52 protein-coding genes and 1 riboswitch (2 of these 53 running past the window's edge) are annotated in these 57,671 nt (G+C 54.2%); of the genes, 34 read left to right on the forward strand and 18 right to left on the reverse strand.

Annotated features, from left to right (window positions below; translation table 11 throughout):
• The 13 genes from EDM60_RS10655 to EDM60_RS10715 all read left to right on the forward strand — a co-directional run.
• Positions 1-597, forward strand: partial view of a sigma-54-dependent Fis family transcriptional regulator gene (locus tag EDM60_RS10655; RefSeq protein ID WP_122963966.1) — the 3' end only. It extends 1,179 nt beyond the left edge of the window; the window shows 597 of its 1,776 coding nt (coding positions 1,180-1,776); its start codon lies beyond the left edge, outside the window; it ends in the stop codon at positions 595-597.
• A 142-nt stretch (positions 598-739) separates the two neighbouring features.
• Positions 740-1,309, forward strand: coding sequence for a signal peptidase I (lepB, locus tag EDM60_RS10660; RefSeq protein WP_122963967.1), 570 nt, complete (start codon positions 740-742; stop codon positions 1,307-1,309).
• A gap of 93 nt (positions 1,310-1,402) precedes the next feature.
• Entirely contained in the window at positions 1,403-2,899 is a 1,497-nt protein-coding gene (locus EDM60_RS10665; RefSeq protein ID WP_122963968.1) for a helix-turn-helix domain-containing protein, read from the forward strand.
• Positions 2,900-3,064: 165 nt separating this feature from the next.
• Positions 3,065-4,735 (forward strand): urocanate hydratase, encoded by a 1,671-nt coding sequence (hutU, locus tag EDM60_RS10670; RefSeq protein WP_122963969.1) that lies wholly within the window; start codon positions 3,065-3,067, stop codon positions 4,733-4,735.
• A gap of 5 nt (positions 4,736-4,740) precedes the next feature.
• Complete coding sequence (hutI, locus tag EDM60_RS10675; RefSeq protein WP_122963970.1) at positions 4,741-6,015, forward strand: imidazolonepropionase; 1,275 nt, start codon at positions 4,741-4,743, stop codon at positions 6,013-6,015.
• Positions 6,012-7,007, forward strand: coding sequence for an agmatinase family protein (locus EDM60_RS10680; protein ID WP_122963971.1), 996 nt, complete (start codon positions 6,012-6,014; stop codon positions 7,005-7,007). Before hutI ends, EDM60_RS10680 begins: the two co-directional genes overlap by 4 nt.
• A gap of 246 nt (positions 7,008-7,253) precedes the next feature.
• Entirely contained in the window at positions 7,254-12,233 is a 4,980-nt protein-coding gene (locus tag EDM60_RS10685) for an Ig-like domain-containing protein (protein ID WP_122963972.1), read from the forward strand.
• Between the two features lie 107 nt (positions 12,234-12,340).
• Positions 12,341-12,853 carry a phage tail protein gene (locus EDM60_RS10690; protein WP_122963973.1) on the forward strand — a complete coding sequence of 171 codons (513 nt, stop codon included), beginning with the start codon at positions 12,341-12,343 and terminating at the stop codon, positions 12,851-12,853.
• A 31-nt stretch (positions 12,854-12,884) separates the two neighbouring features.
• Entirely contained in the window at positions 12,885-13,382 is a 498-nt protein-coding gene (locus EDM60_RS10695) for a phage tail protein (protein WP_122963974.1), read from the forward strand.
• Positions 13,383-13,398: 16 nt separating this feature from the next.
• Complete coding sequence (locus EDM60_RS10700) at positions 13,399-13,926, forward strand: phage tail protein (protein WP_122963975.1); 528 nt, start codon at positions 13,399-13,401, stop codon at positions 13,924-13,926.
• Positions 13,927-14,059: 133 nt separating this feature from the next.
• Positions 14,060-15,004: a GntR family transcriptional regulator gene (locus EDM60_RS10705; RefSeq protein ID WP_233454100.1), complete on the forward strand. Its 945-nt coding sequence runs from the start codon at positions 14,060-14,062 to the stop codon at positions 15,002-15,004.
• An 87-nt stretch (positions 15,005-15,091) separates the two neighbouring features.
• Positions 15,092-15,730, forward strand: coding sequence for a pyridoxamine 5'-phosphate oxidase family protein (locus EDM60_RS10710; protein ID WP_122963977.1), 639 nt, complete (start codon positions 15,092-15,094; stop codon positions 15,728-15,730).
• Between the two features lie 108 nt (positions 15,731-15,838).
• On the forward strand, positions 15,839-16,663 hold the full coding sequence (locus EDM60_RS10715) for an aldo/keto reductase (protein ID WP_122963978.1): 825 nt from the start codon (positions 15,839-15,841) through the stop codon (positions 16,661-16,663).
• 170 nt (positions 16,664-16,833) lie between these two features.
• Here EDM60_RS10715 and EDM60_RS10720 read toward each other — a convergent pair whose 3' ends face one another.
• Entirely contained in the window at positions 16,834-17,619 is a 786-nt protein-coding gene (locus tag EDM60_RS10720) for a YheC/YheD family protein (RefSeq protein WP_229049719.1), read from the reverse strand.
• A gap of 186 nt (positions 17,620-17,805) precedes the next feature.
• On the opposite strand from EDM60_RS10720, the gene EDM60_RS10725 reads away from it, so the two are divergent.
• Positions 17,806-18,549 carry an IclR family transcriptional regulator gene (locus EDM60_RS10725; RefSeq protein WP_122963980.1) on the forward strand — a complete coding sequence of 248 codons (744 nt, stop codon included), beginning with the start codon at positions 17,806-17,808 and terminating at the stop codon, positions 18,547-18,549.
• A 48-nt stretch (positions 18,550-18,597) separates the two neighbouring features.
• On the opposite strand, the gene EDM60_RS10730 is transcribed toward EDM60_RS10725, so the two are convergent.
• Positions 18,598-19,725: a glycosyltransferase family protein gene (locus EDM60_RS10730; protein ID WP_122963981.1), complete on the reverse strand. Its 1,128-nt coding sequence runs from the start codon at positions 19,723-19,725 to the stop codon at positions 18,598-18,600.
• Between the two features lie 179 nt (positions 19,726-19,904).
• Here EDM60_RS10730 and EDM60_RS10735 point away from each other — a divergent pair, with 179 nt between their 5' ends.
• Positions 19,905-20,543: a TetR/AcrR family transcriptional regulator gene (locus EDM60_RS10735; RefSeq protein WP_122963982.1), complete on the forward strand. Its 639-nt coding sequence runs from the start codon at positions 19,905-19,907 to the stop codon at positions 20,541-20,543.
• A 10-nt stretch (positions 20,544-20,553) separates the two neighbouring features.
• Positions 20,554-21,027, forward strand: coding sequence for a DUF4188 domain-containing protein (locus EDM60_RS10740; RefSeq protein ID WP_122963983.1), 474 nt, complete (start codon positions 20,554-20,556; stop codon positions 21,025-21,027).
• A 14-nt stretch (positions 21,028-21,041) separates the two neighbouring features.
• On the opposite strand, the gene EDM60_RS10745 is transcribed toward EDM60_RS10740, so the two are convergent.
• The 3 genes from EDM60_RS10745 to EDM60_RS10755 form a co-directional block, all read right to left on the reverse strand.
• A complete protein-coding gene (locus tag EDM60_RS10745; protein ID WP_122963984.1) occupies positions 21,042-22,643 on the reverse strand; it encodes an alkaline phosphatase family protein in 1,602 nt (533 codons plus the stop codon).
• A 122-nt stretch (positions 22,644-22,765) separates the two neighbouring features.
• Positions 22,766-23,947, reverse strand: a complete 1,182-nt coding sequence (gene alr / locus EDM60_RS10750; RefSeq protein ID WP_122964071.1) for an alanine racemase — start codon at positions 23,945-23,947, stop codon at positions 22,766-22,768.
• Positions 23,948-24,092: 145 nt separating this feature from the next.
• Entirely contained in the window at positions 24,093-24,416 is a 324-nt protein-coding gene (locus EDM60_RS10755; protein ID WP_122963985.1) for a DUF3892 domain-containing protein, read from the reverse strand.
• Positions 24,417-24,568: 152 nt separating this feature from the next.
• Between EDM60_RS10755 and EDM60_RS10760 the strand changes: the two genes are divergently transcribed.
• The 3 genes from EDM60_RS10760 to EDM60_RS10770 are packed head-to-tail and all read left to right on the forward strand — an operon-like array spanning position 24,569 to position 28,866.
• On the forward strand, positions 24,569-25,216 hold the full coding sequence (locus tag EDM60_RS10760) for a TetR/AcrR family transcriptional regulator (protein WP_122964072.1): 648 nt from the start codon (positions 24,569-24,571) through the stop codon (positions 25,214-25,216).
• Between the two features lie 36 nt (positions 25,217-25,252).
• Positions 25,253-26,983 carry an ABC transporter ATP-binding protein gene (locus EDM60_RS10765; RefSeq protein WP_122963986.1) on the forward strand — a complete coding sequence of 577 codons (1,731 nt, stop codon included), beginning with the start codon at positions 25,253-25,255 and terminating at the stop codon, positions 26,981-26,983.
• On the forward strand, positions 26,980-28,866 hold the full coding sequence (locus tag EDM60_RS10770; RefSeq protein ID WP_279635069.1) for an ABC transporter ATP-binding protein: 1,887 nt from the start codon (positions 26,980-26,982) through the stop codon (positions 28,864-28,866). The genes EDM60_RS10765 and EDM60_RS10770 overlap by 4 nt, the downstream gene beginning before the upstream one ends.
• 225 nt (positions 28,867-29,091) lie before the next feature.
• Here the strand turns inward: EDM60_RS10770 and acnA are convergent, their stop codons facing one another.
• Complete coding sequence (acnA, locus tag EDM60_RS10775; RefSeq protein ID WP_122963987.1) at positions 29,092-31,821, reverse strand: aconitate hydratase AcnA; 2,730 nt, start codon at positions 31,819-31,821, stop codon at positions 29,092-29,094.
• Between the two features lie 280 nt (positions 31,822-32,101).
• Between acnA and EDM60_RS10780 the strand changes: the two genes are divergently transcribed.
• Genes EDM60_RS10780 through EDM60_RS10790 form a run of 3 tightly spaced genes read left to right on the forward strand, consistent with a single transcriptional unit; the run spans position 32,102 to position 35,687 of the window.
• Positions 32,102-33,874 (forward strand): ABC transporter ATP-binding protein, encoded by a 1,773-nt coding sequence (locus tag EDM60_RS10780; RefSeq protein ID WP_122963988.1) that lies wholly within the window; start codon positions 32,102-32,104, stop codon positions 33,872-33,874.
• Positions 33,871-34,545: a response regulator transcription factor gene (locus tag EDM60_RS10785; protein WP_122963989.1), complete on the forward strand. Its 675-nt coding sequence runs from the start codon at positions 33,871-33,873 to the stop codon at positions 34,543-34,545. The genes EDM60_RS10780 and EDM60_RS10785 overlap by 4 nt, the downstream gene beginning before the upstream one ends.
• Entirely contained in the window at positions 34,542-35,687 is a 1,146-nt protein-coding gene (locus tag EDM60_RS10790) for a sensor histidine kinase (RefSeq protein ID WP_122963990.1), read from the forward strand. The genes EDM60_RS10785 and EDM60_RS10790 overlap by 4 nt, the downstream gene beginning before the upstream one ends.
• A 35-nt stretch (positions 35,688-35,722) precedes the next feature.
• Here EDM60_RS10790 and EDM60_RS10795 read toward each other — a convergent pair whose 3' ends face one another.
• The 5 genes from EDM60_RS10795 to EDM60_RS10815 form a co-directional block, all read right to left on the reverse strand.
• Positions 35,723-36,748, reverse strand: coding sequence for a ThiF family adenylyltransferase (locus EDM60_RS10795; RefSeq protein WP_122963991.1), 1,026 nt, complete (start codon positions 36,746-36,748; stop codon positions 35,723-35,725).
• Positions 36,749-36,753: 5 nt separating this feature from the next.
• Positions 36,754-37,461, reverse strand: a complete 708-nt coding sequence (locus EDM60_RS10800) for a molybdenum cofactor biosynthesis protein (RefSeq protein WP_122963992.1) — start codon at positions 37,459-37,461, stop codon at positions 36,754-36,756.
• A 109-nt stretch (positions 37,462-37,570) separates the two neighbouring features.
• A complete protein-coding gene (locus tag EDM60_RS10805) occupies positions 37,571-38,389 on the reverse strand; it encodes an SPL family radical SAM protein (RefSeq protein WP_122963993.1) in 819 nt (272 codons plus the stop codon).
• 14 nt (positions 38,390-38,403) lie between these two features.
• Positions 38,404-39,117 (reverse strand): 2OG-Fe(II) oxygenase, encoded by a 714-nt coding sequence (locus EDM60_RS10810; protein WP_122963994.1) that lies wholly within the window; start codon positions 39,115-39,117, stop codon positions 38,404-38,406.
• Positions 39,110-39,646, reverse strand: coding sequence for a methylated-DNA--[protein]-cysteine S-methyltransferase (locus EDM60_RS10815; protein ID WP_122963995.1), 537 nt, complete (start codon positions 39,644-39,646; stop codon positions 39,110-39,112). Before EDM60_RS10815 ends, EDM60_RS10810 begins: the two co-directional genes overlap by 8 nt.
• A gap of 232 nt (positions 39,647-39,878) precedes the next feature.
• Between EDM60_RS10815 and moaC the strand changes: the two genes are divergently transcribed.
• From moaC to EDM60_RS10835, 4 genes are all read left to right on the forward strand, one after another.
• Positions 39,879-40,361 (forward strand): cyclic pyranopterin monophosphate synthase MoaC, encoded by a 483-nt coding sequence (gene moaC, locus EDM60_RS10820; protein WP_063228098.1) that lies wholly within the window; start codon positions 39,879-39,881, stop codon positions 40,359-40,361.
• Positions 40,362-40,364: 3 nt separating this feature from the next.
• The gene (locus tag EDM60_RS10825; RefSeq protein WP_122963996.1) at positions 40,365-41,645 is read left to right on the forward strand and encodes an MDR family MFS transporter; all 1,281 of its coding nucleotides are present in this window, start codon (positions 40,365-40,367) and stop codon (positions 41,643-41,645) included.
• Positions 41,646-41,741: 96 nt separating this feature from the next.
• Positions 41,742-41,855, forward strand: a riboswitch (SAM riboswitch).
• Between the two features lie 84 nt (positions 41,856-41,939).
• The gene (locus EDM60_RS10830; RefSeq protein ID WP_122963997.1) at positions 41,940-43,121 is read left to right on the forward strand and encodes a pyridoxal phosphate-dependent aminotransferase; all 1,182 of its coding nucleotides are present in this window, start codon (positions 41,940-41,942) and stop codon (positions 43,119-43,121) included.
• A 216-nt stretch (positions 43,122-43,337) separates the two neighbouring features.
• Positions 43,338-43,808 (forward strand): hypothetical protein, encoded by a 471-nt coding sequence (locus tag EDM60_RS10835; protein ID WP_122963998.1) that lies wholly within the window; start codon positions 43,338-43,340, stop codon positions 43,806-43,808.
• A gap of 37 nt (positions 43,809-43,845) precedes the next feature.
• Here EDM60_RS10835 and EDM60_RS29095 read toward each other — a convergent pair whose 3' ends face one another.
• Positions 43,846-44,757 carry a LysR family transcriptional regulator gene (locus EDM60_RS29095; RefSeq protein ID WP_233454101.1) on the reverse strand — a complete coding sequence of 304 codons (912 nt, stop codon included), beginning with the start codon at positions 44,755-44,757 and terminating at the stop codon, positions 43,846-43,848.
• Between the two features lie 153 nt (positions 44,758-44,910).
• On the opposite strand from EDM60_RS29095, the gene EDM60_RS10850 reads away from it, so the two are divergent.
• The 5 genes from EDM60_RS10850 (at position 44,911) to EDM60_RS10870 (ending at position 50,923) form a co-directional block, all read left to right on the forward strand.
• Complete coding sequence (locus EDM60_RS10850) at positions 44,911-46,026, forward strand: extracellular solute-binding protein (protein ID WP_122964000.1); 1,116 nt, start codon at positions 44,911-44,913, stop codon at positions 46,024-46,026.
• Between the two features lie 4 nt (positions 46,027-46,030).
• Positions 46,031-47,734: an ABC transporter permease gene (locus EDM60_RS10855; protein ID WP_122964001.1), complete on the forward strand. Its 1,704-nt coding sequence runs from the start codon at positions 46,031-46,033 to the stop codon at positions 47,732-47,734.
• Positions 47,731-48,840 carry an ABC transporter ATP-binding protein gene (locus EDM60_RS10860; protein ID WP_122964002.1) on the forward strand — a complete coding sequence of 370 codons (1,110 nt, stop codon included), beginning with the start codon at positions 47,731-47,733 and terminating at the stop codon, positions 48,838-48,840. The genes EDM60_RS10855 and EDM60_RS10860 overlap by 4 nt, the downstream gene beginning before the upstream one ends.
• Positions 48,841-48,848: 8 nt before the next feature.
• Entirely contained in the window at positions 48,849-49,487 is a 639-nt protein-coding gene (locus tag EDM60_RS10865) for a metallophosphoesterase (protein WP_122964003.1), read from the forward strand.
• A 230-nt stretch (positions 49,488-49,717) separates the two neighbouring features.
• Positions 49,718-50,923 carry an aminotransferase-like domain-containing protein gene (locus EDM60_RS10870; protein ID WP_122964004.1) on the forward strand — a complete coding sequence of 402 codons (1,206 nt, stop codon included), beginning with the start codon at positions 49,718-49,720 and terminating at the stop codon, positions 50,921-50,923.
• A gap of 80 nt (positions 50,924-51,003) precedes the next feature.
• Here EDM60_RS10870 and EDM60_RS10875 read toward each other — a convergent pair whose 3' ends face one another.
• From EDM60_RS10875 to EDM60_RS10885, 3 genes are all read right to left on the reverse strand, one after another.
• Positions 51,004-51,825, reverse strand: coding sequence for an alpha/beta fold hydrolase (locus EDM60_RS10875; RefSeq protein ID WP_122964005.1), 822 nt, complete (start codon positions 51,823-51,825; stop codon positions 51,004-51,006).
• 207 nt (positions 51,826-52,032) lie between these two features.
• On the reverse strand, positions 52,033-52,881 hold the full coding sequence (locus tag EDM60_RS10880; protein WP_063228109.1) for a family 1 encapsulin nanocompartment shell protein: 849 nt from the start codon (positions 52,879-52,881) through the stop codon (positions 52,033-52,035).
• A gap of 36 nt (positions 52,882-52,917) precedes the next feature.
• Positions 52,918-53,526 (reverse strand): IMEF encapsulin system ferritin-like cargo protein, encoded by a 609-nt coding sequence (locus tag EDM60_RS10885; protein ID WP_122964006.1) that lies wholly within the window; start codon positions 53,524-53,526, stop codon positions 52,918-52,920.
• Between the two features lie 318 nt (positions 53,527-53,844).
• Between EDM60_RS10885 and EDM60_RS10890 the strand changes: the two genes are divergently transcribed.
• Both EDM60_RS10890 and EDM60_RS28540 read left to right on the forward strand, forming a co-directional pair.
• Positions 53,845-54,126: a DUF2325 domain-containing protein gene (locus EDM60_RS10890; RefSeq protein ID WP_005828113.1), complete on the forward strand. Its 282-nt coding sequence runs from the start codon at positions 53,845-53,847 to the stop codon at positions 54,124-54,126.
• A 32-nt stretch (positions 54,127-54,158) separates the two neighbouring features.
• Positions 54,159-54,335: a hypothetical protein gene (locus tag EDM60_RS28540; RefSeq protein WP_157128119.1), complete on the forward strand. Its 177-nt coding sequence runs from the start codon at positions 54,159-54,161 to the stop codon at positions 54,333-54,335.
• A gap of 38 nt (positions 54,336-54,373) precedes the next feature.
• On the opposite strand, the gene EDM60_RS10895 is transcribed toward EDM60_RS28540, so the two are convergent.
• The 3 genes from EDM60_RS10895 to EDM60_RS10905 all read right to left on the reverse strand — a co-directional run bounded on the left by EDM60_RS10895 (position 54,374) and on the right by EDM60_RS10905 (position 56,569).
• On the reverse strand, positions 54,374-54,652 hold the full coding sequence (locus tag EDM60_RS10895; RefSeq protein WP_122964007.1) for a S1C family serine protease: 279 nt from the start codon (positions 54,650-54,652) through the stop codon (positions 54,374-54,376).
• Positions 54,653-54,663: 11 nt separating this feature from the next.
• A complete protein-coding gene (locus tag EDM60_RS10900; RefSeq protein ID WP_122964008.1) occupies positions 54,664-56,112 on the reverse strand; it encodes a recombinase family protein in 1,449 nt (482 codons plus the stop codon).
• Positions 56,113-56,248: 136 nt separating this feature from the next.
• Positions 56,249-56,569, reverse strand: a complete 321-nt coding sequence (locus EDM60_RS10905) for a winged helix-turn-helix transcriptional regulator (RefSeq protein WP_005828119.1) — start codon at positions 56,567-56,569, stop codon at positions 56,249-56,251.
• Between the two features lie 239 nt (positions 56,570-56,808).
• Between EDM60_RS10905 and EDM60_RS10910 the strand changes: the two genes are divergently transcribed.
• On the forward strand, positions 56,809-57,671 hold the 5' portion of the coding sequence (locus EDM60_RS10910) for a YheC/YheD family endospore coat-associated protein (RefSeq protein ID WP_122964009.1). It continues 256 nt past the right edge of the window; the window shows 863 of its 1,119 coding nt (coding positions 1-863); the start codon lies at positions 56,809-56,811; its stop codon lies beyond the right edge, outside the window.

Genomic DNA, 57,671 nt, shown 5'->3' on the forward strand with positions numbered 1-57,671 from the left:
GAGTTCCAGCGGCTGGGCAGCAGCGGAAAAACGCTTCCCGTCGAAGCGCGGATTATCGCCGCGACCCACCTCGATTTGCAGGAGCGGGTTGCGCAAGGCCAGTTTCGCCTCGATTTGTATTACCGCCTGCACGTCATTCCGATTCAACTGCCTGCTTTGCGGGAGCGCAGGGAAGACATTCTTTTGCTCGCCCATGAATTTCTGGCTGCGTATACAAAAACGCTGGGGAAAACGATTCGCGGCTTTTCCCAGGAGGCGCAGTCCGTGCTGTTTTGCCATGACTGGCCTGGCAACGTCCGCGAGCTGGCGAATACGGTTGAATACGCGGCCAATCTGGAAAACTCCGACTGGATACAAGTGGCAAGCCTGCCTGGACACACATTCCGGCTGCAAAAGCCTGCGGAAAGAACGGGACGCACAGACAGCAGCGAAGCGCCAAAGCCGATCGCGACGCTCAAAGAGCTGGAAAAGTCTGCTGTGGCGCAAGCTTTGAATGAAGTGCGGATGCGCAAGGGCAAAAAGGAAGAAGCAGCCGCGCTGCTCGGGATCAGCCGGGCGACGCTGTTTCGGAAAATGCGCGAGTACGGACTGTTGTGACTCTCGCGTGCTGACGTGGATGAAGAGCGAAAAGAGCCGGGGAGCTTATGGGACCGGCTTTTTGGGTTTGCGTCATTTTTGTGATATGATAGAGGGTAGAGGATAGGGGAACGAAGTTGTATGAGAGGAGTGGCATAGCATAATGAAAGAGCTGATGGGATGGGTCCGTTCGATTGCCTTTGCAATCGTCTTCGCTCTGGTTCTCGGAATCTTCGTGTTCCAGCCGTACAAGGTTGATGGTCATTCGATGGACCCTACCTTGCAAGACCAGCAACGCATTTACGTGTCCAAGCTATCGCATACGTTTTCGTATTTGCCGGACTATGGCGATATCGTCGTCATCGACAGTCGCGTGGAACGCAAAAGGTCCCTTGTGGACGATGTCGTCAGTCACCCATTGGTGGCGCTGGTGACAGGGAAAGCGGACGACGACCACTCGATGTACGTCAAGCGAGTGATTGGCAAGCCTGGCGATGTGCTGGAGTTCAAAGACAATCAGGTGTATCGCAACGGCACGGTGCTCAACGAACCGTACATCAAGGAAACGATGGAGTACGTATCCGATGGAAAAGTGACAGTGCCAGCCAACCATATTTTCGTCATGGGGGATAACCGCAACCATAGCACGGATTCCCGTGAGATCGGCTTTATTCCACTTGATCACATCATGGGCACGATGATCCAAAATCCGTTTACAAACGAAGAGAAATAGCAGGAGCAAAGGTTGTCCATTCACGGGCAACCTTTGTTTGCAACAAGAGAAGTTCTCGCATTTTTCTGGCAAGCCGCAAAAGGAGGGCTGACGATGCCCGGCATACTGATTGCAGACAGGGACGCGACAGAGCGGGCCGGGATCAGCTGGCTCGTCGCAAGCTGCGCCATCCCGTATGACCAAGTACATACGGCCGGGACGATGGCGGAAGTGTTTCAGGTGATGGAAGCACACCTGCCGCAAGTCGTCTGCATGGAACTGGATATGATTGACAAGGCGCACTGGGAGCGCTTCAAACTTTTGGTCGCCCAATATCGGCCGATCGTGCTGGTCACGACTTCGGAAGCGACCTTTGAGCGGGCGATGCAAGGAATCGAGCTTTCCGCGCGGGACTTGTGGCTGAAGCCGCAAACACCTGAATACATCCGCCGCGTTTTGACGCGCTGCTGTCAGGAACGCTCAGGAGACGAACGGCTGGAGCCAGGAGCGGGGAGCGTCCAGGGGCTGCGCAAGGAAATCTCGTATCTCGACTTGTTTTTGCCCGGATCGTCGCCAGTTGGTCAGCAAAAAGTCATGCTCGCCCAATTGGAGGATGCCCGCAGACATTCGGAGCTGCTCGACTTTTTTTCCGGCTACCCGTTTCGCGACAAGCCCGTGCTGTTGCCGACCAAAGACGCGATTGCCGCTGTTTTTCCGGCAGACGCTTCCTTGTCCTGGTCCCAGTGGCACCAATTCGGCAAGCGTTTGCTGATGGACTGGGAGGCGTCGAGCGATGCTCCGCTTTTTCTCGTCATCCACGATGCCGAAGATTCCGAGCAGAGCTTGCAGCAAAAATACGAGCAGGCGAGCCAGGCGCTGCACTTGCGTTTTTTCAAGGGCTATCGGCAAGTGAGCATGGTGGAAGGCAGCGTAAACTGGCTGATGATCGACCCGTTCCTGACGCCAGGCGAGCAGCGAACGTGGATCGACATGCTGCACAGCGGCAATCGCGAGCAACTGAAGCAGTGGCTGTATGCGCATTTTTTTTACAAGGACGAGCCGTACCCCGAGCCGGGGCTGTTGCGCATTCGTCTGACCAGCATTCTCGCGCAGGTCAGGCGCTACATGAAGTCGCATGGGCTGGACAGCGCTTTACTCGAAGAAGCGTACCATCGTGTGTTTGAGACGATTTTGTACGCCCCGATCTTGTACCGGATCGTGACGGAGCTGCTGCTTTTTATCAACGAACTGCTCGATACTTTCAACAACAGGGGCGACGAGATCAAAGCGGATGTGATCGAGCAAGCGCTGCGCTACATGGAGGGGCGTTACACCGATCCGGCTTTGCGCCTGGAAGATGTGGCCCGGCATGTCGACCGCAGCCCGGCTTATTTCAGCACGTTGTTTGCGCAGAAGCAAGGCAGCTCCTTCCGGCAAATTCTCACGGCGATGCGGGTGAAGGAAGCGCAGCGCCTGCTGCTGGAAACGGCGTTGTCCGTCCAGGAGGTGGCCGAGCGCAGCGGGTTCGTCAATGCCAATTACTTTAGTAAAATTTTTAAGGAAAAGACGGGTACAACCCCACGTTTGTTACGGAATCAAAAGAAAAGATAGAAATCGAAAGAAAAGAGAGTTTTTTAGAAAATTCAATCTGCTTCCCTTGATTCAATCGAAAGAAGAGGCACCAAATCGAAAGCATGGTGCCTTTTTTGTCTGTTTTCCGGCTTTTACAATATAGCTAAGAGATACACACTCTAAGGAAAAGCAGGTGGAAGCAGGATGACAACGACACAATCCATTGAGCAATTGATTCAGGCTTACTCGGGCACTGAACTGCATACAAAAGGGTGGATTCAGGAAGCGGCGTTGCGGATGCTTTTGAACAATTTGAATCCCGACGTGGCGGAGCGTACGGAAGATTTGGTCGTGTATGGCGGGATCGGGAAAGCGGCGCGCAACTGGGAATGTTTCGATGCCATTGTCAAAACATTGCAAACGTTGGAGAGTGACGAGACACTGCTGATCCAGTCCGGGAAGCCAGTGGCGGTGTTCAAGTCCCACGCGGACGCGCCGCGCGTGCTTTTGGCAAACTCCAACCTCGTTCCGGCCTGGGCCAACTGGGAGCACTTCCACGAGCTGGACAAAAAGGGCTTGATGATGTACGGACAGATGACGGCGGGCAGCTGGATTTACATCGGCAGCCAGGGGATCGTCCAGGGAACGTACGAGACGTTTGCGGAGCTGGCTCGCCAGCATTTTGCAGGTACACTCGCTGGCACGATCACGGTTACCGCTGGTCTCGGCGGCATGGGCGGCGCACAACCTCTGGCCGTATCGCTCAATGGCGGCGTGAGCATCAACATCGAGGTCGACCCGACACGCATCCAGCGCAGACTGGATACACGCTACCTGGATGTAATGACAGACAACCTCGATGAAGCGATCAAAATGGCGGAGGAAGCCAAGCGGGAGAAAAAAGGCATTTCGATCGGACTTTTGGGCAATGCGCCGGAAGTGCTGAATGCGATGCTTGACCGCAACTTTATACCGGACGTTTTGACGGACCAGACTTCTTCGCATGACCCGCTCAACGGCTACATTCCGGAGGGCATGAGCCTGGAAGCGGCAGCAGAGCTGCGCACGCGCGATCCGAAAGAATACGAGCGACGTTCCAAAGCGAGCATCGCCAACCACGTCCGCGCCATGCTGGCTTTGCAGGAGAAGGGGGCCGTTACGTTTGACTACGGCAACAACATCAGACAAGTAGCGAAAAACGAGGGTGTCGAGGACGCATTCCGCTTCCCTGGCTTTGTGCCGGCTTACATCCGCCCGCAATTTTGCGAGGGCAAAGGCCCGTTCCGCTGGGTAGCGCTGTCCGGCGATCCTGAAGATATTTACAAGACGGACGAAGTCATTCTGCGCGAGTTTTCCTATAATACGCATCTGTGCAACTGGATTCGCATGGCGCAGGAGCGGATTCAGTTCCAGGGACTTCCCTCCCGCATTTGCTGGCTGGGGTATGGCGAGCGGGCGCGTTTTGGCCAAATCATTAACGAGATGGTGGCGCGCGGCGAGCTGAAAGCGCCGATCGTCATTGGCCGCGATCACCTCGACTCTGGCTCTGTCGCTTCGCCAAACCGCGAGACGGAAGCGATGAAAGACGGCAGTGACGCTGTTTCCGACTGGCCGATCCTGAACGCGATGATCAATGCGGTAGGCGGCGCAAGCTGGGTGTCGGTGCATCACGGCGGCGGCGTCGGGATGGGGTACTCCTTGCACGCAGGTATGGTCATCGTGGCAGACGGCACGCCGGAAGCGGCGCGTCGCCTGGAGCGCGTCCTGACCAGCGACCCGGGAATGGGCATCGTCCGCCATGCGGATGCAGGCTACGAGCTGGCGATTCAGACCGCCAAGGAAAAAGGCGTCCACATCCCGATGTTGAAGGAGTAAAAGCGATGAACAAACCAGTATGGATTCGCCATGCCAGCCAGCTTGCCACGCTGGCTGGCGGCTCTCACTCTCCGGTGACAGGTGCCAGAATGAACGAGCTGTCCATCATCGAAAATGGCAGCGTCTGGCTGGAAAACGGTGTAATCGAACGCGTCGGCACGGATGAAGAACTGGCTGAGTGGTTCCGCGAACGCGCCCACGAAGCGGATGTCATTGACGCCACAGGCAAGCTGGTTACGCCTGGCCTGATTGACCCACACACACATCTGGTGCACGCAGGCACGCGACAAAACGAGTTCAACATGCGGCTCTCTGGCGCTACTTATATGGAAATCATGAACAACGGCGGCGGAATCCACGCCACGACGGCTGCGACGCGACAGGCGACGCACGACGAGCTGTATGAGCAGAGCAAGCGGCGGCTCGACCAGTTTTTGCTGCACGGAGTGACGACGGTCGAAGCGAAAAGCGGCTACGGCCTTACTTTGGAAGACGAGATCAAGCAGTTGGAAGTAGCGCAAAAGCTGCATGAAACCCACCCGGTCGACCTCGTGAGCACCTTCATGGGCGCACATGCGGTACCGCGCGAGTACAAGGAAACGCCGGATGCGTTTGTCGATCTCGTCATCGAGCAGATGATTCCCGAAGTAGCGCGCCGCAAGCTGGCCGTCTTCAACGATGTGTTTTGCGAGCGCGGCGTATTCACTCCCGAGCAGTCGCGGCGCATTCTCGAAGCGGGCCGGGAGCACGGCCTTTTGCCGAAAATTCACGCCGATGAGATCGAGCCGTACGAGGGAGCCGAATTGGCGGCGTCTCTGGGAGCGGTGTCCGCCGATCATTTGCTGCGGGCGTCAGATGCGGGCATCGAGCGAATGGCGGAAGCAGGCGTCATCGCGGTACTGCTGCCGGGAACGGCCTTTTTCCTCATGGCGGAGTCCGCAAACGGCCGCAAAATGATTGACCGTGGCGTGGCAGTCGCGATCTCGACCGACTGCAATCCCGGCTCCTCGCCTACTGTCTCGATGCCGCTCATCATGAACCTCGGCTGCCTGAAAATGGGCATGACCCCGGCAGAAGTGCTGACGGCGGCGACGATCAACGCGGCGCACGCGATCCGTTGCGCCCACGAGGTCGGCAGCATCGAGGCCGGAAAAAAAGCCGATGTTACCATTTTTGCTGTGCCTGACTTCATGACGCTGCAATACCGTTACGGTGTCAACCATGTGGATACGGTAATCAAAAACGGAGCAGTAGTCGTGGCGGGAGGGCGGCTCGTATGACGGCATACCCGTACCCGCTGCTTAAACCGCCCAGCTTTGCCTGGGACAGGAGTGCCGCGCCAGCCGAGCCAAAAGTGAGCGAATGGATCAAGACGCTAGAGGTGGCAACGGCGGGCAGCACTGATTGGAGCGACTACGACGTAGCGCTGCTCGGAGTGCCGCTTTCCCGTTCGTCCATCTCGGCCTCGGCCGCCAGCGAAAATCCAGATGCGATGCGGCGGGCGTGGAAATATTTTACGACGTACAATCTCGATTACGATGTCGACCTGCAATCGCTTCGCGTGGTCGATCTGGGCGACGTCAGGCAGCATGTTACCGACATCGCCCAGTGCCACCGCAACATTCGCGAAGCCATGGCGCACATGCGCACGAACCATCCTCAGCTTTTGCCCGTGATGATGGGCGGCGATCACTCGATTACGGCCATGCTGATCAAAGGCTACAAGGACGTTCACACGGACGAGCGGGTAGGCATTTTGCAGCTGGACACCCATTTTGACTTGCGCGACCTGACGGATAACGGACCTTCGAACGGCACGCCGATTCGCAATTTGATCGAAAGCAAGACGATCCAGGCCGAGGACGTTCACAACATCGGTTTGCACGGCTTTTTCAATGCCCGGTCGCTCAAGGCTTACGCGGATGAGGCAGGCGTGCGCTATGCGACGCTGCGCCAGGCGCGGCAAAAAGGCGTTGCCCAAACGGTGCAGGAAGCACTCGAACGGCTGGCCTCGCAAGTCGATACGATTTATTTGACCGTCGATATGGATGTGCTCGACATCGGCTACGGGCCGGGCGTCCCTGCTTCTACTCCCGGGGGTATGCGGAGCGACGAGCTGTTTGACGCCGTCTATGAGGCAGGCTTGCACCCGAAGGTCAAAGCCATGGACATCGTATGTCTCGACCCGTACAAAGACCGGACGGAGGCGACAGTCAAAACAGCCGTTCATGTGATGCTGTCCTTTTTGACGGGATATCGGCAGCGAAAGTAATTTTTGGCGTCAAATCTGCTCCTGCAAAAGTTTTTTTGCTTGGCGAACCGTTGTTTCTCTGCTGCTGACAGAGGGACAGCGGTTTTTTGTCGAAAAAAAGCTAACTTTAGTAAGGTTCTTTTTCAAGCAAATTTTGGTAGAATTTACTTGCCATTTCTTGGGTTATCCATGACGGAAGAAAGTCAGCAGAAGACGAGGGAATGAGCCATTTTTACTATTTGCGAAAGGAGGAATGGAGAGGCCGATATGAAAAAGATGCTTTCAAGGCTGTTGTCTATGCTGTTAGTTTTTTCACTGGTGCAGCCGATGGTGTTGCCTGAGCGTGTTGCCGTAGCCAAGGTAGAAGATCCGTTTCAAATCGTTGTCGATGAAGATTTTTTTGTAGATCCTATGGGTGCGTATCCGTACGGGGAAGCAGATGGCCTAGGAGGAAACAATCGTGTATTTGTCGGGTATGACGCTGCTTTTGGACCTGCGAATGCTGCAATGAAGTTTCATTTGGGGCCAGACAAGGTGGACTTTGGCCGAAAGATCGAATCTGCCCAATTGAAGCTTTACCTGACCAAAGTGGACAGGACAGGGGGCGAGCCTTTTCTCGACCTGTATGGAGTGGACAATGACTCCTGGTCGCAGTTGGACATGACCTTGCCTGCTACCGGCACTGCCCTTGGAAAAGCTCCCGCGTCCGGCTCGAGTTTGCAAAAGGACAGCTGGGTGTCTTTTGATGTGACTGATTACATCAAGCTCCAATCGAACGACAAAGTGGCGAGCTTTGTGCTAAAGGGTGCTCAAACCGCTCCGCCTATCCCAAATGCGCAAGTACAAGTCCTTTTTTACGACAAAGCTTCCAACAACTCACCTTTGCTTCCCAGACTCGAAATCAAGTATGTCGATAACTCCCCACCGACAGACATTTCACTCAGCAAACAATCCGTAAAAGAAAATCTGCCACCGAACACGCTGGTCGGAACATTGAGCGCGACAGACCCTGACAGCGAAGACCAAGGGAATTTGACCTTCGAGCTCGCAGGGGGCGATCAAAGCGCCTTCAAGCTGGTTGACAACAATTTGTACACAACGCAATCGTTTGACTACGAAGCGAAAAGCAGCTATTCCGTCTCGATCAAGGTAAGCGATCCGTCGGGAGGCTCATTCACCAAAGCTTTTACCATTCAAATCGAGGATGTGCAGGAGCCGCCTACCTCTGCCGAGCTGAAAATCAATGGCGGAATGCTGGTCACCGGTTCCAGTCAGGTTAATCTGCAGGCAACCGTTGTCGACCCCGATACGGGCAAGCCGTTAGAGGTGCGTTTTTCCAATGCGTCCGATCAGTGGACGGAGGACTGGAAGCCTTACAGTGCGGCTACCTCCTATAACTGGGCGCTGACTGCGGGCGACGGAGCGAAGACCGTCTATATGCAGGCGCGCGACGAGGCTCACAACCAAATTTCCGCGAGCGCCAATATCACGCTGGATACGACACCTCCTGTGGTATCTGGAGTGAGCAATAACGGCTCTTACTCGCAAGCAGTGACAATCACGTTCAACGAAGGAACGGCGACATTGGACGGCGCTGTATTTGTCGGCGGCGGAACGGTAACGGCAGATGGCGACCATACATTGGTCGTGACAGATATGGCCGGCAATACGACAACCATTCGCTTTTTTCTGGACACAACTCCTCCGACGGGAACGCTTGTGATCGAAAACGGCAAGACGTTCACGACGACACGGGACGTTGCACTGACGATCACGGGTACAGACGGCGCGGGAAGTGGACAAATCCAGATGAGCTTTTCCAATGACGGAACGACTTGGTCTACTTGGGAGCAGCTTGCCGCCACCAAAGCATGGCAACTGGCTGCTGGAGACGGAAACAAGACCGTGTACATGAAGCTCAAGGATGGCGAAGGGCATGAGCAGCAATATTCTGACAGCATCATGCTGGATACGGTTCCTCCGGTAGCCACCATGTCCATTAAAGGCACGAATGCGGGCAATACGGCGACTTCCACGGCAGCAGTGAAGCTGTTGTTCGAAGCGACAGACGCTAACGGGCCGGTAGAGGTGAGCCTGTCCAACACTGACGGCGTGTTCGCGGACGGCTGGCAGCCGGTGCAACCGGAAATGTCCTGGACGCTCACGAATGGCGACGGCACCAAAACCGTCTACGCCAAATTCCGCGATCAGGCCGGGCATGAAACGAGCAAATCAGCGAGCATTTTGCTGGACACGGTTCCGCCAGTCGTGACAGGAGTTGCGGCGAACCAGATTTCCAAGCAGGCTGTTACGGTTCAGTTTTCGGAAGGAACAGCTTTGCTGAACGGCCAGCCTTTCAGCGGCGGGGATACGATCTCCCAAGACGGGGCTTACACGCTTGTCGTCACAGACGAGGCGGGCAATGTCACAACGCTGTCTTTTACCGTGGATCAGACGAAGCCACAAGGAACGATGACGATCGGCAATGGCGACACTCACACGAATCAATCGCAAGTCAGCTTGCAGTTGAACGTGACGGATTTGACTTCCATGACCACTGTCTACTCCAATGACGGGGCCAACTGGAGTTTGCCAGAGCCGTACGCAAGCACGAAGACATGGACGCTTGCTCCCGGAGACGGAGAGAAGCGAGTCACGGCAAACATAACGGATGCAGCAGGGAATACCGCTACATTGGAAGCGACCGTCATCGTCGACCAGACGGCTCCGACCGGAAGCTTCACGATCAATGACGGCGCGAGTGCGACAAACGCGAAGCAGGTGGCACTGAAGCTGCAATACGCCGATGCCGACGATCAGTTGCAAATGCGCTTTTCTCCGACAGGCAGCGGCGATTGGTCTGGATGGGAAGCGGTACAGGAGACAAAATCGTGGACTTTGTCAGACGGGGATGGCATGAAGACGGTATTTTTGCAAATACGCGATCGTGCTGGCAACGTGCTTGACCTGCAAAAGTCAATTACTCTCGATGCGACTGCTCCTGTCGTAACAGGCGTTGACGATGAGGGCGTGTACAACTCAGACAGGCTGATTACTTTCTCGGAAGGAACAGCTACGCTGAACGGCGCGCCATTCGCGAGCGGCGCGACTGTCACGGAGCAAGGAAACTACACGCTTGTCGTGACAGACGAAGCCGGAAACAAGACGACCGTCGTCTTCTCCATCGACAAGACGCCGCTGTTTGGCGCTTTCTCGATCAATGAAGATGCGCCGTTCACCACCTCGCGAGACGTGACCTTGCACGTGACAACAAGCAAAAGTGCGGCTGACACAAGCATGTCTTTCTCGATGGACGGTACTACCTGGAGCGTGCCAGAACCTTTTGCACTAACAAAAGCGTGGCAATTGCCAGTCGGTGACGGTGTCAAAACCGTCTATGTGAAATTGCTGCACAAATCGGGTTACATCGCGAACATGCAAGATGAAATTACGTTGGACACAACCTTGCCGTCAGGGTCGCTCAGCATTAATGGAGGGGCCAGCGTGACGCAGGATCAAACGGTCAATCTGACTGTCACCGCTACTGATGCCAATGGACCTGTCCAGGTTCGCTTCGCCAACGAAAGTAATGCATGGAGCGCCTGGAACGATGCGGTTCCGACACAGACGTGGATGCTTTCTGCTAACGACGGGCAAAAAACCGTCCACATGCAGATGCGTGACAAGGCGGGCAATGTAGCCGACGTCTCCGCCAACATCGAGCTTGATATGGAAGCGCCTGTCGTTTCGGGCGTGGAGAACGGCAAAAGCTACAAAGACGATGTGCAGATTACGTTCAACGAAGGGACGGCAACCCTCGACGGTCAGCCGTTTACCAGCGGAACGACCGTAAGCAGTGAAGGCGAGCATGAGCTTGTCGTCACGGATGCCGCGAGCCATGTCACACGCATTGCCTTTACGATTGACAAGACTGCTCCGCAAGGCACGTTTGCCATCAACAGCGGCGCGCAAACATCCAGCTCCGTCTACGTGACGCTGAATGTAACCGCCACGGACTCGCTAGGAACGGTAGAAATGCGTTTTGCCAATGAAAACGAGGGCTGGAGCGATTGGCAACAGGTCGCTGCAAGCACGTCTTGGCGGCTCGCGTATGGCAATGGCATGAAAAAGGTGCTGCTGCAACTGCGCGACGAAGCACATAACACGACCGAGCTGGAAGCGCAGATCAGGCTGTCTGTCTATCAGCCGCCAAGCGCGGTCAAGGTAACGGGTGTAGAGCTGGACGTTCGCCAGTTGGTGCTAAAAGCTGGCGAGACGCACGAACTGAAGGCCGTGATTCAGCCGGAAAATGCGACTGACAAGCGGGTCAAGTGGGAGAGCAGCGATCGTGCCGTAGCGGAAGTGAATGAGCAAGGCAAGGTCGTGGCCGTAGCACCTGGTACCGCGCGCATCACCGTCACAACGGCAGACGGCGGCTATACCGCAACGGCGGACGTAACCGTCAAGGCAACTGTTTCTGACGTTTTGCAGGCATCACAAAAAGCATTTCGCCTGAAGCCCAAAGAGCGGCAAAGCTTCCAAATCTTCAAGGTGGATGGCGCTAAAAAGGTCGACATCACCACGGATGAAGCGGTAGAGTATTCCACCGAAAACGATCTTGTCACGGTGACAGCGGGCGAGATTCAGGCAGGCAGCAAAACGGGCAAAGACATAATCACGGTTTCGTATGAAGGGCAAGAGCTGCACATCCCCGTTACGATTACAAGCGGTACAGACGCCAGAATCAAGCTGCTGACTCGCAGCGAAGGCGTGCTGGAAGTAGACGAGGAGCGGCAGCTGGAGCTTGTCGTGCTGGACGGTGACGAGACCGAAGATATTACCGAGCAGGCAAACTGGATATCCTCCGATCCTGAAGTTGTGGAGGTAACAGAAGAAGGCAAGCTGATCGCCAAAGCGACTGGTACCGCGGTAATTTCCGGAAAAGTGGACAAGAGCAAATTCCGGGTTCGCCTCATGGTTGTAGACGAGAAAATCCCGGTTCGCTTGGAGGCTGCTCCTTCGTATGTACGTCTGAAAGAAGGTCAGGAAAAGCCGATTACCTTGATCGGAACATACAGCAAAAGCTATACAGATCTCATTGCAGAAGAAGTGGAATGGGCGGTCGAGGACCCCGAGATTGCGGAAGTAGTCGACGGAAATGTGGTCGCCAAACAAGCCGGAAAAACTGCGATTACGGTCACCTACAAAGGCAAGACAGCCAAAATCACAGTAGAGGTCAGGCAGTAGCAAGCAACAGGAGAGAGGTGCCAGCTGGACGATTCAGCTGGCCCTTTCGCAATAGGATGTGCGCTTTTTCTGATCCGCCACAAGCAATCAAGGAGGCAGCGACAAAGATGGAATCAATTTTGGGAGAAATCAGAATGTTTGCCGGAGAATTTGCGCCAGTAGGCTGGGCCTTTTGCAACGGTCAATTGCTCAGCATCGCGGAAAATGATGCATTGTTCAACCTGATTGGGACGACCTATGGCGGCGATGGCATGACTACGTTTGGCCTTCCTGATTTGCGTGGGCGGGTTCCCGTCCATCAGGGAAAAAATCCGCGTACGCAAACAACCTTTTCCATCGGGGCAAAAGGGGGAACAGAGACGGTACACCTGCAGACAAACCAATTGCCGATCCACACCCACACGGTCAACGTGTCGTCAGCAGAAGGTACAGAAATCGAGCCGGGCCAGCACGTATGGGCAAAACGAATCGTGCAATTCTCGCAAAATCCCGCCGCAATTCAGATGAGCCCAGGCTCTGTAACATTTGAGGGCGGAAACCAGCCGCATTCCAACATGATGCCGTTTACCGTAATCAGCTTCATTATTGCCACGCAAGGCTATTATCCACCGCAATCATAAGGAAACTATTAACCACTGGAGGTTGACGATCATGTCAGAACCGTATGTCGGCGAAATTCGCGCCTTTGCTTTTCCTTTTCCGATGAGAGGATGGGCGCTGTGCGATGGGCAGATTTTGCCGATCAACCAAAATCAGGCGCTGTACTCCATTATCGGAACAACCTACGGAGGGGACGGAAAAACGACGTTTGCCTTGCCGGATTTGCGGGGCAGAGTGCCTGTGCATGTCGGAAATGGCGTGGGGTATGGACAAGCTGGCGGTGAGGAGGTCCATGCTCTGACGGTTCGCGAAATGCCGCAGCATCAGCACGTGGCCAAGCCTCTTGTGACAACGGGCGTAACGGAAAAAGCAGTTGCGAACGTATGGGCCAAGACGGATTATCAGGCATTTGCTGCCCAGCCTAATGCGACGATGCGCCAGGATGCTCTGCTCACAACGGGCGGGGGCCAGCCGCACTATAACATGCAGCCGTATCAGGTGTTCAATTACTGCATTGCCATCCAAGGAGTATATCCGAGCCGCGATTGATAGAGGAGGAAAACGAATGGAAGCCTATTACGGGGAAATTCGCATTTTTACAGGAAAGTTCGCTCCAAGAGGCTGGGCTTTTTGCGATGGAGCCTTAATGCAAATTCGGCAGAATACCGCTCTGTACGCCATCCTGGGCACCAGATTTGGCGGAGATGGCATAAACACCTTTGCTCTGCCCAATTTGCAAGGGGCGGCACCTATGCACCATGGAGCAGCGCCGGATTTGACGCCGCGAACGATTGGCGAGCAGGGCGGGAGCAGCGAGGTCGGACTGACGATTCAGGAGATGCCTGCGCATACGCACATTCCCAATGCAGCGGAAAAGCCGACGACGAACAATCCGGACGGGATGATCTGGGCGAACACGGAAGGCAGAGGACGTGTCTTTGCCTATGGAGCGCCGAACGCTTCGGAGCAGACTCCTTTCAGCCAAGCCGCGATTTCAGTTGCGGGTGAAGGAATGCCGCACAACAATCGACAGCCGTTTTTGGGTGTTCACTATATCATTTGTCTGGAAGGCGAATTTCCACAAAAGCCGTAACAAAAGCCTGATCTCAAAAAGAAGTGCCAGATGCGAAGCTGCCCTGCATCTGGCACTTGCTTTGTCCGATTGACCTATTGTAAGATGACAGAATATTACTGCGATACCGTTTCCTTGGGGTGATTTGATGCAGATGCCTGTCCATGATTCATCCTCGATCTCTGTCTCTGTTCAATTGAAAGAGCAACTAAAAAGTTTGATGGAACAACGAATTTATCAGCCACGCGAAACATTGCCAGCAGTCCGTGCGCTATCCGGCTTTTTGCGGCTGAATCAGGATACCGTGCAAAAGGCGTACGAGGCGCTGAAAGCAGAGGGCTACGTCACGATTGGAAACGATGGCGAAGCAGTGGTTGCGGACCCGCTCCCGAGAAAAAGCGGAATGCCCGCTGCGAGTGGCATTTCTTCGCGAGAGCAGCAGAAGGATGCCGCTGTTTCACCGCCCGTTTCAGGAAAGCCGGGACATCCGGCCAGCTTCAAGCGGGAGGAAAGGACGAAGCCAGCGATCCTGTTTGCCGAGTGCAATGTCGTGCAAGTGCAGGAGTACGCAGTCGAGCTGGAAAAAGCGACAGGCTACACGGTGAAGCCATGCCTGATCAAAGACTTGGACCAGTTTGCCACAAGCATCGTGAACGGCTACTACGATCTCGTCGTCACGACGTTTTTGCATATAGAAGAAGTGCAAAAATGGCTGGATCGTCTGGAAGGAGACAACGTGCCGATCGTCATCGGCTGCCTCCTGGATTCCAATCTCCAGTCGATCCGCGAGCTTCAGCAATTGCCGCCCGGAAGCCTGGTCGGAATCGGAGGCACGACCTGGGAGGGGGCGCACAATTTCCGCCAGTCGATTATGAATGCCGGGATGACTCATCTGGAGCTTTTGGTCGGCACGATGGAGTACCCCTCATCCCTGGATGAAGTGCTGGCGGCCAAGCCCGAGCTGATTGTCTGCACCAGCATCGTCGGTGCTTATTTGAAAAGGCAGGCGCGTTTTTTGCCGCTGCTGATTGAAGATCGCTTCTTGAATGTCCAGTCGGTGCAGTACATTCAGCAATTCGTCGAAGGCTTCCGGCAGTGAGCAAAGCAAATCCCCGGACTTGTCCGCCGATCGTTATGGTATGATGAAGGGGAGAGCTTTTCCACAAAAGGAAAAAGAGGTGCTATCATGTCAGGATTCGGAATATTTCGTGAAGTAATCACATCGGAAACCCAATTGCGGGAAATTTTCGGAGAGCCGAGCCGTCTGGTGCAAAACAAGGTGATTACCCAACTGGACGACCATTGCCGCAATTATATAGCCCAGTCGCCTTTTTTGATTATCTCGACTGCCGACGAAAAAGGAAACTGTGACGCATCCCCGCGCGGCGATGCTCCAGGCTTCGTGCACATCGTCGACGACCACCATCTGGTTATCCCGGAGCGCCCGGGCAACAAGCGGATGGATTCGATCACCAACATCCTCGTGAATCCGCACATCGGCCTGATTTTTTTGATTCCGACCTTGGAAGAAACGCTGCGGATCAACGGTCGGGCGTGCATCATCCAGGATCAGGATATTTTGGAGAAAATGGCGGTCAAAGGCAAGGTGCCGACGCATGGAATCGGCGTGCAAGTAGAAGAATGTTACGCCCATTGCGCCAAGGCGTTCATGCGCTCCGGGCTGTGGAAGCCGGACACGTGGCCTGAGGCTGGAACGACCCCGGATATCGCCAAAATGATCGCGGATCATGTGAAGATGCCCGGTTTAGGGGCGAAAGAAGTGGCTGAGGGATTGCAGGATAGCTATAAAAATCGGTTGTACTAAAAGGTGGGCTTTTTGCCAGCTTGTATGAGACAAGTTTTCCGATCGACCAACCTGTGATATACTTTCTTAATGTAAGTACATAAACAGCGTTAGTCGGGAGGAGATCGGATGGCAACAAAAATCACGGATCGTTCCGTTTTGAACAACGGAGTGGAAATGCCTTGGTTGGGCCTGGGTGTCTGGAAAGCAAAGGAAGGCAACGAAACAGTGGCAGTCCGCTCGGCTATTGAGGCGGGTTACCGCAGTGTGGACACGGCAGCTGTCTACGGCAACGAAGAAGGCGTAGCAGAAGGTATCCGTCAGGCGGGAATCGATCGCGATCAGCTGTTCATCACGACAAAGGTTTGGAATGCGGATCAAGGCTATGAGTCGACGCTCAAAGCTTTTGACGTGAGCATGAAAAAGCTGAAGCTCGACACGCTTGATTTGTACCTGGTCCACTGGCCGGTAAAAGACAAGTTCGTGGACACGTGGAAAGCCTTGGAAAAGCTGTATCGGGACGGCTACGTGCGCGCAATCGGCGTGAGCAATTTCCACATTCACCATCTGGAGGAGCTGCGCAAGCACAGCGAAATTACGCCGGTTGTCAACCAGGTCGAATACCATCCGCTGCTCACGCAAAAGGAGCTGCATGCGTACTGCAAGGATTGCGCTATCCAGCTGGAGGCGTGGAGTCCGCTGATGCAAGGAAACCTCGATCATCCGCTGCTGGTGGAACTGGGACAAAAATACGGCAAATCGCCTGCGCAAATCGTCATTCGTTGGGATTTGCAAAACGGGGTCGTCACAATCCCGAAATCGATCACGCCTGCTCGGATTGAGCAAAATGCCGACGTCTTTGATTTTGCGTTGAGCGCGGAAGACGTGGACAAAATCAGTGCGTTGAACGAGAACAAGCGCTTTGGGCCAGACCCGGACAACTTCGATTTCTAAAATCACGGTGATAATAGCAGGGGGCTGTCCCGAACGTCTCGCGCAGACGAAGGGGATGTGCCCCTTTTCTTTTGCCTTTTCCTGGTCGAACAAGATCAAGGCAAGGCGTGCTCAAAAAAGGCAAAGCCCCCGCCGGACGATTTCGTCCCGATCAGGAGCTTATGCCCGGTTTATCTGCGCCTGCGATAGGCAACGATCGTTCTGTACATGCTTTTGTCCGCGAGCTTCAAAAATAGAGAGATGTCAGGACGCAAGTTTGCTTCAATGATCCACACCCGTCCTTTTGCATCGACGCCCATGTCCAGGCCGAAAACGCGCTGACTTGTATAGTAGCGGGACAGACGCTGGGCAGCGAGCAGAGCAACCTGCCGCATGCGGGCGATGACGGCAGCAGGAGAAGCGCCGCGAATGTTCGAGCGGTGGAGGGCTGTGGAGAGCGGGAGCACTTTGCCGCCGCTGCGCTTGATGTTGGTAATGATATAGCCGCGTCCGGCCACTTTGGCAAGCATTCCGGTCACGACCCACGGCTGACCGCTTTTTCGCTGCACCATGACTCTGACGTCAAACAAAGATCCGCTGACGCGAGCCAAAGAGATGCCTCGCTGCACGAGATAGCGGCTGTTAATTTTTTTGCGCAAATACTTGTAGGTCGATTTTTTGCTGTGCTTGGTCTTGCGTTTGGCACCGCGCTGGATGCGGTATTTGCTGCGGCCCAGTCCGGTTACGAGAATGACTCCGGCTCCGCCGCTGCCTGCGGCTGGCTTGGCGATCACTTTGCTGTAGCGATCGAGGAAATCGTACAAGGCGCGTTTGGAAAAGGGACGCGTGCGCGGCAATGCGCCGGACAGGGTGGAGCTTGCGCGCAAGACGTAGTATTTGGTAAGCTTGGACTCGCTTTTTTTGCCCAAAGAGGTCATTCCCCCAATCGAAATATGAAACGTCTTTTGCTTCTTCATAATGTATGTGCAGCTTGTTTCAGCGCTTGTGGGAATGTCCTTGCTGTCAAAAAATAGGTAGGATATGGCGGGGAGGGCGAAGATTCGCTCTTTACTATGCCTTTAATTTTTGTATACTGAAAAGTAGCATATTTGTTTCATCAGATGAAACGAACGGAACCAAGTAGGAAGAAGGGGTAAGAAACAATGGATGAACAAAAAGCAAACGTTCGCTCTGTCGAACGTGCTTTGGATATCCTGCTCTGTTTTACGGACGCCACAGACCTTGGGCTTAGTGAGATATCGAGTCGCCTTTCCTTGCATAAAAGCACCGTGCATCGTCTGCTGGCGACGCTGGAGAACAAGGGCTTTCTCATCCGTGATGTTCAGACGGAGAAATACCGGCTGGGCTTTCGAATCTGGGAGCTTTCGGCCAATTTGACGCATAACGATGATCCGGCTACGCTTCTCTTGCCTGAGATGGAGAGATTGCGGGATTTGGTCGAAGAAACAATCAGCCTGTATGTGCGGGATGGAAACGAGCGGATACGTATTCAGGCTGTGCAGAGCAGACAACCGATTCGCCGGGTCGCTCCGATCGGGGCGCGCATGCCACTGGCTGTGGGAGCGTCCAGCAAGGTGTTGGTGGCTTATGCCGATCCGTATGTGCTGGAGCAAGTCTTGAACGATCCGAACTGGCCCGACTTCGTGAATCAGGAAGCGTACATCGAGCAGCTCGACCAGATCAGAAGACAAGGATTTGCCACCAGTGTGGAGGAACGGGAGCTTGGGACAGCGGCGGTCGCGGTTCCGATCTTCAACCGCAACGGGCAGCTTGTCGCATCGATTGCGGCTTCTGGCCCGTCCAATCGTCTGACACCGGAAAAAATGAGCCAGTACGCGCCGTACATTATGGAAGCAGCCTATCGCATGGGAAAAATGATGAAATAACGCCAAAAGCCAACACAGCTTCTGCTCAAGGAGCGTGTTGGCTTTTGGCTATTTGCGGTAGCTAAATTCCGTTTGCAGGACGCGCCAGAAAGACTGGACGGCGTTGTCGGCGAGAAAGCGCTCCCCGCGCGACCGCACGTACGCGCTCATGTCCGCGTAATAGGCCGGGTTGCGCAGCTTTTCGTAATGAAAAGCGATGTCGTGGGCATCTTGCACGAAAAGGGGATACGCTTCTCCGAGCAGAGCGAGATTGCCGATCGTCCGGGTCGTCAGCACGGGTACGCCGAGCGCCATGCATTCGATGATCCGCGACAAGTAGGAGTGGGACGGGTTTTGGTCCGGAGTGTTGTCGTAGAGCAGCGCAATGCCGATCCCGCTCTGGACGATCATTTTTTTCGTCGCCCACATCGATTTTTGCCCGTGGTCGGCTACTCCGGGCGTGCGCAGCAGAAGCCGCGCTTTCTTTTGATAGCTCCCGACGATGGACGGGTAAAGGACGCGCAGCTTCGCCTGCGGAACCGATTTGCGGATCAGGCGGATCGCTTTGGTGGCTACAGCAAGTCCATAGCGTGGTCGGATGACGCCTGCCCAGATCAGGTGCAGCGGATCTCCCGGCTGACGGATGAGCGCCCCGTCTTCCTGATGCTCGACAAACTGGGGCAGCACCTGGATTTTGCGGTTCAGTTCCTTTTCCGCGTATTTGGCTTTGCTTAACTGGTAGCGGCGATAGCGCTCGGCATTCGGCTCGGTCTGGAAAAAAACGACGCGGGAATGCTGAAAGATGTGATCCAGCCTGCCCATGATGTACGGATCGCGCAAGTTGTACTGGACGGCCAAATACAGCAGCTTTTTGCCGAGGGACGGCTTTTTTTCCACCAGATGAAACGCTTCGTTGCGGCCGCGGATAAACAAAAAGTCGTAGTTGTGCTTTTGGTCGCGGGCAATGAGGTCGTCGACGAGCTGGTCGGATTTGTAAAAGCGGACGTGTTCAAACGTAAAGCCGCCCATCCCGTTGCGAAACTGAAAGGGGAGGACGCAGTCGAGCACGTACCGCTTGCGTTCGTTTGCCCCAAGCTTCGCCACTTTGCGGTCGAGGGAGCGCAGCAAAATAAAAAATTGCAGGACGTTCCCCTTTGGCTTGAACTCGATGAGATTGCAGGAAAAACAAATTCTCACGGGGGATTCTCTCCTTCAACAAGGCTCTTTCCCTATCGTATGGGTTTTTGGGCCATTGGCTACTGGGGGAGGAGAAATCAGCAAGCGATTTTGAGTTTTGTTTACTCTAATATAAAACTTTACTAAAGTTAACTTAAGTGCTATCCTAGTCTTGGGTGTAACTGGAAGGGAAGGAAACAATGGCTGAAACGATTTCGTTGCGTGAGAAAAAGAAAGCGAAGACGAAGCTCGCCTTGCTGGAGGCAGCGCTTGCGCTGATCAACGAAGGCACATTCCGCAGCGTGCTTGTGGATGACATATGCGCGCAGGCAGAAGTCTCCAAGGTGACCTTTTTCAAATTTTTCCCGCAAAAAGAAGAGCTGCTGATTTATTTTATGAGCATTTGGCAGGTGCGGTGTTACAAAGAGCTGGCAGACAACGGGAAGCGAGGCTTTGCCGCCGTGCGCCACGCTTTTTCCATGGTAGCGGAATATGCGGAAAAGCAGCCTGGAATCATGCTCAGCCTGATCAGCTTTCTCGCCGAGCAAAAGATGCATCCGTGCGTTCCGGCACTGTCGGAGGCGGAACTGTCCTTGCTGTTCCCCGATGTCGAAGCGGCGCAGCGAGCTGAAATCGGCGGCAAGAACATGCACCAGATTTTTGAGCAGTGTGTGCAGGAAGCGCGCGAAGACGGACAGTTGGTTGCTCATGTCAGCAACGAAGAGGCAGTCGTTTTGTTATTCTCGATGTTTTACGGAGCGTATTTGTCGGCGCATTTGTTTCATTCTGATGATTTCATGGCTTACTATGAGCTTCATCTCAAAACGTTGACAAGGTAGGGGATTGCAGATGGCAAACGTAATGCCAGGGCGGTATACGGCAAAAGTGGATGGGTCTTATGTGGTGTTCATTATCGGTATGCGAATCAACCAGCTGCTGGCTGTGCACAAATGGGTTCCGGTGGCGAAGGCGATGGGCGGGATGATGCAGGAACTGTATCAAAATCCCGAACTCGGGTTTTTGGGCAGCCGCTCCAGCGTCAACATGCGGACGATTACGCAGATTCAATATTGGCGGTCGTTTGAGCATTTGGAAAAGTATGCGCGGCATGCGCCCCTTCACCTGACAGCGTGGCGAAAATTCAATCAGGCGGTAGGGACGGATGGCTCGGTAGGGATTTATCACGAGACGTATCTGGTGGAAGCAGGGAACTACGAGTGCGTGTACGTCAATATGCCTGCTTTTGGCCTGGGAGAAGTGGGAGAGCTGGTTCCCGCCACAGGCAAGCGGGAATCAGCCCGACAGCGAATCAACAAAGAATAAGCGCGTCGGCAAGCCTATTCGTTTACGAGACGAAGCAGCCATTCTTTGAGATCGACGATGCGGTTCGTTTTCGGTCGGCTATCCGTCCCGGTGACCAAGAGCGGGACGAGTGAATCGACTTCATGCAGCGAGCCGTGTGCAGCACCTCCCAGATGGGCAGGAGAGCTTTCTGTCGCCAGCTCGTAGCCAGGCTGGGCGGTGACAACCACGTAGCGCCCAGGATGGGAGTTCAGGGCACCGTTCAGCCTGGCAAGCACGTCGGGGTATTTTCCGTACGTGATGCGCTTTTTTGCCCGCTTGATATCGAGCACGCTCGCGTCACCCTGCAAGCTCCACGACTGCCCGTACTCATCTTGAAAAGGCCCGCCTGGCTTGTACGTCACCCGGCGTTTGCCATCGCTTCCGCCAGCGGAGACGACGATGGACGATCCTTCTTTGCGCGCGATGATATCGAGCCTCGGCTCGCGCTGAAGCTGAGTGACGAGCGCAGAGAGGGAGAGTTTTGGATCAAGGGCGTACACATACGCCATCCGTTCATTGGCGGCGATGACGACCTGGTCATTCGCTTGCGGAGGACGGCTGATCGGGGGGATGAGAAAAGGCGCGAGCAAGCTGCGCAGGTCGATAATAGCGGCTTGCCGATCCGCTTTTACCGCGCTTTGTGCGCTGTCTCCCATGACGATCCAACGCACTTCCTCGACCGCCTGGTCCCACGATCCAAAAGTATCAAGCAGACTTTGCAGCGCCTTGTCCGCATTTTCAATCCCGTCTATCGTCGCTGGCCCCTTTTTGTGGACCTCTGCGTCATTTTCCGGCAAGTAGGCAATGGTCAGCGGAGGCAGTCGGCTATGATCGATCAAAAAGGCGGTTTCCTGCGCAGAGAACTCATCGTTCATGCCGTATTTGCGCCAGATTCGCGTGTGCCGCTTTTGATTCGGATCGAGTTGGGCAAAGGCGGCGTAGGACATGAATGTCGGTCCCGTAACCGAAAGCTCGCCGGGAAGTTGAGCGGCCACCTCGATCAGATGGGGGATTTTCAAGGTATGGGCTGTTTTTCCGCGCCAGACAATCGCATTGATGGAAGCAGAGTCTTTGCCCAGGTCCGCGAGTTCTTCGTGGAGCGTTTTTGTGTCTTTGCTCAACTGGGTTTGGTTCAATTGCTGAATGGCATCGAGCAGCACTTGCGGCTGGTCGATTTTCAGCGCTTCTTTCGGGCCGTATCCGTAGTAAATCATCCGGTTTTCCGCTTCGCTGTACCAGGAAAGTCCGGGGATGTGGTGGCGATCGGCGTAGCTTCCTGTGAGCAGCGTGCTGTCGATGGTGACAGACATCGTGGGAAAAGAACTGACGATGCGCGGGAAATAGTGTCCTTTTGCCTGCAAAAAAGCCAGGGCAGGAGCGCGGCCTTGGCGGATGGCTTCTTGCAGGGGCTTGTCCATTAACGAATCGATCAGGATGACCACGACTGGCTTATGCGCCTGAACCGAGCCGTCGTCAGAAAGCGGGGCTGGCCCCTTTTTCTCCTGGAGCTGAAATGGTTCACCAGCCTTGCAGCCGAAAAGGGGCAGGCTGAGCAGCAAAAAGGCAAGAATGGCGCAGGTCCATCGTGACTTCATGGGTTCAATCCAATCCTTTCCATGGCAAGATTCTCTTATGTTTTGTTGCTGGCGGCTAATCTATGCGAAAAAACTCCCCTGCTGACAGCGGGTGCTGTTCGTACAGGGGAGTGGGCAAGCGGTTATCCTTTTGGCAGCAAATGCGTGATTTCCACGACTTCTCCTTTGACCAAAAACAAGCGCGGGATGCGGTTGCTTAAAGTAGCCACGACTTCGTAGTTGATCGTTCCGAGCATTTCCGCGATTTCATCCACGGTAATTTCTCCGCCTTCTTGCTTGCCGTACAGGACGATTTCCTCGCCTTGCTTCGCTTTTCGCTCACCGAGACTGACCATCAGCTGATCCATCGTCACGCGCCCGGCAATGGGCATGCGCTTGCCTTTGTACAACACAAACCCGCGGTTCGACAAAGCGCGCGAGTAGCCGTCGGCATAACCGATGGGAATCGTTCCGATGACTTCGCCTTTTTTCGCTATGTACGTCGCTCCATAGCTGATCGTGTACGGTTCCGACAGCATCGTTTTCACATACGAAAAACGCGACTTCAAACTGAGCGCGGGCACGAGCCTGATGCGATTCAGGCTGCGAATGTAAGCGGACGGATACAGTCCGTACATGCCGATGCCGAGGCGAATCATATCTGCGCTGTAATCCGGATAGGCGATGGCGGCGGCTGTGTTGCACATGTGTACGGTCGGGAGCTTGAACCCGTGTTGCTCCAAATAGCGCAGGCCATTGACGAATAGCTCGTGCTGTAGCTTGGTCAAGGTGTGGTCGGCTTCATCGGCGGTGGAAAAATGGGTGAAAATGCCATTCCAGTGCAAGTCCGGGCTGGCCTCCAATGCTTTTACGACGGAGAGCAGATTTTTCTTTGTCCGTACGCCAAGACGTCCCATCCCTGTGTCCATATTGACGTGAATGTTCAGGCGGCCGCTGAAATCGGATGCGCGGACGATTTTTTGCGCTTCTTTGATCCAGTCTACCTGGAAGGCGGATAGCTCGATATTCCAGGCGAGTGCTTCCTTGACGCGTGAGAGCGGGGTGAATCCAAGCACAAGGATCGGGGCGGTGATTCCCGCCTGGCGCAGGACAATGCCTTCCTCGATGATCGCGACAGCAAGAGAGGTTGCTCCGTACTGCAGAGCGTGGCGGGCAACGCCTACCGAACCATGTCCGTAAGCGTTCGCCTTGACCACCGCCATGATTTTCGTCTGCTTGGGAATATAGCGACGGAACGCCCGAATATTTTTCTTGATCGCATCGAGATTGACTTCGATCCACGTTTCTCGAAACAACTGTTTCACAGTATGTTCCTCCCCATTTGGTGAAATGAGAAATCCTGCTTTTTCCATAAATATTCGCTGCCCCTGCTGCTTAGGCGTGGCCTGCTTTTCGCGAAGCAAATAAAAGCAGGCCATCGGATCAATGGCCTGTACAGGGTGTGGCGACTTAAAAAGCTGGGAGGTTGTCCAGGTTGTTTTCCTTGATGCCGTCAGGCTCGCTGCGCAAAATATCCCGTCCGTACTTGTGAAACACGTCCACATGCGCCAGGTTCCCCGCCTTGGCCTCCTGCAAAGCGGTGAGGTAATCCAGCTCCCTTCCCGAGTTTGTTTTGAAGGCGATCAAATCGCCATCGTCATTTTTGCGCACGGCAACAATTTGCTCTTTGCCCGCAGCAGACGGGAGGTAGCCCTGGTCGCTTTCGCGCAAAGCCTGTTGCTCGCCTGCCGCTTTGTATTCCGCATAAATTTGTTCGAAGTTTTGCTCGCTCATGATCGTATCCCTCCTTCCCTATAAGGGTGGCTCAAGCGGGAAGAGAACATGCATTCGTTTTACAGCGACGATTTTCACCTATTGACAGTCGCTGCTAACAGGATTATATTTTGACTGACACGAAAGTCAATGAAAAAAGGGGGGAGCAGCTCGTGCCTCGCTCAAAGGAGCAGAACGAAGAAATTCGCGCCCAGCGAAAGGAAGCGATCATGCAGGGCGCTCTTGCTGTTTATGTGGAAAAGGGCTACGCAGCCGCAGATATCAAGGATGTGGCTGAGCATGCCGGAGTAGCCAGAGGATTGGTGTATTACTACTACAAAGACAAGCGCTCGTTGTTTCGCGATTTGTTTGCGCATATGTTTCAGCTCTCCAACAAGCATACCCGCTATCATTTTTCGCAGGAAGGGACAGCGGTAGAACTGTGCAAACAGTTTGCCCTCGTCATGTTCCACAATTTGTTTGAACGCTCTTTGCATGTCATGTTCTTTTTTCGCATGCGCCATGATTTGCGTGAGCTGTTTACGGGGGAAGAACTGCGTGGGCTGATGTGGCGCGACAACAATTTGCAAGTCATGGTAGATGCGCTCCGCCAAGGGATGGAGGCAGGCGATGTGCGTCAAATGTCGCCGGAGTTGCTCGCGGAGCAGTTTTGGGGAGCGATGATGCACGCGATGGGTTATTTGCACCGGAAAAAGAAGAACTTGCGCGCGGACGGACATGATATGGAACAAATCAAGGCGTTGCTCACGGATGAGATTGAAGCGGCAACTGAATCGTGCGTCTCCATGCTCCGGCCTTAACCGCGCATGTAGCTGAAGGACAAAAGGAGGATTTTTTTGCTGAAATTATTGCGTTATTTACGGCCATACCGTCAGATGGTCTTTCTGACGATGTTGTTTATGTTGCTTCAGTCGATTGCGAACTTGTATCTCCCGACGTTGATGTCACATATCGTCAACGAAGGGATCGTGAAGGAAAATACGGCTTATATATGGACAACGGGCGGCTTCATGCTGCTTGTCTCGGCAGGCGCTGCAGTTTTGTCTGTCGCGGCCAGCTACATGGCATCCCGTTCTGCTTCCGGTTTCGGGATGCGGATACGCAGCAGCGTGTTCAGTCATATTGAACGGTTCTCGCTGGAGGAGTTCGACAAGCACGGGACCGCTTCGCTGATCACGAGAACGACCAATGACATTGCCCAAGTCCAGCAGGTGCTGAACATGATGTTGCGGATGATGGTCATGGCTCCGATGATGTGCATCGGCGGGATCATCATGGCTTTGTCCAAAGACGCGGAGCTGTCCATCGTCATCATTGTGGCGATTCCGATTTTGGTCCTGGCGATTTTCGGGATCGGCTCGAAAGGGATTCCGTATTTCAAAGCCATGCAAGGCAAAATCGACAAGCTCAATCTCGTGCTGCGCGAGTCGTTGACAGGCATCCGCGTCGTGCGGGCTTTCAATCGGATTGAGCACGAGCGGGGACGCTTCAATCGCGCGAACGAAGATTTGACTGCGACAGCGATCAGAGCCAACCAGATCATGGCTGGGATGATGCCTGTCATGATGCTGATGATGAATGCCACTTCGATTGCGATCATCTGGTTTGGCGGATTGCGGATTAGCACGGGCCATATGCAAGTAGGCGATTTGATGGCCTTTTTGCAGTATGCGATGCAAATTTTGTTTTCCTTGATGATGGCGTCGGTGATGTTCAGCATGGTGCCGAGAGCTTCCGCTTCAGCGGCGCGGATTCACGACGTGCTCTCGACTGAGCCGGTCATCGTCGACCGCGAGCAGGCAAGTGTAGGGAAAGCAAGCGCAGGGGGAGACGTCGTTTTTGACCAAGTGACGTTCCGCTATCCAGGCGCAGAAAAGCCCGCCCTCTCCGACATTTCTTTCGTGGCCCGGCGTGGACAGGTGACGGCCGTGATCGGGGGAACCGGTTCGGGGAAAAGCACGCTTGCCAGCCTGATCCCGCGCTTTTACGATGTCGAGAGCGGGTGTGTTCAAGTAGGCGGCATGGATGTGCGCGACTGGCCGCAAAGCGAGCTGCGGACAAATATTGGCTTCGTGCCGCAAAAGGCTCTGCTGTTCACCGGGACGATTGCGGACAATATTCGTTACGGAAAAGAAGAGGCGACAACAGAGGAAATCCGGCACGCACTGGACATTGCCCAAGCCACAGACTTTATCGAGAACATGCCGGACGGATTGGATACGGTGCTCTCGCAGGGCGGAGCCAATTTGTCCGGCGGGCAAAAGCAGCGGCTTTCGATTGCCCGGGCGCTCGTTCGCCAGCCGGGCGTCTACATTTTTGACGACAGCTTTTCGGCGCTTGATTTCAAAACAGATGCCAAGCTGAGAGCTGCCTTGAAAAGCGAAACGCAGGAGGCGACGGTCATCATCGTGGCACAGCGGGTCAACACGGTGATGGACGCTGACCAAATCATCGTGCTGGAGGAAGGCAGAGTGGCGGGGAGCGGCACACACCGCGAGCTGCTTGCTACCTGTAGCATCTACCAGGAGATTGTCACATCCCAACTGACAGAGGAGGAACTCGCATGAAGGAAAATCAACAACGACCTCCCCAAGGGCCAGGCGGGCAAAGGCCGATGGGCTTCGGCGGGCCTGGAATGCTGACAATGCCTGGTCAGAAGGCAAAAGATTTCAAAGGGACGCTGCGCCGCTTGCTCGGCTATTTGAAGCCGTATCGCTTCCAGCTGTTCATCGTCTTTTTGACCGCTGCACTCAGTACGATTTTCGGCATTCTCAGTCCGAAGCTGCTGGGGAATGCAACGACTACGATTTTCGAAGGGTTCATGGGCAAGGTAAAGGGAGTACCTGGGGCGACGTTCGATTTTTCTGCGATCTGGCAAATTATCGTGACGCTGATCGGGCTGTATTTGTTTTCGTCTCTGTTTGCCTATATTCAGCAATACGTGATGGCTTCTGTCGCGCAAAAGACCGTGTATGCTTTGCGCAAAGAAGTAAATGAAAAGCTGGCGCGGCTGCCGCTGAAATACTTTGACGAGCGCACGCATGGCGAGATCATGAGCCGGGTCGTCAACGATGTGGATACGATCAGCGGGACGTTGCAGCAAAGCTTGACGCAGACGATCACGTCGATCATCACGCTGGTGGGGGTAGTCGTCATGATGCTGACGATCAGTCCGCTGATGACAGTGATTTTGATGCTGACCTTGCCGCTTAGCGTCGTTGTGATCAAACTGGTGGCTTCCCGCTCGATGCCGCATTTCAAAGGACAGCAGCAAGCGCTCGGCGAACTGAACGGTCACGTGGAAGAAATGTACACAGGGCATAAAATCGTCAAAGCGTTTGGCCGGGAAAAAAGCGCGATCGAGAAGTTCGATGCGATTAACGAAAAGCTGTATCAATCAGGCTGGAAGGCGCAGTTTCTTGCCGGGATCATGATGCCTTTGATGATGTTTGTCGGCAATATCGGATTTGTGCTTGTCTGTGTAGTCGGAGGCGTGCTCGTGACTCGCGGCAGTATCACGATCGGGGATGTGCAGGCGTTCATCCAGTACGCCCAGCAGTTTTCCCAGCCGATTACCCAAACGGCCAACATTGCGAACATCATCCAGTCAACGCTTGTCGCTGCCGAACGCGTTTTTGAAGTGCTGGACGCAGAAGAGGAGTCGGCAGATGAGCGCTCGGAAGCTGTCGCTGTCCGTTCGCAGGGGCATGTGCAGTTCGAACACGTGTCGTTTGGCTACAAGGAAGCGGAACCGCTGATCACGGATATGAACATCGATGTACAGCCAGGCATGACGGTGGCGATCGTCGGACCGACCGGGGCTGGCAAGACTACTTTGGTCAATTTGCTCATGCGCTTCTACGAGCTTGATGGCGGACGCATTACGATTGACGGACACGACATCCGCGATTTGCCGCGGGGCGAGCTGCGGAGCCAGTTTGGCATGGTGCTGCAGGACACGTGGCTGTTTAACGGAACGATCAAGGAAAATATCGCCTACGGACGGGCGGGGGCAAGCGACGCCGAGATCATCGAGGCGGCGAAAGCAGCACATGCCGACCATTTTGTGCGGACACTGCCGGAAGGATACGAGACGATGCTGAATGAGGAAGCATCGAATATCTCGCAAGGACAAAAGCAGCTTCTGACGATTGCCAGGGCGTTCCTCGCCGATCCGGCGATTTTGATTCTCGATGAGGCGACGAGCAGCGTCGATACCCGGACAGAGCTGTTGATTCAAAAAGCGATGGCTGGTCTGATGGAAGGACGAACGAGCTTTGTGATCGCCCATCGCCTGTCGACGATCCGCGATGCCGATATGATTCTCGTCATGAACAAGGGCACGGTGATCGAGCAGGGGAATCACGCAGAACTGCTGGCGCAGGGCGGTTTCTACGCCGATTTGTACAACAGCCAGTTTTCGCAAGACAGCGAGCCGCAGGTAAGCTAATAAAAGTGCGGGATTCTTCCCAGCCTCCGCTGGCAAAGCTCCGTGACACTTGAACTGCTTTCTTTCCAAACCAAACGCCAGTAGAGTAGTAAATCAGTAACCACCACAGACTTTTTGTGGTGGTTTTTGTACGTGCTCCAGAACACGAAAAAGCAGGCCGCCGAAAACTCCGGGGCCTGCTTTTTTGGGTGGGTGCTGTTACGAACTTATTTGTGTCGCGAAAACTTACGCGTTTACTGGTTTGCCTTCGTCCAGCAGCTGGCGAAGAACGGTTTGCAGAATACCACCGTTGCGGTAGTAGTCTACGTCTACCATGGAGTCGAGACGAACGATTACTTCGAACTCGAACTTGCTGCCGTCTTGTTTGGTTGCTTCTACTTTTACGCGTTGGCCTGGCTGAACTTCGTCGGAGAGACCCAGGATGCTGAAGGACTCAGTGCCGTCGATGCCCAGGGACTTCCAGCTTTGGCCGTCAGCGAATTGCAGAGGCAGAACGCCCATACCTACGAGGTTCGCACGGTGGATACGCTCGAAGCTCTCAGCGATAACCGCTTTGATGCCCAAGAGGAAAGTACCTTTTGCTGCCCAGTCACGGGAAGAACCAGTACCGTACTCTTTACCAGCCAGTACAACGAGTGGAGTGCCGTCTGCTTGATACTTCATGGAAGCATCGTAGATGGACATAACTTCGCCGGATGGCAAGTATTTCGTTACGCCGCCCTCAGTGCCAGGAGCCACTTGGTTGCGGATACGGATGTTGGCAAACGTACCGCGCATCATGACATCGTGGCTACCACGACGAGCGCCGTAGGAGTTGAAGTCTTTGCGCTCTACGCCATTTGCTTGCAGATAAATACCTGCAGGGCTGGTTGGCGAGATGTTACCAGCTGGGGAGATGTGGTCAGTTGTCACAGAGTCACCGAACAGAGCGATGGTGTTCGCTGCTTTGATGTCTGCGATCGCTGCGATTTCGCCAGCAAGGTCTTTGAAGAATGGCGGTTCTTGGATGTAGGTGGATTTTTCGTCCCACTCGTACAGATCGCCAGTTGGAACGTCGATTTTGTTCCAAGCTTCGTTTTGTGTGAACACTTGGCCGTACTCGGCACGGAACAGGTCTGGGTTCATTGCTTTGCCCATTGCTTCCGAGATTTCTTGTGGAGTTGGCCAGATGTCTTTCAGGTAAACAGGCTCTCCGTCTTTGCCAGTACCGATTGGTTCTGTAGTCAGGTCGATGTCTACAGTACCAGCCAGTGCGTAGGCGATAACCAATGGAGGAGAAGCGAGGTAGTTCGCTTTTACCTGTGCATGGATACGTCCTTCGAAGTTACGGTTACCGGACAGAACAGCTGCTACTGTCAGGTCTTCGTCAGCGATTGCTTTGCTGGTTTCTTCCGGCAATGGACCGGAGTTACCGATGCAAGTGGTGCAACCGTAGCCGACTACGTTGAATCCGATCGCATCCAAAGAATCAATCAGACCAGCGTCAGTCAGGTATTGCGTTACGACGCGGGAACCTGGAGCCAGGGAGCTTTTCACGAAAGGAGGCTTTTTCAAACCTTTTTCCACTGCTTTTTTCGCCAGGATACCTGCACCCAGCATTACGCTAGGATTTGATGTATTGGTACAGGAAGTAATCGCTGCGATCACGACAGCACCTGTTTTCAGCGTAGCGGTTTCACCGTTTGGATAAGCAACTGGTGCGCTTGCTGCGATTTTCTCTTCGGAAAGACCAAATCCGCCTTTGTCGATTGGCGTACGGAGGCTGTTGTTGAAGGATTCCTTCATAGCAGTCAGCTCTACGCGGTCTTGCGGGCGTTTTGGACCAGCCAAGCTTGGTACGACAGTGGACAAATCCAGTTCCAATGTTTCGGAGAAGACTGGGTCTGGAGTGTCGTCGGTACGGAACAGACCTTGTGCTTTGGTGTAAGTTTCTACCAGAGAGATCAGGTCTTCTTCACGACCAGTTTGACGCATGTAGTTGAGTGTCTCCGCATCTACAGGGAAGAAGCCCATTGTAGCGCCGTACTCAGGAGCCATGTTTGCTACGGTAGCGCGGTCAGCCAGCGAGATGTTGGACAGGCCAGGGCCGTAGAACTCCACGAATTTACCTACCACACCTTTTTTACGCAGCATTTGCGTAACAGTCAGGGCGAGGTCAGTTGCTGTTGCACCAGCATTCAGGGTGCCAGTCAGTTTGAAGCCGACAACTTCTGGTGTTACGAAGTACAGAGGTTGACCGAGCATTCCTGCTTCTGCCTCGATACCACCGACACCCCAACCAAGAACACCAAGACCGTTGATCATAGTGGTGTGGGAGTCAGTACCTACCAGAGAGTCAGGGAAAGCAACGAGTTCGCCATCTACTTCGCGAGTAGCGATAACAGTTGCCAAGTACTCCAGGTTTACTTGGTGAACGATACCAGTAGCTGGAGGAACAGCACGGAAGTTGTCAAACGCTGTTTGCGCCCAACGCAGGAAACGGTAGCGCTCTTGGTTGCGTTCAAATTCGAGCTTCATGTTGTTGTCCAGAGCTGCTGCATTACCGAAATCGTCAACCATTACGGAGTGGTCGATTACGAGATCAACAGGCACGAGCGGGTTGATTCGTTTTGGATCTCCACCAGCGCGCTTCATCGCGATACGCATCGCTGCCAAGTCAACGACAGCAGGTACGCCTGTGAAGTCTTGCAGGACGATACGAGCTGGCATGAGTGGTACTTCTTGGTTTTCGTCGCGGCCTTTTGTCCAGGTCGCCAGTTGTTGTACGTGTTCTTTGGTGATCGCACGGCCATCGAACTGACGTACAGCAGCCTCAAGCAAAACTTTAATGGAGAACGGCAGTTTGGAAACATCGCCGAGTCCTTGTTCTTCCAATCCTTGCAGGCGATAGTACGCGAAAGACTTGTCGCCTACTTGCAGGGAAGATTTCACTTTGTAAGCATCTTGTTTAGCCAATGTATACAACCTCCCTATTGTAACTTGGGGTTTCATCTGGTGAAACGCAGTTTCGTTTCCTTATTACGAACTTATTATACTCGATTTGTTTCCCGGCTTCTACCCCAAATTCATCATTTATATACAAAAATGATGGGAGAAAAAACAAACCGGTATGTTTCCCGTTGTATTTAATGAAGGAAAAATATCCAGACTTCATGTATTATCCCGTTTATATTTCGTTTACATTCATCCGTTATCGTATCACTTGTCACGAAAAACAAGCAGAGGAGTCAGCTATATGAAAGAACAAACGACCAACCAACGACCCGGATTGGGAAATTGGCGACCTTTTTATCAACTCATCAAGGCAACGAAGCCGTCCAAAATGAAGCTCGGCATCGCCTTGTTTATGAGCATCGCGACGACTGTGGTCAGTCTGGTCATTCCGATGTTTACGAAAGACCTCGTCGACAGCTTCACCCTTTCGACGATCAGCCAGGGGCAAATTGCGCTGTTGATGATTGCTTTCGTCGCGCAAGCCATTGCCAGCGGCTTGTCCATTTACTTGTTGAATCACGTCGGCCAGAGCATTGTGGCTGCGCTGCGTGAGCGCTTGTGGAAAAAACTGCTCGTCCTGCCCGTCGCTTATTATGACAACCATCGCACGGGAGAAACGATCAGCCGGATGACGAACGACACCGGGGTTGTCAGAGGACTGATCAGCGAGCACCTCGCCAACTTTTTTACCGGAATTATCGCCATCATCGGATCGGTGGCAACGCTGTTGTACCTCGATTGGCAAATGACGCTGACGATGCTGATCGCCGTCCCGCTGTCCATCGCGATTCTCGTCCCGTTAGGCCGGCAAATGTACAAAATCTCCAAAGGGCTGCAAGATGAGACAGCGAGCTTTACCACGGTCATGAATCAAGTCTTGTCCGAGGTGCGGCTGGTCAAGGCGCAAAACGCCGAGCCGCATGAGTACGCAGCCGGAAGCCGGGGGATTGGCAACCTGTTCCGTTACGGGCTGAAAGAAGGCCGCGTGCAGGCGATGATCGGGCCGTTGATCTCGTTCGTTTTGATGGTGTTGCTCGTCGTGATCATGGGCTACGGCGGGATGCGCGTTGCGACTGGTGCTCTGAGCGCTGGCGAACTTGTCGCGTTTATTTTGTACCTCGTTCAGATCATCATGCCGCTGGGGCAGTTTACCCAATTTTTTACCCAACTGCAAAAGGCAATGGGCGCAACAGAGCGAATCATAGCTACATTGGAGGAACCGGAGGAAGATCACGAGACAGGTCGCACACTGGAAAATGCAGCGCTGCCGATCCAGCTGGACAAAGTGGGCTTTGCCTACGAAAACGGGGAGCGCATTCTCGATCAGGTCAGCTTCACGATTTCGGCGGGAAAAGTGACGGCGATTGTCGGGCCGAGCGGAAGCGGCAAAACGACGCTGTTCGCCTTGCTGGAACGGTTTTATCAGCCAGCAGAAGGCGAAATTCGCTTGGGACATGATCCGATCGATACGTTTTCGCTGGCATCATGGCGCAGCAAGATCGGCTACGTCTCCCAGGAAAGCCCTTTGATTGCAGGGACGATCCGGGAAAATATTTGCTACGGCATTTCCCGCCCGATTAGCGAAGCAGAACTGAAACAAGCGGCGGCGATGGCGTACGCGGACCAGTTTATTGACGAATTGCCTGATGGCTACGACACTCAAGTAGGAGAGCGAGGCGTCAAGCTGTCGGGAGGACAGCGCCAACGCATCGGGATTGCCCGCGCCCTGCTGCGCGATCCGCAAATTTTGATGCTGGATGAAGCGACCTCAAGCCTCGACAGCAAGTCGGAAATCATCGTTCAGCAAGCATTGCAAAACTTGATGAAGGGGCGCACGACTCTCGTGATTGCCCACCGACTGTCTACCGTGGTGGACGCGGATCAGATCATCTTCCTGGAAAAAGGCAAAATAACCGGAATGGGAACGCACGAACAACTGTTTGAATCGCACGACATGTACAAGGAGCTGGCTAGCCAGCAATTGCTGATGAAGGAGAAGGTGCAGGCGACATGACGAAAATTATGGTAGTGGACGATGATCCGCACATTCGTGAGCTTGTCCGCGTCTTTTTGCGCAACGAGGGCTTCGAGGTCGTGGAAGCGGAAAATGGCGTCGAGGCGCTGAAAAAAATGGAATCGCCCGGTGCCGATCTGGTCATCCTCGATATTATGATGCCGCAGATGGACGGCTGGGAGCTGTGCCGACAATTGCGTGAGCATTACGATACCCCGCTGCTCATGCTGACGGCCAAAGGAGAGACGGCACAAAAAGTCAAAGGCTTCGAACTCGGAACGGACGATTATCTCGTCAAGCCGTTTGAGCCGGCAGAACTGGCTGTGCGGGTAAAAGCGCTGCTCAAGCGCTACAAAATCGCCGCCTCCCACAAAGTACAGGCAGGGCTTTTGCAGTTGGATCGCAAGACGTTCGAGATTGCGTGTCAGGACAAGGCGTGGACGATTCCGTTGAAAGAGTTTGAACTGTTGTTCAAGCTGGCGAGCTATCCGGGGCAGACGATTCCGCGCGAGCAGTTGATCGAGCAAATCTGGGGCTACGATTTTGAAGGCAACGAACGCACCGTCGACGTGCACATCAATCGGCTGCGCGAGCGTTTTCCGGAAGGGGAGTACGGCTTTCGCATCCGCACCGTCCGTGGCCTCGGTTATCGACTGGAGCTGGACAAATGAAACAGCCAAAACAAATGCCGAACCATTTGTCCCATTCCAGTCGCAAGTTTATCGTTCTGAAACTGCTGTTTCTGGTCGGGCTGGTGGCTTTGCTCATCGCCTGCGGGGCTGGGGCGTATTGGGCGACCGGTTTCGTTTTCCACTATGCCGGACTTACGCAGAGCGAATTTATTCGAGCAGTAGTCAGCTCTTTCCTCAGCTTCGTTTTGTTTATTCTCATAGCGTCTGTGATTTCTCGCTTTGTCCGTCCGCGACATCTGGAGCTGTTTCAATTGCTGATCGATGCGTTAAGACGGATTGCCAAAGGAGATTTCAACGTGAATCTGGATTTCAAAGTGGAGCGGGAGTGGGGGCAACTCGTGGCGGGCATCAATCACATGGCGGAGCAATTGCAGGAAATGGAGAACATGCGCCAAGAGTTCATTTCCAATGTCTCGCATGAAATCCAGTCGCCGCTGACTTCGATTCGCGGCTTCGCCCGCGCCCTGCAAAACGACAGCCTGAGCGCCGAAGAGCGTCAACATTACTTGGAGATCATCGAAACGGAAAGCAACCGCTTGTCCAAAATCAGCGACAACTTGTTGAAGCTGACCTCGCTGGAGGGCAAGCATCACCCGTTTGAACGCAAGCGCTATCGTCTCGATCAGCAGTTGCAACAAATCATTTTGGCTTGCGAGCCGCAATGGCTGGACAAAGAAATTGAAATGGAGCTTGATCTGGAAAAGGTGTACATCGTGGCTGACGAGGACATGATGAGCCAGGTGTGGAACAATCTGCTTGCCAACAGCATCAAGTTCACCGAGCCGGGCGGGCAGATTCGCGTCGCACTGCACGAGCAGCAGGGCGCTGTACAGGTGCGCATTTCCGATACGGGGATCGGCATCGCCAAAGAAAATCTCGAACGCATTTTTGAGCGGTTTTTTAAGGAAGACAAGTCGCGCAATCGCACAACAGGCGGAAGCGGTCTTGGACTGTCCATCGTCAAAAAAATTGTGGAGATGCACGAGGCGACCATTTCCGTGGAGAGCGAGCCGGGAAAAGGAACGACTTTTACAGTAGCATGGCCGAGCGAGCAGGCGGACGCTCAAACAGATGGGCAGCCTGGCGCCGAGGAACAGCATCGAAAAAGAAAAAGACCTTGAGAGCCATACATTCTCAAGGTCTTTTTGTCGTGGCATTACGCCCCGATGTATTTGGCGTGCAGCGATCTTGCTACGCTGACCTCATCCGTTCCTTGCACGAGTACGCGCCCGTCCGGGAAGGCGACGAGGGTGTATGCATCGACGTGGAAGCGGAGCAGGAATTTGTTTTGCTCAATTCGGCCCAGTGGAGCGAGCCGTGCTGCGAGAGCGTCCAAATCGAGCGAGACAGCAGCTCCCGGCGAGATTTGCACCGTGTCTCGGCCACAGAGAGAGACTGCCTGTCCGTCCTGTGATTCGGGCTGCAAAAAGGTGTACTCGTGCTTGCCGCAGGTTGGGCAATCGCTGCGGCGGGCATTCGCCACTTTGATTTGCTGGTGGCGGTTTTGCCAGATTTCAAAATGCTCCAGATTCAAGTTGAGGTCGTCTGTTGCGCCGACCAACAGCTTGAACGCTTCGGTAGCTTGATACGAAGCTACGATATGAATGATCGGGCCGATGACGCCCGCTGTATCGCAAGTGGGCATTTCGCCCGGGTTGGGAGCTTCCGGGAACAAACAGCGCAAACATGGCGTGATGCCGGGACGGATCGTGGTAAACGTGCCCGTCGCACTGACAGCACCGCCGTACACCCACGGAATGCCGTGCTTGACGCAGACGTCGTTGACCAGATAGCGCACCTGGAAGTTGTCTGTCGCATCCAGCACCAGATCGACGTCAGAAAGCAATTCCTCGGCGTTATAGGCGGACAGATCGGCGACAATCGGTTCGATGACGACGGATGAATTGATGTTCGACAGCTTGGCGTGGGCTGCAATCGCTTTTGGCAAATGCTCGGCGGCATCTGTCTCGTCGTAGAGCATCTGCCGCTGCAAGTTGCTCGGCTCCACGAAGTCGCGGTCGATCAGGCGGACAAAGCCTACTCCGGCGCGAACCAGATGATTCGACAGCACGGTGCCAAGCGCCCCCATGCCGACGATCGCCACACGGCTTTGTCCGAGCTTCTCCTGCCCGCTGCGTCCGATCGGATGAAACAGGATTTGACGGGAATAGCGTGTATCCAAAGCGACTACTCCTCCTTTCCGTACTCGGAGGCAAGCGGATTCCACGGGCCTTGCTGGTGGCCTTTCCATTCGCTGCCGTCTTCCCACATTTCTTTTTTCCAGATCGGAACGATTTGCTTCAGTCGTTCGATGGCGTAGCGCCCTGCTTCAAAAGACTCGTTGCGGTGCGCAGTAGCGACGGCGACGACGACTGCGATTTCCTCTACAGCCAAGTCTCCGATGCGATGATGCATCGCGACGGTCGCGCCAGGCCAGCGTTCCTTGATCTCGTCCGCGACCTGCTTCATTTTTTCCACTGCCATCGGCTCGTACGCTTCATAGGACAGGTAGACCGTGCGCTGTCCGTGCGTAAATTCGCGCACCGTCCCGACAAAGGTGAGAATCGCGCCTGCGTGCGGGTTGCTCACGAGGCTGACCAGCTTGTCCGCCGAGAGCTTTTCCCGGGTAACGGCAAAAAAGGGCACTTCTTCACCGCCGCTGACTGGAGGCAAAAGAGCGATCTCATCCTGAGCGGAAATGACGCGATCAGGCTGGGCGTATTCGTGATTAATGGAAACAAAACTGCTGCCGAGCAGCGGGGCGAGGACAGGGTACTCTTCCCGGATTGCTTGCAGCAGATCGTGTACAGTAGCGTTTTCTGGCAAAGTCAATTGGATGTCGCGGGCATTGGCGCGTTCGGCCAGTCCGGCAAACAAGAATACGGTAATCGTCAAGGCAATTCCTCACTTCCGCTTGTAAATGACAGTTCTCTATGGCTTGACGATATCACAATCGGAGAGAGATGCCAATGAGCGAAGGGCTGCAAGGTGCACGCTAAAAGGGCTAGGGGGCGAATCCCTCCTGGCTGATTTTGACTTCGTCAGGGGCGAAGACACGCAACAGCCGCTCGTAGACGATCCGATACGCGGAAGGTCCCGCCCATTCCTCTAGTCCCGCTTCGCTGAACAGGGCGGGGATGCCGTTTTTGCTCGTCCGTTTGCCGCCGCTGCCGTCTCCCATATAAAAGTCGTCCAAACAGACGCGCGTGACCAGCGGCCGCAGCAAGTCGGGAAACGCTTCCGTGCTCGGCAAGGCCGGAGCGATCGTCGCCTGGGTCGGGACGCCAGCGGCAGCCAGTCGCTCCAACGCTTTCAGCCGAGCCGCAATCGGCGGGGCCTGCGGCGAAAACAGCTTGCGCATATCCTCCCGGTCGGTTTCCACCGTCATGCTGACCCGTACACGCTCTCCGAGTTGAACGAGCAAATCGATATCGCGTGTGACCAGCGGACTGCGCGTCTGAACGAGCAAAAAGTCGGGTGGATTGTCCGCCATGACTTCCAACAGCGAGCGTGTCACTTTTTCCCGGTACTCCGCAGGCTGATAAGGGTCTGTGCTCGACGACATGAAAATCGTGACCTTGCCTTTTGCCTTTGCTTTGCTCAGCTCTTTGGCAAGCAGCGTGGCTGCTTCGGTTTTGACGTCGACCCACGTGCCCCAGTCCAAACCGCGAAACAGCGAGACAGGCATTTGCCGCACGTAACAGTAAGAACAGGCGAACGAACAGCCTGTATACGGGTTGAGCGAATGCGTGTAATCTGCGAGAAAGCCGCTGCCTTTATTCAGGAGCGACTTCGGTTGTTTGTAAAAGAGCGTGCTTTTCAAGCTAATCCCTTCTTTTACGTAGCGTCGTGGAAAATGATGCCCAGGCTGTACCGCGTGCCTGTCGTGATCGTGCTGACTCCGTGACGCATCGTCGTTTTGTAGTAGCCGCGTGTCCCGGCTACAGGGCGGTAGGAGGTGGGGAAAATCAATCCCGCCCCTTGTTCCAAGGTTATCACATGACCTCTGCTTTGCGCGCGTGGCCGTTGCTCTGTCAGGAGAAATTCCCCGCCGGAAAAGTCTTTTTCCTGCTGATTTAAGACAAACACAACCTGAAACGGAAAAAACAGCTCTCCGTACATATCCTGATGCAGACAATTGTAGCCGCCTGCTTCGTATTTTAAAATCAGCGGCGTCGGCCTGGTCTGTCCGTGCTGGTGACAATGATCGAGAAAATCAGTCAGAGCCGCAGGGAAAGCAGCCGTATGTCCGAGCAGTTGCCCCCAATGATTGGCTACTGGAGCCAGCCGGGGATACAAGCTTGCCCTGAGCTGTTGGACGAGCGGCGGCAGCGGAGCCTGATAGTAGCGATATTCGCCGCTGCCAAAGCGGTAGCGCTCCATCTGGATTGTTTTGCGAAAAAGCGAGTCAGCGGAGTAGCCTGTGATCAACTCCTGACATTCTTCTTCCTTTAATAGGCACGGGAGAGTGGCGTAGCCTTGTGCATCCAACTCATGAACGATCTGCTCCCAGCTTTGCGCGTCGATTCGATTCGCCAACGTGTCAGACATGGACAGCGCTCCGTTTCACGCTCGTTTTCTCCAGCTTGAGCAGCTCTGTTTTCATGGGGAGGCCGCCGCGATAGCCTGTAAGCTTCCCGTCTTTTCCGACCACCCGATGGCACGGAATTGTCAACAACAACGGATTGGCGCCAATCGCTGCGCCCACTGCCCGGACAGCCGCGCTGTTGTTGATATGGGCAGCAATGTCGGAGTAAGAGGCCGTCTGTCCGTACGGAATTTGCTGCAACGCCTGCCAAACCGCTTGTTGAAAAGGAGTGCCCGACAGATCGTGGGCGACTGAAAACTGCTGGCGTTCTCCCTGCAAATACTCGATGATCTCTTTGGCGTACGGAGCCAGCCGAGCCGCATCCTGGACGAGAGCGTATCGGGGTTTGCGCCGCGCTGCCCATTGTGCCAATTCGTCAATGGGGTGGTGATTGGAGCCGACGAAAGCAAGTCCCTTCTCTGTTGCTGCGATGTGCAGACTCCACTCGCCATGTTCTACTTTTGCCCAGTATATGTGCTGATTTTTGTTCATTTTGTTTGCGCCTCCTTAACAGTTGCCAATGTACGCACAGTATACCTTTGTTTTCGCGATTCCGTACGTTTTCGGCAATAAATCAGCAAGATAGTGAAAGCGGTGCGACATGATTTGCCAAAGACAAATCTCGCGGTGTTCCCATTGCTTTTCACAAGCGGCGGGAGTAAGGTAGAAGAAGCAAAGTTGCAAGCGGGTTACGGGATCGTACAAATGGAGGACGAACAGGAACATGAGTGATCAACTGACGCATTTTAATGAACAAAACCGTGCGCGTATGGTGGATGTTTCGGAAAAAGACATCACCAAACGGGAGGCCGTAGCGGAAAGCAAAATCGTCATGAAGCCCGAGACGCTTCAGCGTATTCGCGAAGGGCGGGTAGAGAAGGGGGATGTGCTGGCAGTCGCGCAAGTAGCGGGAGTCATGGCTGCGAAAAAGACGTGGGACATCATTCCGATGTGCCATCCGCTTTCCTTGACCGGGATTGATATTCGCTTCACTTTTGAAAACGAGACGACGCTGGGCCTGGAAGCAAGCGTGCGGACGACCGGAAAAACAGGCGTCGAGATGGAAGCTTTGACAGCGGTAAGCGTTGCTGCTCTTACGGTGTACGACATGTGCAAGGCGATGGACAAAGGCATGGTCATCGGGCCGACCTGTCTGTTGAGCAAATCAGGCGGGAAGAACGGCGATTTTCGTCGGGGAGAGAACTAGATCATGAGACAGAAATGGGAATCCTATCCGAGCAGCATTCGTCTTCTGGCGGTTGCTGCCATCATTTTTTCTACGGGTATGGCATGTATATGGCCGCTCGTCACGATTTACATTCACGATTACTTGGGGAAGCCGCTGCCTGTAGCGGGTTTTTTGCTGTTATTGAACCAGGGCGCGTTTTTGATCGGAAGCATCACGGGTGGCATGCTGTTTGACCGCTGGGGAAGAATGCGGACGATCATAATCGGCTCTGTCGGCATTATTTTGATTACAATCGGTCTTGGACTTACGCACGATTTTACCGTGTATACGATCCTGCTGCTGTTAAACGGGCTGTTCTACGGAACGCTGTCTCCTGTCATGAACGCGCTGGCGGTCGTTTTGTGGCCGGAAGGCGGGCGCAAAGGAATCAACATGATTTACGTCGCGTTGAATGCGGGAGTGGCGGCAGGCTCGGCGCTGGGCGGACTTTTGGCGAGCGTATCGTTTTCCTGGACCTTTTTCGGGAACGCACTCACGCAAATGATCGTTCTCGCCATCTTCGTGATCTTTTTGCCGCGCCATCTGAAAGCGGCGGAGAATCGGCCACTGCCTGCTTCGCCAGCGGGCGAGTCGGACACGAGCAAGACCGATGCTGACGAACAGCTTGGCGCACATGGCGCAGGAGAGCTTCAGCCAACGCGAAAAGTGGTTTGGGGAGCCTTGCTGTTTTTGTGCAGCGGCTTGCTGATCAGCTGGATTGTGTACGTGCAATGGACGACGGTGTTGTCGACCTACATGCAATCTTTGGGCATCTCCTTGCGCCAGTACAGCTTGCTGTGGACGTTGAACGGCGGCTTGATCCTGTTTGGTCAACCGCTGATCGCCTGGGTCATTCGCCGCTTTGCCCGCACGCTGAAAGCGCAAATGCTGCTCGGCTCCTACGTCTTTGCCTTGTCGATGCTGATTTTGTCGCAGTCGACCTCCTATGCGGGCTTCGTCGCCGCGATGTTTATCATGACGTTGGGCGAAATGCTCGTCTGGCCAGCCGTTCCTGCCGTAGCCGCACAAATTACGCCAGCAGGACGGGAAGGCTTTATTCAAGGGCTGATCGCGGGAACAGGCTCGGCAGGGCGGATGCTCGGACCGTTGCTCGGCGCGATCATTTTCCAGCACTTTCAGGCGCAAGGGCTTTTGTACATCATGGCAGGGCTTGCGCTCTTGTCCGTGGCGTTTTTCGCCTTCCACACAACGTTTTTGAATCGCCGTCAAAAGGTGGCTGTGCCAACCGCAGAAAAGATGTAGCGAAAAAAGGCGAGCGCCTGCGGGGAAGCATCTTGACACGCCGAGAGCAGGCAATGTAGTATGAAGAAGATTAAAAACAGTATATTCCGTGTGATTTACTTATGAAGAGAGGCGGAGGGACTGGCCCTATGAAGCCCGGCAGCGGATCTGCGCGTGTAGCGATGCAGATGCTGTGCCAATTCCAGCAGGAGTATTCCTGACAGATAAGGACGTGACCAAGCTGATCTCCCCCTTTTTCTGTACGGAAAAAGGGGGTTTTTGCTGTATGGGCGAAAAGAAAGGAACTGAAGAGAAATGCGTATCCAACCTTCCGACATGATTGACCGGCTGCCAACCCAATTTTTCGCGACGCTGGTAGCGAAAGTAAATAAAGTCATCGCCAACGGGCACGATGTGATCAACCTGGGGCAGGGAAACCCGGACTTGCCGACTCCTCCCCACATTGTAGAAGCGCTGCAAGCACATACAGCCAACCCGCTTCACCACAAGTACCCGCCTTTTTCCGGCCGACTGGAACTGAAGCAGGCTGTTGCGCACTGGTACAAACAACAATTTGACGTAGACCTTGATCCGGAAGAAGAAGTAGCGGTTTTGTTCGGCAGCAAAACAGGACTGGTGGAAATTTGCCAGGTGCTGATGAACGCAGGCGACGTCGCGCTCGTACCGGACCCGGGCTATCCGGATTACTGGTCGGGTGTGGCGGTCGTCAATGGTCGGATGTCGATGATGCCGCTGACAGCAGAAAATCAGTTTTTGCCGGACTACAGCAAAATTCCGCAAGCCGATTTGGATCGGGCCAAGCTGATGTTTTTGAACTATCCGAATAACCCGACAGCGGTGAATGCGCCGTTTGAATTTTACGAGGAAACGATTCAATTTGCCCGCAAGCATGAGATCGTCGTCTGCCACGACTTTGCCTACGGCGCGATCAGCTACGACGGCAAAAAGCCGGTCAGCTTCATGCAGGTGCCAGGGGCAAAAGAGGTCGGTGTCGAGTTTTACACTTTGTCCAAAACGTACAACATGGCTGGCTGGCGCGTAGGGGCGATGGTCGGCAACCGCGAGCTGGTGAGACTGATCAATTTGATTCAGGATCATTATTTCGTCAGCCTGTTCGGTGCTGTGCAAATGGCCGCGGTAACCGCGATGACCGAATCGCAGCAATGCGTTCGGGATTTGGTGGCTGTCTACGAAAGCAGACGCAACGCCTTGTTCTCCAATCTGCACCGCATCGGCTGGCAAGCGCCGCCGTCCCAAGGCTCGTTTTTTGCCTGGCTCCCGGTTCCAGCCGGATTCACTTCCATCGAGTTTTCCGATTTGCTCTTGGAAAAAGCGCATGTCGTCGTTGCTCCCGGTGACGGCTTCGGCCCTACCGGGGAAGGATACGTTCGCGCCGCGCTGTTGTCGAGTGAAGAACGTCTGGCCGAAGCGGTACAGCGCATTGAGAAATTAGGACTGTTTGCCAATACCAAATAGGATGAGAACGGACCGCACTTTCCTACATGAGGAAGTGCGGTTTTTGTTTGGGAATCAGGGGAATAGCAGGAGATTTTCTGGGTAAAATGTAAGGGCCATGCGTTTTGGAAACCAAGACAGGCAAGGCGAATAAAAATCATTCTCACCGTTGACAGATAATGATTTTCATTATAGGATGGTAATGATAATTGATCTCAGCAAGAGCGGGAGGGTACTATGCGCTATCAGATTAACGGTTACACGGACATGTATACGGTGATCGCCAACGAGCGGAAGATCGGTGGAGCCATTGAAGCAGCTCAGGTTCGACTGCGCACGGGAGAGATTTTTGCCAATGCGGTTCTCACTCGTTTGGAAATGTCAGGTGCGCATTTTTGCTCGATCGGATTCGTCACAGAAGAAGGCAAGCGGCTGATTGTGCACGTAGATGATATCAGCATGATCGCAGATGCGCGCCATGTAAATGTATGTGAGCTGACCAATGAATGCATGCGTGCAGAGAAATGCGCGGATCGCTTGAAGCGTTTGAAGCGTCTCTGTGAGCTGAACGAAGGAAGCTGTACGCCGACTTTCCAGGAAGAAGCGCTGCTTTTGGCAGAGGACATCGGACTGGATGAAGCACGCGGACACGTAGACTTGTCTTTCTTGCCGCAAGCAGAAAAGGCTCGTGTTGTTCGCATCGCGTAGAATAGCTATTTGATTTACATAATCGCCCCTTTCCCTTTTACAGCGGAGAGGGGCTTTTTGCGTGCGGGCGTTGATGCTGCAAAAACCGGATGAAGCTCTGGACCGGATAAGGCATGATGTCGTCCTGGCGATAGACGAGGCAAATGTGCCTGCGATTGACGTAGCCGGGCAGTTCGCGAACGATCAGCTCACCAGTTTCGCTTTCGCGCACGACGCTGCGGTACGGCAGGACACTGACGCCCATGTTGTGTTTGGTCGCTTCTTTGATCGTCTCAATCGCCCCCAGCTCCATGCGCACTTGCCAGCGCAGCTGGTTTTCCTGGGCCCAAAGTTCAGCAAGCTCGCGTGAGGTGGAGCCTGCTTCGTGAATGAGAAATGGCTCGGATTGCAAATCAGTCAGCTCGATCACGCTTTTTTGGGCAAGCGGATTTTGCGGAGCGAGAACGAGGCGCAGCTCGTCGGCAAGCAGCGGAATGACATGCAGACCGTCCTGGGGCTGCATGGACAACGAGACAATCGCCAAATCGATCTCAAAATCGCGCAGCAGCTCCATGAGCGGCCGCGCTTTTTTTACGGTCAAAATCGGCAGGACGTGCGGATGCTCCGCCTGAAATGAAGCCAGATAAGGGGGAAGATAGTAGGTGGCAGGCGTATAGCTCGCCCCGATTTTCAGCGTTCCTCTGCCGCCGTGGCGAAACTCCTCCATGACTTGTCCGGCCTCTGTGAGCAAAGTGGACACTCTGCGGGCATAAGGCAAGAGCGCCGCTCCTGCTTCCGTCAGGCGAAAGTGCCGCGGCTGCTTGTAATACAGCTCCACGCCGAGGTCGCTCTCCAGTTTTTTCAGGTGAAAGCTGACGGTTGGCTGCTTGATATGCAAAGCTTCGGCGGCTTCGGTCAGCGACTTGCATTGAGCGGAAACGGCAAATACGCGCAATTGCTGAATATTCATCGAGTCGATCCCTCCGCCACCAGTATAGATACTCTCTATCGTTCCATCAATAAACATAGACGTTATTTAACACAAGCTTAGCATCTCATTTACTTTCCGCTCACACTAATCGCGTAAAGTTGTCGGTAGGAAAAGAAATGGGAGGGAAACGGAATGAACAAGAAAAATCGCAAGCCAAAATGGTCCGTATTGACGCTGCTCGTCTCAACGTCTTTGCTTTTTGCAGGATGTGGACAAGGCTCCACCACTCCGGCAGCATCAGGTACAGACAAAGCGGGCAATCAGCCGGCAGCATCCACAACAACCGGGAGCGCGCCAACAAAAGAAGACAAGTCGAAGGGAGAGCCGCTCGTCGTCTATCTCAATGACTTCGATGAGATCATCGGCCCGATGTTTGAAAAAGAGACAGGCTACAAAGTCAAACTCGTCTCTGGCAACGGAGCAGAAATCATGTCGCGGATCGAAGCGGAAAAAGGCAATCCGCACTGGGATGTCGTCTGGATGGACGCGATGCCGTCGATTCACAAGCTGGGCAAAGACGGACAACTGCTGGAAGGCTGGACGCCGAATAACGCTGCGGGCTTGACAGACTTTGCGGCGAAGCTCGTTCCAGCGAACAAAACGTACTACCCGACAGGTGCACATGCAGCGGGTGTCATCATTGCCAATACGAAACAACTCCCGGCAGACAAAGCTCCGAAATCGTGGAACGATCTGGTCAAGCCGGAGTTTCAAAATATGGTCGGCATGGCGGACCCGGCGGTAGCTGCTCCAGCCTATCCGTTTGTCGCCTGGTTTTTCCAGCAGGAGGGCATGGACAAAGGCAAAGCTTACTTCGATCAGCTGCTGCAAAACGGCGCTCGCGTCTACCCGAAAAATCCGAATGTGGCAAAAGCTTTGACAGGGGGCGAGATCAAACTGGCAGCCCTGCAAGAAAGCAATGCCTACACGCTGAAAAACAAAAAAGAGCCGGTTGAAATCATCTGGCCAGAAGAAGGAGCGCCTGCATCTGTGCGCGTAGCCGGGATTCAGAAGGATACGAAAAACGTGGAAGCAGCGAAAGCGTTTATCGACTTCATTCTCGATCCGAAGGTCCAGCAGCAATTGATCGATCAGGGAGAAGAAAGCTACTTCGAGCCGTCCGCAAAAGGAGCCGTTGCCAAAAAAGACCGGGCTGCCAATGCCAAGCTGGTCGTCGCCGATCCAGAGTGGGCTTCCGAGCATGAAGCGGAAATCAAGCAATGGTTTGCCGACAAAGCGGTAAAGTAAAGCGATGAGATTGCTAGGGACATATGGAAACCGAATGGGCTGGCTCGTGCTGGCCATTCTCTTTTTCCTGATTTTATTGCCGCTTGCTGCTGTCATCATTCAAGTGTTGTTGCCCGGTGTGTTTTTCGGGCAGTGGAACATCGGGGATTTATCGCTGCTGCTGGACGTGTTCACTCGGCCGCTCTGGCTGGCTTCCTTGAAAAATTCCTTATACCTTGGCGTAGGAACGACGGTATTTGCGACAGCGCTCGGCTGCGCACTGGCTATCGTCCGTTCGCGCTGGTCGTTTCAAACGGCAAGGCTGCTCGATCTGGCGGTCTGGGTGTTGCTGATTACGCCATCGTTCATTTTGGCGCAAGGCTGGGTGATGTTTGCTGCGGCAGATGGTCTGGCGAACGCCTGGCTGGGCTGGACCTGGATCACAAGTCTCGTCTTTTCGCCAGAAGGTCTGGTTGTGGTGATGTCGCTCAGCAAATTCCCGCTCGCTTACTTGGCGATTGCGAGTGCGCTGGAATGGAAGGTGGACCGATTGGGAGAGGCAGCCAGATTGTGCGGCGGCTCGCTCTGGACGGTCTGGCGCACGGTGGAGCTGCCGTTATTGCTGCCTGCGATTTGTTCCGGGGCGCTGCTCGTGTTCATGGATACGATCGGCGACTTCGGCTTGCCGGCATCGATCGCTGCTGTCTTCCGTTTTCCGACGCTGCCGTATTCGATTTATTCGGCTCTGTACACGTCGCCCATCCGCTTTGACATGGCGGGAGTGCTGTCGTTTTACCTCGTGCTGCTGATTGTCGCTGCGATGAGCATTCAGTTTTATGTGATGCGCAAGGCGCGGTTTGATGTACTGTCCTCCCGGGCGACCAGACAGGAGCGCAAGACAACAAAGCGGGGCAGCCTGTGGCTGAATATCGGCTGCATCAGCTTTTTGCTGGTCGTCATCGGCATTCCGTTCGGGGCGAACCTGCTCATGTCCATCTCGGATACATCGAGCATGGATCAGGGCTTGCAAGGATTGACTCTGCGTCATTACGAAGAGCTGTTTGCCAATGGAGAGGCTTTGCTGGACGGCTTGCTGCATTCGCTTGGCATCGCCGCTACCGCAGGCATTATCGGACTGATCGTCGGATTTTTCGTCGCCTACGTGCTGACGTATTCGCCGTTCAAATACCGCAGGGCTGTCGACGTTATCTCGCTGGTCTCGCTGGCTGTACCTGGCGTTGTTCTCGGCATTGGCTATATTTTTGTCTGGAATCAGCGTTGGCTCGAACCGATCGGCTTGTTGCTGTACGGAACGCCGTGGATTCTCGCGCTGGCAAGTGTGGCAGGTGCCATCCCGATCATTACGCGGGTCATTGTCGGCGCGATGGCAAAAGTGCCGGGGCAGCTGCTGGCAGCTGCGCAAATGCAGGGAGCAAGCTTCGTCCAGCGCGTGAGGTGGATTTTGCTGCCGTTGATCCGCGGGGCGCTCGTCGCAGCAGGTTTGTCCGCTTTTGGCAGCAGTGTGTTTGATTTGGCGGCGACTTCGATTTTGTTCCCGCCTGATTTTATGACCTTGCCCGTCTTTATTAACAAGGCGTTTGAAGATCTGAAATTCGCTTACGCGGCGGCTTCGACCTTGATGGGCGGCGGTTTGGTCGTCCTGATCATCGTCATTGTCGAGCTGTTGTTTCAGCCGAAAAAATGGAAAGCTGGGAGAGATCATGCTTGAATCCGATACTGGAAGTTCGCGGAGTACACAAATCGTTTGGCAACTATGCTGCCCTGCGCGGAATTGATTTGTCCGTCCAAAAGGGAGAAATCATCAGCGTCCTGGGGCCATCCGGCTGCGGGAAGTCGACTTTGTTGCAAGTCATTGCCGGGCTGACGCAGCCAGATGCGGGAGAAGTGCAACTGCGAGGTGCGCAGGTCGCTTCGCCTACGCGACTGGTGCCCCCGGAAAAGCGCAATATCAACATGGTGTTTCAAGACTACGCCCTGTGGCCGCACATGACGGTCTACGAGAACATCGCTTATGGATTGCAGCGCAAAAAAGCGAAAGCGGATTACATAAAGGCCAAGATTGCCGAGCTTGTCAGCTTGCTGCGTCTCGAAGGACTGGAGCAACGCCTGCCGCCGCAGCTTTCAGGAGGCCAACAGCAGCGTGTGGCGATTGCTCGCGCGCTTGCCACAGAGCCGGATTTGCTTTTGCTGGATGAGCCGCTATCCAATCTCGACATGCGGCTGCGCATCCGCATGCGCACGGAAATGGCTTACTTGTTCCGCCGTCTGGGAACAACCGTCTTTCATGTGACACACGATCCGGATGAAGCGTTTGCCATGGCAGATCGGCTGGTCATCATGAGAGCGGGGGCGATCGATCAGATGGGAGCGCCGCAAGATTGCTACGAGCAGCCAGCGACACGCTCTGCCGCGTCTTTGCTGGGGGCTGGCAATCAGCTGACGGGCACGTTGCGCAAGGCAGCTGGCCGCGACATCGCGCTCATCGGAGAAGCGCTCGTCGAGGGTACAATACCCGCCGCAAAAGGAAGCGGGGATCGCGCTCATGTCCAGTCAGCGCTTGCAGACGGCGAGCAGATTGACCTTTTGTTTCGTCCCGAAGAAGCAGAGTGGGCGCAGCAGCCGGAGGCAAACAGCTTGCCTGTTCGCGTCGTGCACAGCACATACGAGGGCAATCGCTGGCGCATCCTCGGTGAAATCGGCGGAGGACAGACTTTGGCCTTTTTTCACGCGGAGCGACTGGAAAATACGGAACGGGGATACGTCTGCCTGAAGCCATCAGCCGCTTACTTGTTTCCTCATCTGGACGAAAGGTGAGCGAAGTCATGTCACGTATCCTTGCCATTTCAGACATTCACGGGCACGGTGCAGGGGCAAAGCAGCTTCTGGAGCTGGCCCAGTACGATCCGAAAGTCGATCGGCTGTTTCTGCTCGGCGACTATATCGACAAAAGCCCGGAGACGTGGGAGACGCTCTCTTTTGTGCAAGGGCTGCTGCAAGAAGGGGCGGCAGCTGTGCGGGGCAATCTGGAGCAATGGTTTCTCGACCAGCATGCGGCAGGAGAGCAGCCAGAGTCGATCAAGCAAGCCGTTGCCTTTGTCGCCGGATTGCCATTGTACATCGAGTACGGGCCATACTTGTTCGTCCATGCGGGCATTCGCCCGGGAATCGCGCTCGCTGCCCAGCAGCAGGTCGATCTGCTTTCCATTCGCGAGGAGTTTTGGAACAGCCCGTCTCGCTACGAGTGGATCGTCGTCTTTGGTCACACTCCCACCTATCGCATGGGGGTTGCGCCGGGAGACATCTGGGCAGAAGCTGACCGGATCGGCATTGATACCGGGGCGAAGCACGGCGTCAGATTGACGCTGCTCGATCTCACTCACCACAAAAGCTATTCCTGCTCGACCGAGACAAAAGGGGTGTACACAGATTTTCGCACAGCGGACTGGTGCATCGAAAAGTAGGGTCATTGCCTGCGCGAAAAGCGGGCAGTGGCTTTTTTACATGGGAAAACAGCCTGCAACGGCACACTAGGCAGCAGTTAGCGGCATCCTGATCACCTTAGCCGAGGAAGCAGTCGATTGAACAATCGCTCGACATAGCCAAAACCTATCCGCTCATAGCCAGCGGGGATTGGACTTTGCTTATCGACAGTGATAAAACAAGAATAAGCAAAATCAAGGGGGAACGGAACATGGAGTACACATTTTCGAAATCAGTAGATGCATTATCCTCCTCGGCTGTCCGGGAAATCTTGAAGCTGACCCAAGGCAATCAAGTGCTCTCGCTCGCAGGTGGCCTGCCAGCCGAGGATTCTTTTCCCATCCAGGAAATGCGCGAAGCGTTTAATCGGGCATTCGATCTGGGCGCGAAATCGTTGCAATACGGTTTGACAGACGGATATATCCCGCTTCGGGAGTGGGTAGCCTCACGAATGAAGCAAAAACATATGAACGTAGGCTTGGACAATATGCTGTTGACCACCGGCTCCCAGCAGGCCGTCGACTTACTGTGTCGAGTCTATTTGGATGAAGGCGACGTCGTGCTGGTAGAAAATCCAACGTATCTGGCTGCAGTCCAATTGTTCCAGTTCAGGGGGATTCGCGCCATTCCGGTGGAAGGTGATTCGGAAGGGATGGACCTGGAGGATCTGGCGAAAAAGATCGCGCAGTATCGTCCGAAAATGGTCTATGTCATTCCGACTTTTGCGAATCCTACGGGAAAAGTATGGAGCCTCGAACGCCGCCAGGGCTTGCTCGCCCAGTGCAAGGCAAACAACATTCTCATTCTGGAGGACGATCCGTACGGCGAAATCCAGTTTGACGGCGAAGCTTCGTACCGCTCGATTTTCTCGCTCGACGAACATCCGACCAATTCCTGTGTCGTCTATACAAGCACGTTTTCCAAGATCGTTGCTCCTGGTCTGCGCACCGGATGGGCAATCGGCGACCAGCGCGTCATTTCGATGATGGTAAAAGCGAAGCAAGCCGTCGACCTCCAGTCCAGCACCATTGACCAGATCGCGCTGCACGAGTTGCTCTCCCGCTTCGATCTGGAAAGCCACATCGAAAAAATCCGCGCTTCCTACAAAGAGCGCATGGAATGGATGAACGAGCTTTTGCTCGCACAAAGCTGGGATGGCGTGCAGTGGGAAAAGCCGCGCGGAGGCATGTTCCTGTGGGTCAACTTGCCAGCCGATGTGGACGCAGAGAAGCTGTTGGCCCGCTCTGTACAAGAAGGCGTGGCATTCGTGCCAGGCAAGCCGTTTTACGCCGCCGAGCCGCAGCACAACACGATGCGCTTGAACTACACGCTGTTGAACCGCGAAGATACGCAGCTCGCCATCGCAAGACTCGGCAAAGCGTTTACAGAGTACAGCAAAAGTCTCGTGACGCAATAGCGTCCGGGGCGTGTAAGTGAAAAGCAAAAGGATGCAAAAAGACAATCATGCTGCTGAAAAGCTGATTGTCTTTTTTATTGTTAGGACAAAGAAAGCTCTCTTTCGACCCGGTTCAGCCACTCATGGACAAGCTCTGTGAACAGCTTGGGCTGTTCGATTTGCAGATTGTGTCCAGCGCAATCGAGCGCGGCAAAAGAACTGCGCGGATAGTGAGGAAGCAAGCTCCATGCGTCCTGGTAGCCGACGACATGATCCTGCTTGCCTACGACGAACAATCCAGGATGGGGAAAAGGCTGCGTATCAAGCGGGAAAGAGAAGCCGTACGATGTTTTCAGTCGTTCTAAAAAGGGGAAGTCCGCGATGCTGTACCCGCTTATAATCTCTGTTTTGTAGCGGTCCCATGTCTCTTCTGTGGCGACCACAGCCATGGCTTCGAACTCGGCGCGCTCCGACTCTGTCAGCTTGTCCCACAGGCTTTGCTCTTCTACCAAAATGACCTTGTCTGGCAGCGTGCGCTGGCTCATTTTGGGGAAAACACTCGGGCAGATGAACAGGGCGCCTTTGACTTGCTCTCTGCGCTTTTCGATGACTCCACGCGCCAAATAACCTCCGTACGACTCAGCAGCGAGGAGGAACGGTTCGCCTGGCAGTTCACGATCAATCCAGTGCAGAACAGCCTCTAGCATGTCGTCCGTATTTTGCACGCTGTCGTAATTTTTCGTCTTTCCCATACCGGGCAGGTCGATATAGAGTCGGCGAAAGCCTTCGCGCTCAGCAAAAACAGGCTCCATGCAGCCTTTCATGACGTGATGATCGAGCGAAAAACCGTGAAGCATGACAATCGGAACGCCGGAACCGATTTGTTCTTGAAAAAAGTCAATGTTGTGCAGTGACTGAATCATACTGGCTAACACCTCTCCCGCCGATTTTGCGTTCCATAACTAAAAAAGGAACGTTTGTTCTTATTTTAATCTAAGATCTGGAAAAAGCAAGAGGGAAATAGAAAAATATGGAGAAAAAGCCATAAAAAAACGTATCCAAGCGATCAGATCGAATGGATACGTTTTTCGTGTTGGCCGGGATGGTTTGTTTGCGCCATCCGAGGCTGTTTATTCTTCTGTTTCTTCCAATGTGCAGATGGCGCTAGGGCGCTTGATGCGCAGCACTACGCACTCGTATACACGGAACAGGCTGTTCATTTGCTCGTCTCCGAGGAAAGCGGAGTCGAAGTCTTCGGCAATCGCCAGATCGAGGTTGTGGCGGCCTGTAGCCACCAGCACGCCGGAGCGTCCCTTGATCGTAGGCGATTGGTATACGCCGTCTGTCACCAGGTTGCGCACATGCTCGATCTCCAGCACGTTGGTGCCTTTGTGTACGCGGTGCAGGAGGGAGTACAGCTCGGGGGACACGACCAGCGCATAAGGACCGCTGTGACCCATTTTCAAGAGCTTGTTGCGCGCTTCCACGATGTCAGCGAACGCATTGCCGGATTCCATCCAGTCGCTCTTCAGGTGCGTGAGGCGGCCTTTTACATTCATCAGACCAGGCAGATCAAACTCAGCCGCTCCGTTGAAGATCAGGTCGTCTTCCATCAGCGCACCGCCAGCAGCGGCGTTTGCAGCGGCACTCATGTCAAGCGGCATGCCCAGTGTGCGAGCTTGCGCGACATCGCGCCAGTAAAGCATGAAATCTTTGTAAAGAATCGGGATTGTCATGCTTACGCGGCGGCTAGGCTGTGTCATTTCCAGCGATTCGCCGCGCAAGGACAGACCGCCGAAGCGCGATTCATCGTATACGTCATTGGTGATCGTCTGGATACCTTCACCGAGCGGGCCGTAAATATCGATAAAGCGACGTCCCACGAGTTGACGGCGGGCCATGTCGACTACAGTAGCGTCCAGTTGGCTCCATTCTTCATTGGTTAATGGAGAGTCTGGGTATTTGCGAAGCTTGTCCATAGCGTAACCTCCAGGTCATATAAGATCGGTGTTTCCTTAATGTCCTTTCAAACTTCCAACAGTAAGCCCCTTTTTGCCAGGAGCGGCAGTCTTGGCAGGAGCCGCGTGTTTGATGACGGAAGCAACACCGTGAGCAGCCGTTGCAGAAGCTTTCAGGTGATCCACCTGATGAATATCGTGGCCTTCATCGTGGTCGGTCAGGTCAGGATGGGATCCGTCAGAGAACCGTCCGCTGAGCGAAGCCATGATTTCTTTTACTTGCAAGTAGTCGGCGTGAGTTTTTTCGCGCATGCCGTCCAATGTCGTGCGGGTTTCGTCATCTTGAAACTCGTACAGGGAAAGCTCCAGATGCTCGCGGAAATTGTGCAGGCCAAACCGCTCCAGGTTCACATCCGACAGCAACTGAGAAAGCTCGCGGTCGCTCAGCTGGGCAAGCGATTCTTTTCCGGATACGTTTTCCAGGTAAGGAACCAGTTCCTGGAGACGTCCCATGCGCTGTTCTTCTTCTTCCAAAATGTGATGGTAGTACAAGCGGGTGTGCTCGTCCTGTGCAGCGTCGATAATCGGCTGGATGATGCCCATGAAACGATTGATGTAACCTCTGGTGCGATCAAAAATGGCGTGCAGCTGTGTAATTTCTTGCACCCTCCGCCACCTCCTCATTCACGATCTATTTGTTCATTATACAGTTGGAAAAATGAACCGGGCAATACATATGTAGATTTTCGGCGTTTTCTGTTAATAAATGGCACGTTTTGCCGGGAGCACATCGCCTCAAGCCACGCCACGACTGAGGTGGATACGTTTAGTTTTGGATTTTTACAAAAAAGTTATCATGGAGAGTATTGTCAAAGCTAATTGGGAATGATAATATTTATCAATAATAGTGATATTCATTATCAATTAGAAAACAGAGAACCAGAACATACATCGACACTCACCCATTTTAAGGAGGAAAACATTATGTCATCCATTTTAGTCATTGGCGGAGATCGCCTTGGTAATATCGTAGATTTGCTGCACGGACAAGGGTTTAAAGATATTCATCACGTAACGGGGCGCAAAAGCTCCCAAACAGGCGTGAAAATTCCTGCGGGCATTCATATGATTCTCGTTTTGACCGACTTCGTCAATCACAACCTCGCGAAAACCGTGAAAAACCAGGCGAAGGATCGTGAGCTGCCAATCGTATTCTGCAAGCGCTCGTGTTCGGCGATTGCCAAAGCTTTCGATTTGACGGCGTAAATACATACCCGTTCAGGTGGACAGACTAACGCATGAGTCTGATACCAACGGAGGAATGGCGCATGGAGCAAAATCGTTTAAGCGAACTGCCTATTGCGCAGCTGACGGCCGTGCAGCTGCAACAGTTGAAACAGGCAGAGGAACAACTCAATTCAGAAGGCGAGAATGTGTACCTGATCGCATTTGAGAAGCAATCCCCGTCATCGTAGACGGGGTTTTTTTATTTTCCCAATATCTGCTTCTCCGCTTATTTGAAAACATACTGCTCAAGCTGCGTTTTCAGTGCGTCAATCCCGATGGCAAAGCCCAGGCATTGGCTGGACTGGATGATAAAGGCGTTCAGCCCCACGACCTCGCCATTCAGATTGATAAGTGGCCCACCACTGTTGCCGGGGTTGATGGCGGCATCGGTTTGGAAAATCTCTTCATACATTCGTTTTGCCACCTGGAGGCGACGGTTTTTTGCGCTGATAATTCCGGCGGTTACGGAATTTTCCAATCCGAGCGGGGAACCGCCTGTGTACATAGCGACAAAAACTACCAAAAGACCAGTTGTTGCAACTGAATCGTCCGGCCGTGTGCGTTCCTGCCGGGAGCTTCGGCTGCTTCCACGCGTTTGACGAGTGCCGTCATGAGCATGCGGCGCTCTTCATCGCTGGCATGGGACCAGAGGAGCGGCCAATTGGTCAGTTGGTTGCAGGGCGGGAAGGCAGCTTTGGCAAAAGACGGAGGTGGATCAGGGAACAGAGCGTCAGCTTCTTTGGCGAGAGCAGCGATTTTCAGCCGAAATGCTTCGAGGGTGAGCAGTCCTTCCTCGTAAGCTGCTTCCCAGCGCCGCAATTTGAGCGCTCGCCTCTGTTCCCGCGCTTCTGCATCTGCAAAAGGGACCACGGAAGAAAGCGAGGCCCGGACTTCTTCCAAAGCAGCACGCGCTTCGTGCGAATAGCTCATCAGCTCGGAGAGGATGGCCTGCTCCAGACGGTCTTCCCGGATGGCAGGGGCGTCGCAGCGGCCAGCCTGCTTGTTTTTGCATACATAATAACGATGGACGTAACGTTTTCCCGCGCTCTTGGTGTTGGCTGTCTTGCCGCGCATGGGGGAGTGGCACAGGGAGCAGTAGAGCAAACCGGAAAAGCAAAAGGTGGAGCCAAGGACACGCGGGTGGAGCGAGCTGCGCGCAGCCATTTTTTGCTGAATGCGCATGAAAAGGTCTTTGTCGATAATCGCCGGATGGGCGGCCTCTTCCACGATCCATTGATCCGGCGAGTTTTGGCGCTGAAGCCCGTCGGTGTAATTCCAGCGCAGTGCCCCGTGATACACCGGATTTTTCAGCAGGCGCAGGACAGAACTTGCCCCCCAGCTTGCGCCGTTTTTCCCGCGAAGTCCTTGGCGATTTGCCCACTCCGCAATCTGCCGCGGCGACTCGCCTTTCTCATAGCGCTCAAACATTTCGCGGACGCCAGCCGCCTCCACATGCTGAATGGTCAACGCCCCGTCCACCAGCTCGTAGCCAAAAGGCGGGGGGCCGCCTGGCCGTTTTCGTTCCTTCGCCATCTGCTCCATGCCGAGCTTGACTCGCTCCGCCAAATTTTCCCGCTCCCACTGGGCGAGCGCCGCCACCAGCGTAATGAACAGTCGGCCGATGGCGGTAGTCGTATCGTACACCTCTGTGCAGCTTTTGAAGCGCACGTCATACTTTTCAAACTCCTGGAGAAGCCGATACAGATCCAGCACAGAGCGGGTGAGGCGATCGAGACGATAGACGAGGACGACATCGGTCTTCCCTTCGCGGATATCTTTCAGCATCCGTTTCAGTTCAGGGCGGTTCGTATCTTTGGCGCTCACGCCTTCTTCCGCGTAGATGGCGGCAACCTCCCACCCTTGTGAGTGGACGTAAGCCAACAGTTTTTCCCGCTGGGCCGGGATTGAAAATCCTTCACGTGCCTGGTCTTCGGTGCTGACGCGCATGTAGACAGCCGTTCGCATCGGATTTCCTCCCATCAACTGAGGTTGCTAGAGTCTACAGCAAAATAGCGCTTTGTATGCCTGGACAGATTGGAAAACTTGGATTTTTTGCGCACAAAAAAACCCCGCTTATCCTGATTGGACAAGTGGGGCTGCGCTACATCCATTTTTGTCCCCATTCGTGAATGGATTCAATGACTGGACGCAGATCTCTTCCTTTTTCTGTCAATTCATACTCGATGCGCACAGGAATTTCCGGGTATACTTTTCGTTCCAAAATTCCCAGCTCCTCCAGTTCCTTCAGTCGCTCCGAAAGCATTTTGTCGCTCATGTGCGGAACCATCTCGCGAATATCTTTGAAGCGAACAGCGCCGCGAAGCAAAACGTGGATGATCAAACCTGTCCAGCGCTTGCCGAGGACATTGATGGCGCATTCGTACTTGGGACACATGTGCTCGCCAGCAAATTCTTGACTCATGTTGGTGTCACCTCTATACAGCATGGTTATGTTAACGCTTATTGTAGCAGATAAACTTGAAAAAAGTAAGTAACGAAGTGTTTGGCATGTGCTTATCTATGTTTGCCATACCGGGGCGGGGTTATGCTGGAAATAGGATTGTCCGCACGAGCCAAGCCCGTTTCCGGCAAAAATCGTTTCACAGGCAGGCACATGCACATAGACTGTGGCGAACGATACGAGAAGAAGAGGGTGTTAGGATGCTTCCAAAACCGGTGATCGGGATTTTGACCTGGCGCCAGGGGCAGCGCTTTGGCGAGCCGGACTACTTGCGCAAGCTGGTGCTGGCAGGGCAGAAGCTGGGGGCGGAAATTTACCTGTTTTCGCATCAGGACGTAAACATGAAGGAAAAAAAGATCAAAGGCTTTCTTCCCAAAGCAGGCGGCGGCTGGAGCAGCAGATGGTTTCCGTGGCCGCAGGTCGTCATCGACCGCTATCGGCGGCGTGTCCCCGAGTACATTCGGCTGCGAAACAGCGACCTGCTTTTCTTTGCCAACAGCCCGTTCAGCAAAAAGTGGCGGGTCACCCAGCTTTTGGCCAAGGACAGGCGGGTGATGCACTGGATTCCGGAAACACACTTGTACGAAAAAAAGCGAGTTGCAACCATGCTGAGCAAATATCCACTCGTGTACGTCAAACCGGGGAACGGCTCCGGGGGGAAAAGCATTTTGCGGATATCGGCCAAGGGCAAAGAATTTAGCCTCTCCGGGCGCGACAAGCAATATCAGACGCACACTGCCAAGCTGGACAGCGTCAGTGCCGTGGAGAACTGGGTTGGCCGCTGGGTAGTCGAGCAGCAGATTGCAGATGGCAATTTTCTCGTGCAGCAAGGGATCGATCTCGGATTGATTCCGAATCATGTGGCAGATGTGCGCGTGCTCATCCAAAAGGATCAGGCAGGGGAGTGGAGGGTGACTGGCTCCGGAGTACGGATCGGGGAGGCTGGCAGCTCTACCTCCAATTTGCACGGCGGAGGGCGCGCTGTTTCCTTTGAAGGGTTGATCGAGCAGCGATTCGGCAAGAGACAAGCACAGCTGATCACGAAGGAGTGTCACTCGCTTGC

The organism is Brevibacillus parabrevis, from assembly GCF_003710905.1.
GTDB lineage: Bacteria > Bacillota > Bacilli > Brevibacillales > Brevibacillaceae > Brevibacillus > Brevibacillus parabrevis.

Excerpts from the sequence above, each read along its gene's own strand:
- EDM60_RS28540 (WP_157128119.1), top strand. The coding sequence starts at position 54,159 with ATGAGTCTGATACCAACGGAGGAATGGCGCATGGAGCAAAATCGTTTA.
- EDM60_RS10900 (WP_122964008.1), bottom strand. The coding sequence starts at position 56,112 with ATGCGAACGGCTGTCTACATGCGCGTCAGCACCGAAGACCAGGCACGT.
- EDM60_RS10725 (WP_122963980.1), top strand. The coding sequence starts at position 17,806 with ATGGATGAACAAAAAGCAAACGTTCGCTCTGTCGAACGTGCTTTGGAT.
- EDM60_RS10865 (WP_122964003.1), top strand. The coding sequence starts at position 48,849 with ATGTCACGTATCCTTGCCATTTCAGACATTCACGGGCACGGTGCAGGG.
- EDM60_RS10825 (WP_122963996.1), top strand. The coding sequence starts at position 40,365 with ATGAGACAGAAATGGGAATCCTATCCGAGCAGCATTCGTCTTCTGGCG.
- EDM60_RS10905 (WP_005828119.1), bottom strand. The coding sequence starts at position 56,569 with ATGAGTCAAGAATTTGCTGGCGAGCACATGTGTCCCAAGTACGAATGC.
- hutU (WP_122963969.1), top strand. The coding sequence starts at position 3,065 with ATGACAACGACACAATCCATTGAGCAATTGATTCAGGCTTACTCGGGC.
- EDM60_RS10770 (WP_279635069.1), top strand. The coding sequence starts at position 26,980 with ATGAAGGAAAATCAACAACGACCTCCCCAAGGGCCAGGCGGGCAAAGG.
- EDM60_RS10680 (WP_122963971.1), top strand. The coding sequence starts at position 6,012 with ATGACGGCATACCCGTACCCGCTGCTTAAACCGCCCAGCTTTGCCTGG.
- EDM60_RS10890 (WP_005828113.1), top strand. The coding sequence starts at position 53,845 with ATGTCATCCATTTTAGTCATTGGCGGAGATCGCCTTGGTAATATCGTA.
- lepB (WP_122963967.1), top strand. The coding sequence starts at position 740 with ATGAAAGAGCTGATGGGATGGGTCCGTTCGATTGCCTTTGCAATCGTC.
- EDM60_RS10875 (WP_122964005.1), bottom strand. The coding sequence starts at position 51,825 with ATGATTCAGTCACTGCACAACATTGACTTTTTTCAAGAACAAATCGGT.
- hutI (WP_122963970.1), top strand. The coding sequence starts at position 4,741 with ATGAACAAACCAGTATGGATTCGCCATGCCAGCCAGCTTGCCACGCTG.
- EDM60_RS10855 (WP_122964001.1), top strand. The coding sequence starts at position 46,031 with ATGAGATTGCTAGGGACATATGGAAACCGAATGGGCTGGCTCGTGCTG.
- EDM60_RS10895 (WP_122964007.1), bottom strand. The coding sequence starts at position 54,652 with ATGTACACAGGCGGTTCCCCGCTCGGATTGGAAAATTCCGTAACCGCC.
- EDM60_RS10740 (WP_122963983.1), top strand. The coding sequence starts at position 20,554 with ATGGCAAACGTAATGCCAGGGCGGTATACGGCAAAAGTGGATGGGTCT.
- EDM60_RS10705 (WP_233454100.1), top strand. The coding sequence starts at position 14,060 with ATGCCTGTCCATGATTCATCCTCGATCTCTGTCTCTGTTCAATTGAAA.
- EDM60_RS10830 (WP_122963997.1), top strand. The coding sequence starts at position 41,940 with ATGCGTATCCAACCTTCCGACATGATTGACCGGCTGCCAACCCAATTT.
- EDM60_RS10790 (WP_122963990.1), top strand. The coding sequence starts at position 34,542 with ATGAAACAGCCAAAACAAATGCCGAACCATTTGTCCCATTCCAGTCGC.
- EDM60_RS10735 (WP_122963982.1), top strand. The coding sequence starts at position 19,905 with ATGGCTGAAACGATTTCGTTGCGTGAGAAAAAGAAAGCGAAGACGAAG.
- EDM60_RS10710 (WP_122963977.1), top strand. The coding sequence starts at position 15,092 with ATGTCAGGATTCGGAATATTTCGTGAAGTAATCACATCGGAAACCCAA.
- EDM60_RS10850 (WP_122964000.1), top strand. The coding sequence starts at position 44,911 with ATGAACAAGAAAAATCGCAAGCCAAAATGGTCCGTATTGACGCTGCTC.
- EDM60_RS10810 (WP_122963994.1), bottom strand. The coding sequence starts at position 39,117 with ATGTCTGACACGTTGGCGAATCGAATCGACGCGCAAAGCTGGGAGCAG.
- EDM60_RS10835 (WP_122963998.1), top strand. The coding sequence starts at position 43,338 with ATGCGCTATCAGATTAACGGTTACACGGACATGTATACGGTGATCGCC.
- EDM60_RS10700 (WP_122963975.1), top strand. The coding sequence starts at position 13,399 with ATGGAAGCCTATTACGGGGAAATTCGCATTTTTACAGGAAAGTTCGCT.
- EDM60_RS10695 (WP_122963974.1), top strand. The coding sequence starts at position 12,885 with ATGTCAGAACCGTATGTCGGCGAAATTCGCGCCTTTGCTTTTCCTTTT.
- EDM60_RS10755 (WP_122963985.1), bottom strand. The coding sequence starts at position 24,416 with ATGAGCGAGCAAAACTTCGAACAAATTTATGCGGAATACAAAGCGGCA.
- EDM60_RS29095 (WP_233454101.1), bottom strand. The coding sequence starts at position 44,757 with ATGAATATTCAGCAATTGCGCGTATTTGCCGTTTCCGCTCAATGCAAG.
- EDM60_RS10720 (WP_229049719.1), bottom strand. The coding sequence starts at position 17,619 with ATGAAGAAGCAAAAGACGTTTCATATTTCGATTGGGGGAATGACCTCT.
- EDM60_RS10880 (WP_063228109.1), bottom strand. The coding sequence starts at position 52,881 with ATGGACAAGCTTCGCAAATACCCAGACTCTCCATTAACCAATGAAGAA.
- moaC (WP_063228098.1), top strand. The coding sequence starts at position 39,879 with ATGAGTGATCAACTGACGCATTTTAATGAACAAAACCGTGCGCGTATG.
- EDM60_RS10665 (WP_122963968.1), top strand. The coding sequence starts at position 1,403 with ATGCCCGGCATACTGATTGCAGACAGGGACGCGACAGAGCGGGCCGGG.
- EDM60_RS10715 (WP_122963978.1), top strand. The coding sequence starts at position 15,839 with ATGGCAACAAAAATCACGGATCGTTCCGTTTTGAACAACGGAGTGGAA.
- EDM60_RS10815 (WP_122963995.1), bottom strand. The coding sequence starts at position 39,646 with ATGAACAAAAATCAGCACATATACTGGGCAAAAGTAGAACATGGCGAG.
- EDM60_RS10685 (WP_122963972.1), top strand. The coding sequence starts at position 7,254 with ATGAAAAAGATGCTTTCAAGGCTGTTGTCTATGCTGTTAGTTTTTTCA.
- EDM60_RS10870 (WP_122964004.1), top strand. The coding sequence starts at position 49,718 with ATGGAGTACACATTTTCGAAATCAGTAGATGCATTATCCTCCTCGGCT.
- EDM60_RS10785 (WP_122963989.1), top strand. The coding sequence starts at position 33,871 with ATGACGAAAATTATGGTAGTGGACGATGATCCGCACATTCGTGAGCTT.
- EDM60_RS10690 (WP_122963973.1), top strand. The coding sequence starts at position 12,341 with ATGGAATCAATTTTGGGAGAAATCAGAATGTTTGCCGGAGAATTTGCG.
- EDM60_RS10780 (WP_122963988.1), top strand. The coding sequence starts at position 32,102 with ATGAAAGAACAAACGACCAACCAACGACCCGGATTGGGAAATTGGCGA.
- EDM60_RS10745 (WP_122963984.1), bottom strand. The coding sequence starts at position 22,643 with ATGAAGTCACGATGGACCTGCGCCATTCTTGCCTTTTTGCTGCTCAGC.